This is a genomic window from Snodgrassella sp. ESL0324, assembly GCF_013344955.1.
Taxonomy (GTDB): Bacteria; Pseudomonadota; Gammaproteobacteria; order Burkholderiales; family Neisseriaceae; genus Snodgrassella; species Snodgrassella alvi.
In genome coordinates this window covers 1-57,671 of the sequence record NZ_JAAEDS010000018.1, presented here as the reverse complement: position 1 = coordinate 57,671, position 57,671 = coordinate 1, and the positions used below count along the sequence as shown (strand labels likewise).

Here is a 57,671-nt window from a genome sequence, read left to right as displayed (position 1 = left end):
ACCGTAGTATAAACTCGCTTTCTTTATCGACATCAACTGGTGTGAGCAGTCTTTCTACTGCTCTGTATGAAGCTGCCGGTAAACAAATAAATAGTCTGTCTACAAGTTTTGATCAGCAATTGACTGTTGCTAAAGCCAGTGTTACATCACTGCAGCAAAATGCACTGTTGTGGAATAATGATTTAAATAATGGTAAAGGTGCCTATGATGCCACTCATAACGGGCAGGCTCAGCGCATCACAAATGTACTCAATGGAAGTGTACAAGCCAGCTCCAGTGATGTGGTTACCGGTGATCAGTTATTTACGACCAACAGTAATCTCGGTACTTTGTCTGGTAGTGTAAGTACTACATTCAGTTCTTTATCAAATTCACTGAGTAATATAAACAACGACAAGCTGACTGAATTGTCAGGAAAGCTGCAAAGTACTAATGATGAGCTTCGTAAGCTGAGTACAACAACATCGGATTCTTTGAAAAGTACTAATACCAATCTTGGTTCATTGCAGCAAAATGCTCTATTATGGGATAATAAACTGAATGATGGTAAAGGTGCCTATGATGCTAGTCACAACGGTATTTACCAGCGTATTACCAATGTTGCTGATGGTGATGATCTGTCACCAGATTCCAGTGATGCAGTTACTGGCGGACAACTGTATAAGACCAATGCTAAAGTCAGCAACCTTTCCGATACTATAGGCTCAGTTTCTAATAGTGTTGTAAATGGCCTAAGCAGTCTTTCTTCATCGTTGACAGAAATCAGTAATAATAATCTGTCCAGTCTTTCAACTGGTTTGAATGAAACCCGTAACAGACTGACTGATCTGTCTGAGTCAACGTCCAGCAGTCTGAAAGTAACTGGTTCTAAAATAAAATCATTACAGCAGAATGCATTGCTATGGAATGATGATATTGATGCGTATAATGCCGGCCATGGCATAGCAAATATGCCTGGTAAAATTACCAATGTAGCTGATGGACTAATCAAAGAAGGTTCCAGTGATGTAGCTACTGCCGGTCAGCTGTATACTACCAACACCGCGATTAGCAGTCTTTCCACCAATGTTAGTTCCGGCTTTGATAACCTTTCGACATCTTTGAGTACTATTGCTAAAGCCGGCGGTATCAGTAGCCTGTCTACTGTTACGGAAACTGTAAGTAGTAAGGTAACTCAGTTGCAACAAAATGCATTGCAATATAATAATGAACCGGGAGTGGGAGGTTATGATGCCAGCCGAGCAACTGGCAAACCGCAAAAAATTACCCGGGTTGCTGAAGGTAATATCAGCGATACTTCAAGTGATGTCATTACCGGTTCGCAGCTGTATGCAGTTAATACAGAATATTCTGCCGGTTTGAACAGTGTATCAAAATCAGTATCTACTGGTTTAACTTCTGTTCAGGATAAACTAAACAGTTTATCTAATGACTGGCCGGAAAAATTTAATAGCCTGTCTAATAGTGCTTCTACCGGATTAGGCAATCTGTCTACGATAGTATCAACTTCTGTCAGCAGCCTGTCTGTAAGTACTTCAGGCAGTGTAGCCAGTCTGTCTACCAGTACCTCTACGGGGTTGAGCAGTTTATCTGTCAGTGCTTCAAACCAAATTGCCAGTTTGTCTACTAGTACTTCTTCAGGATTAAATAATCTGTCTGCGAGTACTTCAACAGTACTGGGGAAATTAGGCAATACAGTAAGTACTGCTGCCAGTAATGTTGCCGGATTACAGAAAGATGCACTGCAATGGAGTGAGGAAGCCGGTGCGTATAGTGCAAATCATGGAACTGGTAAGGCACAAAAAATTACCAACGTAGCTGCCGGTAATGTAGCACCGGAATCAAGCGATGCTATTAATGGCAGCCAGTTCTTCCAATTGTCCAGCTCAACATCAACAGGGCTGAGCAGTCTGTCAACCAACCTGAGTAAAGTAACCAACGATCAGTTAAGCAGTTTGTCTACTATTACTGGTGATAATCTGAACACTGTGAATCAAAACGTATCCAGTTTGTCAACCGGACTGAATACTGTTACTGAAAAGGTTACTGCATTGCAGGCTAATGCACTGCAATGGGATAAAGTAACCGGTAGTTACAATGCTGAGCGTGATAGTAAAGCTCAGAAGATTACACAGGTAGCAGCAGGCTCGATAACGGGAGATTCTACCGATGCAGTTAACGGTGCGCAGATGTACAGTTTGTCAACCGGTACTGCTAACAGTGTCAACAAACTGACCGAAAACCTGAATAAAACCAATTCAGATTTAGGTACACTGTCTACAGCAACAAAAACAGACCTGAACAATCTGACAACCAGCCTGAACAGCACCAGCGATGAACTGACCAAGCTGTCATCCAGTACTTCAGGCAGTATACAGAGCATTAGCACCAGTCTGGACACACTGACTACTTCTACAGCTAACAGCCTGCAGGCTCTGGACAAAGGTCTGAAAGATACCAGCAGCAGCGTATCCACATTGCAGGCTAATACCTTGCAGTGGAACGCAGGCAAAGGTGTTTATGATGCCAGCCGAGACGGCAGTGCCAAAGTTCTGAGTGGTGTGGCAGCAGGAGCTGTGAGTGCAGAATCCACAGAAGCGGTTAACGGCGGACAGCTGCACAGTCTGTCTACGGTAACTGTAGCAGGACTGAACAGTATCAGCACCGGTCTGAGCAGTTTGTCAGAGTCTACAACTACCGGCCTGAACAATCTGACAAATAGCCTGAACAGCACAAATCAGACTCTGACTACATTGCAGGCAAATACATTGCAATGGAAAGGCAGTGCCTATGATGCCAGCTATAATGGTACAGCGCAGCGGATTACCAATGTAGCAGCAGGCAATATAGCATTGGATTCTACAGATGCAGTAAACGGTGACCAGCTATTCAGTCTGTCCGGCTCAGCATCAACAGGGCTGAGCAGTCTGTCAACCAACCTGAGCGCAGTAACTAACAATCAGTTAGGCAGTCTGTCTTCTATTATTAGTAATAGTCTGAGCACTGTGAATCAAAACGTGTCCAGTCTGTCATCCAGTCTGAATGATACTAATACTAATGTAGCTGAATTACGGCAAAATGCTTTGCAGTGGAATGGTGTAAGCAGTGCCTATGATGCAACCCGTGGCGGTCGTGCGCAGACACTGACCGGAATTGCCGGCGGGGACATCAGCGCTACATCAAGTGATGCGGTTAACGGTGCGCAGATGTACAGTCTGTCAACGCTGACTCAGAAAGGTCTGGGCAGCATCAGTACTGGTCTGAGCAATTTGAGCAGTGTTACCTCATCTTCTCTGGATAAGGTAAATAGAAGTCTGGAGTCACTGTCCACAGAAACTCATACAGGACTGAACAGTGTCAGCACCGGTCTGAGCAGTTTGTCAGAGTCTGCGACTACCGGTCTGAACAATCTGTCAGCCAGTCTGAGCAGTGCGAATCAGAATCTGACTACCTTGCAGCAGAATGCATTGCAGTGGAGCAACACACTGACTGCTTATGATGCCGGCCATAATGGTACAGCGCAGCGGATTACCAATGTAGCAGCAGGCAATATAGCATTGGATTCTACAGATGCAGTAAACGGTGGTCAGCTATTCAGTCTGTCCAGCTCAACATCAACAGGGCTGAGCAGTCTGTCAACCAACCTGAGTGCAATTACCAATAATAAGTTAGGCAGTCTGTCTACTATTATTGGTGATAATCTGAACACTGTGAATCAAAACGTGTCCAGTCTGTCATCCAGTCTGAATGATACTAATACTAATGTAGGCAATCTGCAGAAAGATGCATTGCAATGGAACAGTACAATTAGTGCCTATGATGCAACCCGTGGCGGTCGTGCGCAGACACTGACCGGAATTGCCGGCGGGGACATCAGCGCTACATCAAGTGATGCGGTTAACGGTGCGCAGATGTACAGTCTGTCAACGCTGACTCAGACAGGTCTGAGCAGCAGCAGTACTGGTCTGAGCAGCCTGAGCAGTGTTACCTCATCTGCTCTGGATAATGTAAATAGAAGTCTGGAGTCACTGTCCACAGAAACTCATACAGGACTGAACAGTGTCAGCACCGGTCTGAGCAGTTTGTCACAGTCTACGACTACCGGTCTGAACAATCTGTCAGCCAGTCTGAGCAGTACGAATCAGAATCTGACTACCTTGCAGCAGAATGCATTGCAGTGGAAAGATGATGGTACAGGTCACAATACAGGCTTTTATGATGCCAGTCATAATGGTACAGCGCAGCGGATTACCAATGTAGCAGCAGGCAGAATAGCAGCTGATTCTACAGATGCAGTAAACGGCAGCCAGTTCTTTAACCTGTCCAGCTCAACATCAACAGGGCTGAGCAGTCTGTCGACAGTAGTTTCATCCACTGTTATTAATGAAATCAGCACTATAAGCAGCTCCCTGTCTACCGGCTATGAAAGTCTGTCACACAGCCTGAGTACGGCAACAGACAATCTGCAACAGCTGACAAACATCACCAGCAGCAGTCTGAGCAGCTTATCAACTGTTGCAAGTACAACTCAGAAAGATGTGACAGATCTGAAAGAGAAAGCACTGAAATGGAATGATGATAAAGGCGGATTTGATGCAGGAAGACCAAACAATCTGACCCGTGATCTAGGTTTAGGTAAGATCTTTAACGTGGAAGATGGTTTGATTGCAGCGGGTTCGCATGAAGCAGTAACCGGCGGACAGCTTTACACAGTAAAATCCGATCTGTCTGCTCTGTCAACATCTACATCATCATCACTGACTTCATTAGACGAAAGAGTGAATGGTATCACGACAAGTAATATTATTACTAATATCACTAATCTGACCAAAAATGCATTGCAATGGAAAGATGATGGTACAGGTAACAATACAGGCTTTTATGATGCCAGTCATAATGGTACTGCACAGCGGATTACCAATATTGCAGCCGGTAATATAGCTCAAGGTTCTCTTGATGCGGTTAATGCCGGTCAGTTGTGGACGGTACAAAGCAGCCTGAGTACTCTGTCAACTAAAGTAGATGCTCTGCCGACCGGAAATATTTCTAGTGATGCACTGACTAGCCTGTCAACAGCAATCAGTGCCAGAACAGCCAGCCAGCTTGCTTCCATAGCAGCCGGTCTGGGTAGTTCATATGACCCGAATACAGGTCTCAGTAAACCCAAATATGATAGCACTACTCCGACAGGAGGTATTGCATCTGCTGATAATGTGGCTGATGCCCTGCAAAATGTTCAGAATTATGGTACTAAGTTTGCGAAGATCAATTCTGCAAAAGCTGCCTCAGTTGCACAGGGTACTGATTCTATCGCAGTAGGCGGAGCAGCTATGGCCAGCGGTACATCGGCAGTTGCAATCGGTGATTCTGCAAGTGCTCCGTCAGCCAATGCTGTGGCACTGGGTAGTCAGGCTAAGGTAACACAGGCCGGAGGTGTAGCACTTGGTGCGGGTTCAGTAGCGAATACGGCAGCCGGAAAAGAAGGTTATATTCCGGTAACGGCAACGTCACAGCAGGCAGCAGCGATCCGGGCAACGAAGAGTACGGAAGGTGCAGTATCTGTAGGTGATGCTTCGAAAGGTGTATATCGTCAGATAACCGGAGTTGCAGCAGGTACGGCTGATACTGATGCAGTAAACGTGGCTCAGCTTAAAGGTGTTAATAATCAGATTACTAACGTCAATAAGTATGTAAACAAAGTAAATGAACGTGTTCAGCGTACAGAACGCCGTGCATATTCAGGTACTGCACTGGCCATGGCCTTGTCCGGCGCTTATCTGCCTTCTCTGAATGCCGGTGAACAGGCTGTCGGTGTGGGTGTAGGTACTTATCGTGGCTATACCGCAGTCGGTGCTAACTATAAAGCCATCAGTAACAGCGGTAATATCGGCTGGGGTGCTGGTGTTTCTACTACAGGCAAGGAAGTTGGCTTTAATGCCGGTGTCGGCTTCAAATGGAGCAACAACTAAACTATCTTTGCTGAATAGTCAGACTAACTTCCGGATTTATCTGAATCCGGAAGTTTTTTTATGGTTTGAAAAATGTACAGGTATGAAGTATTACTGTTGTGAAGTATTTGGGCTGATGAGTACGGATATTGAGCTACAGACCGGCAATTATAAAATTTAATCTTTGCAGATGATTGCAAGAATATAAATTGATAAGCAGTTCACTTACTCAGGTACACTACTACGGAATAAGCTATTGCTCCGGTTAATAATGGAATACGTTTTGCTCTATATATAAATTCTGGCAAAGCAGTTCCGGTTATAAAAGTAATCAGAACGTTTTACTGTACTGTTCAGGTTGAAAAAAATTGTATTCCGGGTTGAGAATGCTGGATTTTACATAGTATGCCGGTCTTTGATGCGACACAGATGCTGCTGTAAATGCCTTTTTGTGATGAATTATGTCTGCGTGCGCATTCGCGGTATACGAAGTAACTGCCTGAAACTGATTTGGTACAAAAAAAATTGCCGATTAATCCAGTAATTTAAAATTAATAAATTCTGCAGGTATGTCTCTGGCCATTGAATATTCGTGAGCTGTTGTCGTACTGCTTACTGGCAGACTGGTTTGCAAGTGCAGAAGATATTAATAATAGGTATTACCTGCCAGTAATTTTATTGATTTACTATAGTCAGTATTATATATTTAATAACATTAAAATATTATTACATAAACATAGGAATGCCAACATGCATGCTGATCAGCAGACAGCCGGAAAGCAAACTGCACTGGTTGTAGAAGGCGGTGGAATGCGTGCTGCATTCAGCAGTGGTGTTACTGATGCCTTCTTACAGGCAGATTTTAACCCGTTTAGTTTACTAGTCGGAGTATCTTCCGGAGCCAGTACTATTGCCAGTTATCTGGCCGGACAGGAAGGGCGTAATCTGGATATACTGCTTGATCAGTCCTGCCGGCCGGAATTTATCAGCTGGTCACGCTTTATCCGTGGCGGCGACCTGATGGATATTGACTGGTTATGGCAGGTTGTACAACAGGAAAATCCGCTGGACTGTGAACGTATGTTTGCCCGACAGCGTGATTTCAGGGTTGTTTTAAGTAATGCTGTTAGCGGTGAGCCGGAGTATGTTGTGGCTCAGCCCGATTCTTTTCTGGAAGTACTGCGTGCTTCGAGTTCAATTCCGTTTATGATTCGTAAACCGGTAGCAATTGGCGGAGGATTTTATTTTGACGGCGGAGTCGCTGATGCCTTGCCGGTACAGTGGACTCTGTCTCAGCCGGGCATCGGTTGTGTGATAGTAATTCGTACCAGAGCGCACAATTATGTGAAGAAAGGTAGTCTGGGTGACAGTCTGCTGGCAAGGCGTTTGCCTGTCAGCGGGTTTGCTCAGGCATTACGGCAGCGAGTAAAGCATTATAATACTACCCTGACATGGATGCGGCAGCCTGAAAACTGCCGGTATATTATTGAAATTAATCCTCCGGATGATGGCAAAATGGCCGGACGTCTGTGCCGGGATGCCGGCCGTTTACGCTACAGTTATGCAGCCGGTCTGGAATGCGGCCGTGCATTATTGCAGCAATGGCCGGTAAATTAATAGTTTTTTTGCCTTAAAGGTAAACGAGTAATTTGGTGAAGTAATGAAAACGGATTCGACTGTATCGAAAACACAGCACCGGCTTAGTCTTTTTGTTGCTATTCTGGCTTTGGCATTTGTTTTACGCGGCCCGCTGACTGGTGTGGGTCCCCTGTTACAGAATATTCAGACGCAGCTGCAGATAAGCAGTACGCTGGCCGGCATGCTGACTACGGTACCATTGCTGACATTTGGTCTGTTTTCGATTTTTATCCCCAGGCTTGCAGCACGTCTGGGCTCGGAGCAGATGGTCTTTTTTGCTTTGTGGATATTAACGCTGGGGCTGGTGCTGCGCTGTGGTTCCGGGCTGTTTCTGCTGCTGACTGGTACGGCTTTGCTCAGCTGTGCCATTGCTGTTGGCAATGTACTGATTCCCAGTATGGTAAAGCAGTATTTTCCGTTTAAAATGGGACTGGTTACCGCATTATATGCACTGGTGATGAATATGGGCGGTGCGGCCGGTTCTGCTTTAAGTGCCCCGCTTGCTCACAGTAATCTGTGGGGCTGGCGCGGTGCTCTGGTAATCTGGGTACTACCGGCACTGGTGGCCATGGTTATCTGGTGGCTGCCTTTTAAAGCAGCCAATGCTGTGCCCAAGGCAGCTGTACGTGCACGTCAGGTAAAGATACATCTGTGGCGTAATCCGCTGGCCTGGCAGGTAACGCTGTTTATGGGATTTCAGTCGTTTCTGTTTTATTCTACAGTTAGCTGGCTGCCACAGATTGTGGCCAAAGCCGGTGTATCAGCAACGGAAGCCGGTGGCTGGCTTGGGCTGATGCAGCTGGTGATGATACCAACCAATTTGCTGATACCAATTTATGCAGCCAGATTAAAGCAGCAGCACTGGATAGGGTCGATGTGCGGCGTGGCTTTAATTTTGTCGGTATTATTGCTGATGTCGCCATGGCGCAGCTGTTATTTTCCGGCAGTGCTGTTGCTGGGGCTGGGTATCAGCGGGGCTTTCTGTCTGAGCATGATGTTTTTCAGTTTACGCAGCAGCAGTGTTACTGAAGGAGTGCTGTTATCCGGAATGGCTCAAACCTGTGGCTATCTGTTTGCGGCTGTGGGACCGGTACTGATGGGCGCTCTGCATGACATGATGCATTCCTGGTTTCCGGCATTGTGTCTGATGTTTATTGCCGCGGTCGTTATTACTGTGTCTGGCTGGAATGCCGGTAAAGATCGCAAATTATCTGATTTTCAGGAATAAAAATATCCACAGTTTTATCCACAAATTTCTGTGGATAAAACTGCCTGCCCGCATACCGGACAATCCGGATTGGCAGCCAGCTGCAGGCGCTGCCATTGAAAAGAACAAGCGTCAAAACAGTGTAGCCAGCAGCCGTCAGGGTGAATACCGGCAATTATCTGCAATGCTTCACTGGCCTGTGCCGCGCCCATAATACCGAGTAAAGGTGCAAAAACTCCGTTTTTGGCACAACTGGCACCTTCATCATTCATTTCTCCTTCAAACAGGCACTGATAGCAGGGGCCGCGGCCATCACGAAAATCATATACTGCCAGCTGACCTGCAAATACCAGTGCAGAGGCTGAAACCAATGGTTTGCGTGCACGGAAACAGACCTGATTAATCAGCCGGCGGCTGGCAAAATTGTCGGTACAATCCAGAATGATATCGGTATGCTGAACCAGTTGCTCTAACAGGCTGGCATCTGCTCTGGCTACAATGGGTTGTAATTGGGTCTGCGGATATTGTGTCTGTAGCTGCCGGCACAATATCGCGGCTTTTGCCTGACCGATATCTTTATCATTAAACCAGAACTGGCGTTGCAGATTACTGATTTCGATAGTGTCGTTATCCACAACGGTAATATGCCCTATTCCGCTGGAAGCCAGATAAGTCAGAGCCGGATGTGCCAGGCCGCCGGCACCGATTACCAGAGCACGGGCAGCAAGAATTGCTTCCTGTCCGGCAATATCCAGCTTATCCAGTAATATATGACGGCTGTAACGCAATAGTTGTTCATCAGTAATCATGATTGTCTCTGGTGGTTGGGTAGCTGTGACCGGTACGGGTGTAGTCTGGTTTATTCTGCCCTGCTATTATAATAGTTTAGTCCAGTTTCTCAGAATATTTATGCGCCATCCTGCCCGTCCGTCCGGCCGGTTTTTATATCGTCTGCGCAGCCATCTGCATCGTGGCGGTTTGATTGCTTATCCTGCAGAAGGCAGTTACGGGCTAGGCTGTCTGCCTGATTGTGTGCCGGCGGTGCGTAAAGTCATTGCATTGAAAAAGCGACCGCAACATAAAGGGCTGATTGTTATTGCTGCTGATTTTACTCAATTACAGCCTTTGCTCGCACCTTTGTCCGCAACCGATATAGCGACTGTCAGCCGGCAGTGGCCGGCACCCAGAACTTTACTGTTACCGGTACGTAAACAGGTTTCACCTGTGTTACGCGGGCGTGGCCGGCAAACTCTGGCCGTACGGGTTCCGGACCTGGCAACTGCTCGGTTTTTATGCAGAGCAGCAGGTACGGCGCTGGTATCTACTTCTTGTAACCGGGCAGGAAAAAAAGCTTGTTGTACAGAGCGTGAAGTCAGACGCCAGTTTGGAAAACAGGTGATGATTCTGGGCGGACGCACCGGCGGAAGAAAGCAGCCCAGCCAGATTATTGACTGGGCTTCCGGTAAGCGGCTGCGTTAGTTATTTTATGAATAAGCTGATCTGTAAATAATTTATATCTGTCATTAACTGAATTACTGCGCAGACAATATTTTTATATTCGTAGTTTGCTGTTGCTTAGCGCATTTTTAATGATTGCGGGCAACGACAAATTGCGCCAGTGCGCGAAGATGAGATGCACGCTGGTCAAAATCGCTTAAAGCATCAATAGCCTGTTGTACCAGATTTTCTGCATACTGGCGTGCTGTAGTCAGCCCCATCAGGCTAACGTAGGTAGGTTTATTAGTCCGGGCATCTTTTCCGGCGGTTTTACCCAGTGTGCTGCTATCCTGCTCGTAATCCAGTACATCATCAATAACCTGAAAAGCCAGACCCAGATGAGCGGCATAATGGTCGAGTGCGGTTAATGCCTGCTGGCTGATATCCTGACAGCAAAGTCCGCCCAGTGTAACTGCTGCTCTGATCAGCGCACCGGTTTTCAACTGGTGCATGTGTTCCAGTTCGGCCTGATTCAGACCTACCCCTACGCAGGCTAAATCGATAGCCTGTCCGCCGGCCATGCCATGACAGCCGGCAGCCTGTGCCAGAGTCTGTATCATTTGCAGCTGCCGCGCAGCTTCCAGACCGGTTGGCCTGCTCAGCAGGCTGAATGCCATACTTTGCAGGGCATCACCAACCAGTAAGGCTGTTGCCGGTGTATATTGTATGTGGCAGGCCGGTTTTCCGTGACGCAGACTGTCGTTATCCATCTCCGGCATATCGTCGTGCACAAGCGAATAGATATGTATGCATTCGATTGCAGCCAGAGCATAATCTACGGCTTCTGTAACCGCATTACCCAGCTCGGCCGCTGCCAGAACCAGCATTGGCCGCAACCGTTTACCGCCATCCAGCGCCGCATAGCGCATAGCTTCAATCAGTGGTGCAGGAAGCTGTCCGGCCGGGGGGAGTAATCGGGTTAATGTCTCTTCTGTATGTGTCTGTACTTGTTTTTGCCAGCCGGCAAAATTACTCCCCTGTTTCAAGCTTCAGCTCCTTTAATTCACCATTATCCAGTACCTGTAGTTTTTGTTCTACCTCCGCCAGCTTCTGCTGGCAGTATTGCACCAGTTCCTGACCATATTCATATGCAGCCAGTGATTCTTCCAGCGGAAGATCATTGTTTTGCATGGATTCAGTTATTTTTTCCAGTTGCTGGATAGCTTCTTCATAGCTTTTTGGGTTTATTTTCTTCATATCGCAAGTCTTTACACGAATTTATGGCTATTGTAACACTCACATCATGGCTGTTGCTGTGGATATCTGTATCATACAATTAGTCAGAATCAGCTGATAACCGGGTGAGGTATATTTCAGTTTGTGTTATTAAAAGTATGTGCTTATATAATCAGTAATAATATTTTTATATGCAACAGAATTTATTTATATAACAAATAACAATACAGATATTTTATTCAGATAAAGGCAAATTTAAATCAATATTTGCTTCTCTAGATATAGAAATTGTTTTTTTAACCGTAAGAATAAAAAGTTATTTGTAAAAATTAATATATTCATATATTAATTATATAACTTATTATCTGATGCTGATGTCTGAAATAGCAGGCAGAAAACAGTTTTATGTAAAAAATCAAATAAATTTTGGTTTTTTCTGTATTATTTTTTTAGCATATGTTTTAATTTTCGGTAATACTTACTATTGTTGACGGTTGTACGGTGTATAACTTTATATATATCGAAATATTTCCAGCATAGTATGCATTCGGAATTTTTTAAAATTAGTTCATTGTTATGGATTTTATTTGTCAGCAGGTATTTTTTGCTGTTTATTTATCTGGTTTTAAAGCATAATGTTGTTTAAAGCATAATTATATTGTGCTAACTTTAAGTAATTGTTTTACTGGAAAATTAAAACATAGAATTATTTAATTTGTATGATTTGACAATCGGATATATGCAAAACAGGAAAGCCTGAGGAGGAATAATGGTGAACTATTTATACAGATACGGTTGTCTGGAACAGAGTGGCAGAGCAGGCATAGAAGCGAAGATTGAGTGCTGTCGTTTATAATCGAATAAATAGTGGTTTCTGAATCTGTTTTACAGATTACTTGAGTAGTTTCTTTGTTTTAAGTAGGCGTTATGGGTAAACAAATTTTTTATGAGGAGTCAGGTCAGTTTAAAGTAGCGGAAATAGTTCAGGAAAATGATGCTACTTTTCTGGTTAATACACAACATGGTAAGCGGGCAAAAATCAAGGCCAGCCACGTTTTTCTGGTGTTTGATGGTGATGCTGCGCAATTTTTACAACAGGCTGCTGAAGCAGCTGCCGGTATTGATATCAGTCTGCTCTGGGAAGCGGTAGGCAATGAAAGTGAATTTACCGCAGCCAGTGCAGCCAGTGAATATTTTGGCAATAGCAGCGGGAATATTGAGCTGGCAGCCACACTGATGGCTCTGTATGCAGCGCCTATGTATTTTTACAAAAAAAATAAAGGTGTATTTAAAGCTGCGCCGGCAGAAACATTACAGCAGGCGCTGGCAGCCATTGAACGGCGCAAACAGCAGGAAGAACAAATCAATGGCTGGATACAGGAATTGCTGGCCGGTCGCCTGCCGGATGAGATTGCTGCTGAAGCCAAAATGATTCTGCATGCACCTGATAAACAAAGTCTGAAATACAAAGCAGTGGTCAAAGCTGCTGATCAGAAAAAAACCTCACTGTTTGCCCTGCTCCAGAGTGTTGGTGCAGTACCGCCTCTGCCTGAATATTTTCTGGATGGTTTTTTACTTACCCAGTTTCCCAAAGGTACGGATTGCGGTAATTATCCTGTACCGGTTATGCGCAATCTGCCAGATGCCGATACCGCAGTACGCGCATTTTCCATTGATGACATTGAAACCAGTGAGGTAGATGATGCATTCAGTGTGCGTGACCTGCCCAATGGCAACAAACTGGTCGGAATTCATATTGCTGCCCCGGCTCTGGCAATAGATGCTGAGTCTTTGCTGGAAAAGCTGATATTTGAACGTTTAAGTACTGTGTATTATCCCGGCGGTAAAATTACCATGCTGCCGGATAACTGGATAGCTGCTTTCAGTCTGGATGAAGGAGCAGCACGACCGGCAGTCAGTCTGTATGCTGAAATCAGTCCGCAGTTTGAGGTGATACGTTATGAATCACGAATTGAATCGGTGTATATAGACTGTAATTTACGTATTGAAAATATTGAGCAGGCATTTCAGCCTTTGCAGCCGCGCGGTGATACTGAAGCTTTTGCACATCAGAACGAAATGAACTGGTTATATGATTTTGCTGTGGCCAGAATGCAGGCGCGGGGTAAATATGATCCGGAACGTTTACCGCAGTACGATTATGGAATTAAGCTTGGGGCGGATAATACTGTACATATCAGTGTGCGTGAACGCGGAGCACCAATTGATACGCTGGTCAGCGAACTGATGATTTTTGCCAACAGTACCTGGGCGCAGATGCTGGATGAGGCTGAAATGGCGGGATTATTCCGTGTACAGCCTACCGGCAGAGTACGGATGAGTACTCAGTCTGAACCGCATATTGGTCTGGGGCTGAAACATTATGCCTGGTTTACTTCGCCTCTGCGCCGTGCTACTGATTATATTAACCAGAAGCAGCTGATCAGTTTGCTGGATCCGGAAGCAGAGCCACGTTTTGAACCGCAGGATGCCATGCTGTTTGCGGTATTGCGTGATTTTGAGTCGGCTTATGCAGCCTACAATGATTTTCAGCGCCATATGGAAGCATACTGGAGTCTGATATATATTCAGCAGGAACAGTTGCAGGAGCTGACTGCTCAGTTAATACGTGATGATTTAGTGCGTATTGAAGGCCTGCCACTGGTAAGCCGTGTTAACGGTGTACCGGTTGATGCCATGCCAAAATGCCGGATGAAGGTATCGATAACCGGAATCGATCCGATACAGGTAAGTGTCGGACTAAACTATATTAATGTTTTGCTGCCGGCAGATAATGCCAGCCAAATATCCGGCTGAATTATTTAAAGTGCTTTGAAGATTATCTGATGGATGGCACACGATTTGATTGGCTACTTTGCTGACAGTATAAATATACTGGTGTGACCGTTGATTCTTTATCTGTCTATTTGTTTTCAGACCGTATATTGTGCTTCGGTCAGAAATAACTTTTACTTAAAACCTTGTTTTTATACATGCAGCCCATATATGGGTTGCATTTCTATTATCTATCCGGTTTTGCTGTTCAGGCATCCTGCTGTTTAAGAGCAGGTTGCCTGCAAACCTTTGGAATAAAATTATGACTGAAGTAGATTTTTATGAAGTACTGGGTATAAGCCGTACTGCAGGGGATGAGGAAATCAAAAAAGCTTATCGTAAGCTGGCCATGAAATACCATCCTGACCGTAATCAGGGCGATAAAAACGCCGAAGAAAAATTTAAAGAAGTACAACGTGCTTATGAAGTATTGTCTGATTCTCAAAAACGTGCTGCTTATGACCAGTTTGGTCATGCCGGCGTAGACGGCAATATGGGTGCCGGCGCCGGCGGCTTTTCCGGCGGTTTTGATTTTGGTGATATTTTCAGCCAGATGTTTGGCGGCGGAGCCGGCGGACGGTCGCAGCAGAATAATCAGGGCGCTGATTTACAATATAATATTGAAATCAGTCTGGAAGAGGCTGCGCGCGGTATTAAGAAAAAAATCACTATTCCTACTCATGAAGAATGTGATGTCTGTCACGGCAGTGGTGCTAAAGTCGGGACTTCTGCCACTACCTGCAGCATGTGTGGCGGCAGTGGTGTCGTTCAGGTACGGCAGGCCATTTTTCAGTTACAGCAGACCTGCCCGACCTGTCACGGCAGTGGTAAACAGATTAAGGATCCGTGTGTTAAATGTCATGGCGACGGACTGGTAAAAACCCGCAAGACTGTTGAAGTTTCTATTCCGGCCGGAATTGATGACGGTCAGCGTATCCGCCTGAGCGGTGAAGGTGAACCGGGTAAGCATGGTGCGCCTGCCGGTGATTTATATGTGATGGTGAACGTGCGCCCGCATCAGGTGTTTGAGCGTGACGGCATGGATCTGCACTGTGAATTACCCATCAGTTTTACGATAGCAGCGCTTGGCGGAGAGGTTGAGGTGCCTACGCTGGATGGTAAAGTCAAACTGAATATTCCGAAAGAAACACAAACCGGTCGTCGCATGCGGGTACGTGGTAAAGGAATTAAATCTGTACGTTCGGCTGCTGTGGGTGATTTATATTGTCATATCGTGGTAGAGACACCGGTAAATCTGACCGATCGTCAGCGTGAATTACTGGAAGAGTTTGAAAAAATCTCTACCGGTATGGACCGGGCTCAAACACCGCGGCAAAAATCATTCATGGACAAACTGCGCGATTTATTTGAATAAAATGCGAAAGTATCACAGTTCAGAAGTGTTTATTCCGGATGTATGAATAATTAATACTGGTTATACTGTGTAAAAGCCCGCAGAGCATAATTTTTCTGCGGGCTTTTGTTATCAGAAGAAAAGATACAGGCCGGATAAGGCCTGCTTCTGCTGAAACCGGCAGAAAAAAATGATTTGTCGCATTTCCTGTTGATGAAAAGCGTAAGTAGGTGTTTTAGTGAATTAAGTTCCGCTAAATATGCAGGATATGGCTAGTGTGTAATCACAAAGGCGTTTAAGCTGAAACTGACTGAACAATTTAATCTGTATTGACCAGGAAATAAATTATCGCTCCGTTTACCGAAAGGTGCAGGAGCGACAGGGAGATTTGGTACAACAACTGAATGATTGTGGACAAATTTGTAGTATTTAACTGGATAAAAATCAGTCTTTATGCTTAATTCCTTATAAAACAAGGGTTATGACATAATAAATACTATTTATTTTACTGATTATCTGTGGATAATTCTGTGGATAATTATTGAATCAAAAAATGGTCAGGCCAGTTCTGCACGTAATTGTGCAGCCAGTTGCGCCAGTTCTGCCTGATCAGCAGCCACACTTTCATGTTTACCCAGTTCATGGATATGTCCGGGAATCAGATGAATGTGATAATGAAATACAGACTGACCAGCCTGTTCGCCGGACAACTGTAATTGCACAACGCCATTACGATGTAATACTTTACGTTGCGCATTAATAATCTTTTTAGCTGCACTGAATACGGCAGCAAGGTAATCTTGCGGCATGTCAGTTAACTCTATTGCTTCACATTTAGGAATCACCAGTACATGGCCGCGTGCCTGTGGCATCACATCCATAAAGGCCAGTGTCTGCTCATCCTCATAAACTTTATGGCAAGGAATTTCACCACGGATAATTCGGGCAAAAATATTGTTACTGTCGTATTGTTGCATGACTGTCTCCTCTCAGGCTTTTGCTTACCAGCCATTACCTGAGCAATTGTTTAAGAAATAATACTTAGCTTGCTTTTGGCAAATACGGTATCCAGCTCTTTAATCCCCTGTTTACCGAAATTGATGGTCAGGCGTGCCCCTTCAGCTTTCCGGGTAGCATCTATGATGACACCTGTGCCGAAACGTTCATGATAAACATTCTGTCCTAGCTGAAATCCGTCAAAATCCGTGCTCTCCTGTGTTTCTGCCAGTTTGCTGCGGCTGTGAAACGGATTGGTTCGCTGCGTGGACTGTTGCCGGGCTATCAGAGAGTTTCTGTGAGCAGACAAATATTGCAATACCTCTTCCGGTATTTCATCCACAAAGCGTGATGGCAGGGCAAAATGTGTTTGTCCGTGTAACAGGCGTTGTTCTGCCATTGTTAAATACAGGCGCTTACGTGCTCTGGTGATCGCTACATACATCAGGCGCCGCTCTTCTTCCAGCCCGTCGCGTTCGGCCATGCTGTATTCACTGGGGAATAAACCTTCTTCCAGCCCTGTCAGAAATACACCGTCAAATTCCAGTCCCTTAGCTGCATGCACGGTCATTAACTGCAAGGCATCTTCACCCTGACCGGCCTGATGCTCTCCTGCTTCCAGTGAGGCAGTACTTAAAAAAGACAGTACCGGAAATAAAGGATCGTTTTCATCATACTCAGGTTCCATATCATAACCGGATTCCTGCGGTTTAAATGCCACTGCCGCATTCAGTAATTCTTCCAGGTTGTTGATGCGTTCCTGCTGTTCACCTTTCTGGGTACGGTAGTGTTCCATCAGACCGCTATCATAGATGGCAGCAGCCATCAGTTCCTGCAGAGAAACTTGCGCAGCCTGTTGCTGTAAATTTTCAATCAGGCGGATAAATGCAGCAATTTTACTGTTTTTCGCTGATAAACTGTTGGCCGCCTGCCATAACGAAGTATGGGCTTCATTGGCTGCCGCCTGAATGTTTTCAACACTCCGCGCGCCGATGCCGCGTGCCGGCACATTGATTACGCGTAATAAGGCATTATCATCATTGGGGTTAACCGCCAGACGCAGGTAAGCCAGTGCATGTTTGATTTCCTGACGCTCATAAAAGCGCAGGCCGCCATAAATTTTGTAAGGTATACCGGCGCGGAACAGAGCCTGTTCCAGAACCCGCGACTGGGCATTACTGCGATACAGTACAGCCATCTGCATATAATTCAGCCCTTCGCGGTGTAAAGCCTTCACTTCATCAACCACAAACTGCGCTTCTTCAAGATCATTAATTGCCTGAAGTACACGGATTTTTTCGCCATCGCCGGCCTGAGTGCGCAGATTTTTACCTAGACGGCTGGCGTTGTGTGCAATCACCGCGTTGGCTGCTGTCAGAATATTGCCTACCGAACGGTAATTTTGTTCCAGCCGGATGGGGTCGCCAACATGAAATTCATTCAGAAAGCGGGTCATATTGGCTACTTCGGCACCGCGAAAGCGATAAATACTCTGGTCGTCATCTCCCACAGCGAAAACCGCTGCATGCTCTCCGGCCAGTAATTTTAGCCATGCATACTGTAATTTATTTGTATCCTGAAATTCATCAATTAGTACATGATTAAAACGGTTCTGGTAATGATTGCGCAATATTTCATTACTCTGCAGAATTTCATAACTGCGTAACATTAATTCCGCGAAATCCACTACACCTTCATTCTGGCACAAACTGTCATAGGCGGCATAACATTCAATCATTTGCCGTTCATGCGGGTCACGAGCTGATAAACGCGAAGCACGCAACCCGTTTTCTTTTTGTGCATTAATGAATCCCTGCAGACTGCGCGGTGAGATAATTTCTTCAGCAATATTCAGTTGTTTAAGCAAGCGCTTGACTACAGAAAGCTGATCACCCATATCCAGAATCTGAAATGTTTTGGGCAGTGATGCTTCCTGATGGTGCAGTCGTAAAAACCGATGGCACAGCCCGTGAAATGTCCCCAGCCACATCGCCCGTACCGAAACCGGTAACAGCGTGCTCAGGCGCAATTGCATTTCTTTAGCCGCCTTATTGGTAAAGGTAACGGCCAGAATGCTGTGTACACTGGCCTGACCAGTCTGCAATAACCAGGCAATACGTGTGGTTAGTACTCTGGTTTTACCACTTCCTGCACCTGCCAGTACCAGTGCCGGTTGCGCAGGCCAGGTAACGGCGGCTAATTGTTCACTATTAAGACCGGTCAGCAGACCGGCAGAAGATAAAATTTCCATAGCGCTTATTGTAGCTGATTAAGCATGAAAAATCGCTTTGAAAAATATGCTTATGGCTTATTTTATGGTATTTATGCAGCACAAGAAGATTTATCTGACATCTGTACAAACTGAGCTTAAGCAGGACAATGGATGTTGCGTAAAATTCTGGCTGACGATACCAAACAAGAGCAGAGCAAAATATCAGCGCTTTGCCGAATATCTGCCCTGCTCTTTTAATAAATCAGATTGCCGGTTGCAGACTAGTCCGGCGTGCTGAGCGGGCTGAGTCCGGGTAAGTCGGCAAAGCTGCGTTCGCGCACAATCTGGCAGAAATTATCCAGATAGCTTTTATTACTGTCTGTTTCGCGCATGGCGGCATACAATTCACTTTGCAGCGGTATATCGCCAATCTGCCGTGCTACTACATAGCCTTTTTCCAGATACGGCATAACCGTCCAGTAAGGCAAAGCAGCAATGCCGCGCCGGCTGGAAACCAGTTGAATAATAGCTATCGTCAGTTCACTGTTACGCCGTGCCGGCTGTACCCCTGCCGGTTTTAAAACCTTACGCAGTAAATCCAGCATATCATCCGGTACCGGATAGGTGATCAGTGTTTCATTCTCAAAATCCTGAGCCTGCCATACACTTTTAGCCGCCAGCGGGTGATCCTTCGCGCAAATGCCGACCATTTCATAGGCAAACAATGGCTGAAAAATAATCCCCGGCTGCGGAGCATATTCGGATACGATTGCCAGATCTGCACGGTGAGTCAGCAATAACCCGACCGGATCGGCCTGAAAGCCGGAAACAATATCCAGCTCTACTTTAGGCCACAGCGCCCGGAAAGCATCCATGGCCGGCATCAGCCAGTCAAAGCAGGTATGGCACTCTACCGCTACCCTCAGCTCCCCTGCCTCACCTTCAATTATCTGCGCCATATCCAGCTCTGCTACTGTAACCAGCGGCGTGATTTCTCGTGCCAGCTGTAGCAGCCGCACACCTACCGGAGTAAAGTGAATCGGGTTGGATTTACGTTCAAACAGGGGGGTACCATAAAACTGTTCCAGAACACGAATCTGGTGTGAAAGTGCAGACTGGGTCAGAAAAACCCTTTTTGCCGCCATCGATACGCTGCCGGTTTCTTCCAGAGCCAGCAAAGTGCGCAGATGGCGCAGTTCAATAATCGACTCCATGTTTTCCGCCTTTGATGAGTATTTTTAACTGCTAATTCAAGTTAAAAAATTCATAAACAGCCAGACTGCTTATAAATATCATTTATATGAATAGAACAATAACTACCTTACTGATAGCCAGTTATCTATTTACAAACCGGACACCTGTATACCATATCATACTCTTGGATTACACTAGTCTGAAATATAGTATTAAAAAAATTCATACAGAACTGCAAAATTTATCGCTTGTCGTAATGTCATAACTCACGCACACTGGCCGTTATTGAAATCCATCATTCGTAATAGGGAGAAACAAATATGAATACATTCCATCTGTCTGGTTATCCGCGTGTTGGTGCTAAGCGTGAATTAAAATTTGCCGTTGAAGCATTCTGGAAAGGCGCAAAAAGCGAAGCCGAGCTGCGCCAGACAGCGGCAGATATCCGCCAGAAAAACTGGGCAACCCAGATTGCCGCTGGTGCCGATCTGCTGCCGGTAGGTGATTTTTCATATTACGACCACGTACTGGATACGCTGTGTGCACTGGGCGCCATTCCGGCACGTTTTGGTTTTGACGCAGATAAACTGACCCTGTCTCAGTATTTTGAACTGGCACGCGGTAATGCCAGTCAGGTAGCAATGGAAATGACCAAATGGTTTGATACCAACTACCACTATATCGTACCTGAATGGCATCAGAACACCAGTTTTAAGGCCAATGCAGCCAGTCTGATTGCCCAGACAGAAGAAGCTAAAGCCACCGGACATGATATTAAACCTACACTGGTGGGTCCGCTTACTCTGTTGTGGCTGGGTAAAGAAAAAGATGCCGGTCATAATCGTCTGGAATTATTGCCGCGTCTGCTGCCTGAATATCAGAAACTGTTACGTGAACTGGCCAATGCCGGTGTTGACTGGATTCAGATTGACGAACCGATTCTTGCTGTAGATATTGCCCGTGAGTGGCTGGATGCCTTTGCTCCTACTTATCAGGAGCTGGCGATTACCGGTACCCGTATTATTATCGGCACCTATTTTGGCAGCGTTGCCGAACATATTAATCTGCTTAAAAACCTGCCGGTTAACGGTGTACATATTGATTGTGTGCGTGCACCTGAGCAACTGGCTGAATTTGCCAATGCATGGCCGGAAAATAAAGTATTGTCGGTTGGTCTGATCGACGGACGTAACGTATGGCGCGCCAATCTGCGTGAAGTGATAGAACTGCTGGCACCGGTAGCTACCCAGCTGGGTAATAATTTATGGATTGCGCCGAGCTGCTCACTGTTGCACAGTCCGCAGGATTTAAGTGTAGAGGAGAAACTTAACCCTGAAATCAGAAACTGGCTTGCCTTTGCTGCCCAGAAACTACAGGAACTGGGTATCATCAAACAGGCACTGGCACACGGTAAAGATTCCGTACAGGAAGCTCTTGCCGCTTCTGATGCTGCGGCTGCCGGACGCAAAACCAGTAAACTGATTCATAATGATAAGGTTGCACAGCGCGTAGCCAGCCTGCGCGAACATGCCGACCAGCGCCATAGCCCGTTTGCACAACGGATTGAAAAACAACAGCAATGGATGAATCTGCCTTTGCTGCCAACCACCACTATCGGTTCATTTCCACAGACACAGGAAATTCGTCAGGCACGCGCCGCCTTTAAAAAGGGTGAACTGAGCGCTGCCGATTACGAAGCGGCCATGAAAAAAGACATTGCCTACTGTGTTGAGCAGCAGGAACAGCTGGATATCGATGTACTGGTACATGGTGAAGCTGAGCGCAATGATATGGTTGAATACTTTGGTGAACAGCTGGATGGTTACTGCTTTACTCAGTATGGCTGGGTACAGAGCTATGGTTCCCGCTGTGTTAAACCACCGATTATTTTTGGTGATGTGGCACGCCCGAAAGCCATGACTGTTGCCTGGTCTTCTTATGCACAATCTCTGACCAAACGCCCGATGAAAGGTATGCTTACCGGACCGGTAACCATGATGAAATGGAGTTTTGTACGCAACGATGTACCATTAAGTCTGGTGTGCAAACAGATTGCGCTGGCACTGAACGACGAAGTACTGGATCTGGAAAAAGCCGGTATTCGTGTTATTCAGATTGATGAGCCGGCCATTCGTGAAGCCTTGCCGCTGAAACGTGCGCAATGGGATGAATATCTGGCCTGGGCATGTGAATCATTCCGCCTCACTTCCACTGATGCGGATGACAGCACTCAGATTCATACACATATGTGCTATTCTGAATTTAATGATATTCTGCCGGCTATTGCCAGTATGGATGCTGATGTAATTACCATTGAAACTTCCCGTTCTGATATGGAATTACTGGATGCTTTTGTTAAATTCAGCTATCCGAATGATATCGGCCCCGGTGTATATGATATCCACAGCCCGCGTGTGCCTACTGAAGCCGAAGTCGAACATCTGTTGCGTAAAGCACTGAAAGTCATTGATCAGCGTCGGTTGTGGGTAAATCCGGATTGTGGACTGAAAACACGCGGATGGCCGGAAACCAAAGCAGCGCTGGAAGTTATGGTTAATGTAACCAAAAAACTGCGTGCAGAATTAACTGCATAATTCAGATTTAGCTTAACACACCGCCCCGGTTTGCCGGGGCGGTTTTCTATGCTCGATTGGTAGAATATCCCAATAATATTAAATTAATCTGGATGCTAAATCAGTTATTTGTATCTTCTTATGTTACTGATTATTTATCTTCGTTTCATTTATAAAAAAACAATTCTAGCTTAAGAAATTTCTTAAATGCAGGGCAATAAATATAAAAATTAGGTTTAACTGATATAGAGGATATACAGATATCAATAAAGCAATACCAGATGAATCAATCATTAAAATATCGATAAAACCAATTTGTAAATTGTGAAGTTAGATATATTCATTTTGATATTGCTGATATAACACAGATAGCAGCAACTAAGACATAGCATTAACCACAAATTCAATAAAAATATTGTGTTTTGACGGCCGTTGTCTGTCGGCTGTATAAAGCAGATGTACTTCTTTTTCCGGTGGTAAAAAATCTTGTAATATGGGGAGTAACTTATTTTGTCTGATGGCATCGCTAAGCATGGATTCGGGCAACATAGTAATACCCAGTCCTTCAATTGCGGCTTTTGCTAATACCAGAGTCTCATTGCTTTGTAATGAACCTGATATAGAAATGTTAACTTTTTTTCCATTTATCATAAATGGCCAAAGGTAATCATTTTTATTTGGATTCATATACTGATAAATAAGACAATTGTGCTTCTCTAAATCCTTTGGTACAGACGGAACACCATGCTGAGCCAGATAAGAGGGAGAAGCAGCAAAAGTGAGTTGATAGGGTTTTAATTTTCGCGCAATTAAACCTGAATCAGCTAACTGGCCAATACGAAACACAACATCAAAATTGTCTTGAACCAAATCTACATAGCGATCACTTAATTGAATATCAACTTCCACTTTGGGATAGCGTTTCATAAAATCGCTGATTACCGGTATTAAATTGTAATAACCATAGCTTACGGGAGCACTAATTCTTAAATTGCCTTTTGGCTCTTCACTGAATTGTTGTGCAAGTACTTTAGTTGCCTGGATTTCCGCTAAAATAGATAAGCATTTCGGGTAATATTGTTTGCCGAATTCAGTCAGATTTTGTGATCGTGTGGTTCGGTTAAGCAGTTTTAATCCTAAATAATTTTCTAAAAATGCTATGTATTTAGCAATCATTTGCGGTGATGTATTTAGTGAAACGGATGCTGCGGCAAAAGAACCGGTTTTTACGGTCAGAATAAATGCTTGCATACATCGGAATAAATTCATATTGCCAACTTTCAGTTGTTAATCAATCAATTTTATTTGTATTTATTGCCTTTTAATTTGTACTGATAATACAGCGCACTATTTAGAAAAGGAAATATTACGATGAAAAAGATTGGCATTATCGGAGCAGGATTTATCGGTCAGGCCTGGGCAAAGCTATTTATGCAGACAGGCTATCAAGTGATGGTGAGTAATTCCAGAGGGAAAAATACATTGTTCAGTGTGGCTAGCAGTATAGGCTGTGAAATTGGAAGTCAGGAAGAAGCTATTGAGTTTGCAGAAATTATTCTGATTGCTATTCCATTTAATAATTATCTGCAACTACCTGCTGAATCAATGAGTAATAAAATAATATTAGATACCATGAACTATTATCCCGATCGCGACGGGCACTGGCCGCAATTAGATAAGCGTGAAATTACAACCAGTGAGTTGGTTGCTCAGCATTTTTCGAAATCCAAAGTGGTTAAAGTTTTTAATGCGATTCTGGCAAGAGATGTTATTAAAGATGCCAGACCAAACGATAAATTAAACAGAAGAGCCATTCCTGTGGCAGGCAATGATTTAACTGCTAAACAAACTGTATTTAAAATATTGGATCAGGTCGGTTATGATTTTGTTGATGCCGGTCTGCTGTCTGATAGCTGGCGATTTGAGCGGGCTAAGCCTGCTTATTGTGTTCCGTTAAATATCCGGCAATTACAAGAGGCACTGGAGCAAGCTCAAAGAAATATTGATTTACCTGAAAATTCATGGAAATAAAAAAGTGAATGTTACTAAGATATAAACAGGCTTCATTATTCTGCTATTCTGATTGAATTTGGTAATTAAACAAATTAAAAAGCCCGTAATCATCGGGCTTTTTATGAGTTATATTTAATTCAGAAATAGTATTCGGCTAGCTTTTTTGCTATCTGCCAGTAATCTGTTCTATGGTTAAAATTCATTAAATCAGCGGTTATTCAATTTGCAATATTTTAATTAGTATTAACCAGAATAAAAACGCAGACTGCCACACAGGCAGTCTGCACAGATTACTCACTGTTTTATATGGTTTAGTTAACCTGATATTTCGCCAGTGCCGCACGAATTTGCGGTAAGGCTGCTCTGGCAGCCTGTTCACCCAGCCGGATAGCCTGAGTTTTCTGGTCAAAACCGCCTACTGTACCCAGTTTCTGTACCTGAGGACGGATTACGACCTGAGCTTTGCTCAGTTCGCTGTTCAGGGCTGATGCGCTCATGATATTCAGGCTCTGGTCAAGATAAGAAAAAAATCCCTGACTGGTCAGACGTGCCGGTTTAGCAGATATATCTACAGCAATAACTACATTGGCACCCAGCTGTTTGGCTGCTGTGACCGGTACCGGAGCAACCAGACCGCCATCGACAAAACTTTTATTGCCGATTACTGTGGGCTGAAAAACATTGGGTATACTGGCCGATGCGCGTACTGCCTGTCCGGCATTACCACTGTTGAAAACAGCCATGCGGCCGGTACCGAATTCGGTAGCCACTGCGCCGAAACGGATAGGAAACTGCTGAATCGGTTTATTGCGAACTTTATTGTTGATGTAATCCTGCAGTTTTTGTCCTTTGATAAAGCCGGATGTAGACAGTACCGGATCAACTAAATCGGTTTTATTCAGTATTTCAGCCTCAAGCTCCAGCCTGTCCGGACTCATACCGGAAGCATACATGCTGCCAACCAGCGCACCGGCACTGGTACCGGTAACAACCCGTACCGGAATATGGTTTTCCTGTAAGACTTTAATTACCCCTATATGTGCAAAGCCTTTAGAAACTCCGCCTCCAAGTGCCAGCCCGATAATAGCGCGTGGTTTGGCCGGAGCAGGAGGAGTAACCGGTGTGGTGTTTTTGCAGGCAGTGATGGTAACGAATGTAGTAATAATAAGTATGCTATTACGCAATAATGCCGAGAATTTCATATTATATTAATAATGTTCGGATTCTAAATTGTAGATGAGGGATAAAATTGTACTGGTGCTGTATTGTCGGGCAGTACCTGTTTTTTAACACCGTGTCCGTACACCAGCTCAAGTGTAACATTTTGAATATCATTGCTCTGCCATGCATTAGCCAGAATACGAACTGCATCGATTTCACTGTTAAATTGCAGACTTTGCCACAGTCCGGCTGTGCGCATGTCATCAATAAAGCGCTCTGCATTGGTGTATTGCAGAGTCAGCATATCCATGTCTGTTACCGGATCATAAAAACCGTGCTGAAACAACATGTCTCCAAGATCGTGCATATCGATCAGATTCGGTGTTTTCACTACTATACCCTCTGTACGCCAAAGTGTCATGACTTCTTTCAGGGTATCCGGACCAAAGTGGCTGAAAAAAAGCAAACCATCCGGTTTTAAAGCTCCGGCCCAGTTTCTGATAACAGCCACGGGATCATTCTGGTGAATCAGACCAAGGTTACTCCAGACCATATCAGCAGACTGGTTGCCGGGAAGCCGGTCGGAAACGGTTTGTGCAGGCAGATTGCTGTGGAGTTTCTGCCACCAGTTTTGCTTGGCTTTGCGAATAATCTGTGCTGCCTGTAAATAAGCCTCGCGACTGTCATACTCCTGAAAATGCGCATGCGGATAACGCATGCTGAGCAAACGGTAACTTTCATCACCGTCTGCTGCTGCGAGGATAATCTGTTCCGGCGGTTGTTTCAGAATACACAGACGTTCATCCAGCGTAGCGGCCAGATGTGCATGGAGAAACCAGTCTGGCTTGTGTGGCAGAGTTGTCATGTGTGTCGCTCCCAAAATTGGCACAGTGCACGGGCAAATTGATCAGGATGGCTTAAAAACGGTGTATGTGCAGCCTGTGGCAGGAGGCACCATTCGCTTTGCGGCAGCCGCTGATGAATGTATTCACCCATACGTGGCGGAGTAATGGCATCGCGATCACCATAAACCAGTAATACCGGACAGTTTATGCTAGTGAGTAAAGGGCGTAAATCAGCCTGTTCTAACGCATGCAAAGCCGCGTTAAGAGCAGCAGGCGGTCCATACTGACAAATAGCTGGTATCAGGCTGTTAACACTGGCTTGTACTGAAGTGTCTGCATACAGCATCTGTAATTGTAGAAACTGTTGCATGTATTTGGGATAATCTTCACGAAATTTATCGGCCATAATATTGAGGCTGGTACGTTTCAGTCCTTGCGGATAATCGCTGCCGGCCAGCAGTCTGACCAGACTGGCAGTCAGACACAGTGTGGCTACTTTCTCCGGATAGCGGGCAGCCAGAGTCAGTGCCACCATCCCGCCCAGTGACCAGCCAAGCAGATGTGCAGGAGCCGTAAGCTGTGCGGCCAGCTGGTCTGCAATACTGTCTATACTGAAATTGCCGTTAAACGGTGCACAACCATGCCCGGGCAGGTCCGGGGTATACCAGTTTTGTTGCCATGGGGCTGGCAGATATGCCTGTAAAGGGTCGAATATATGGTGGTTAGCGCCCCAGCCATGTATCAATAACGTTCGTGAAGGTGTGATCATGAGTATAACTTCATTGCTTACTTCATTCTGGCACGCCTGCATCGGCGCACCGCACTGTTTATTATGCCACGATTGTGCGGATGTCTCAGGTTTGTGCCGGGCATGCCGGCTAGATATGGCTGCTTTGCGGCGTTCTGATACTGATATCTGTCTGCGTTGCCGTGCCGGCGGGCTGACAGCCGGAGTGTGTGAACAGTGCGGCCAGAAGTGGCCTTTTACAACCTTATATGCCAGTTACCGTTATGCTGCACCATTACAGCAAATGCTGCGTGCATTTAAGCATCAGCGGCAGCTTGCTTTACTGGATACGCTGGCAGCACTGATGCTGGCACAGCCGCCGCAGTGGCTGGAGAAGGTAAAAATAGATGCTGTACTGGCTATGCCGCTGAGCCGTAGGCGCCTGTTTGAGCGTGGTTTCAATCAGAGCCAGTTACTGGCTGCAATCATTGCCAGACACTATACCTTGCCGGTAGTGACACCAGACTGGATAGAGCGTTGTCACCGGCCACCGCAATCAACTTTAAAAAAATCAGCACGTTTGCATAATGTACGCGGTGTATTTCGCCTTAATAGCGCAGTTAAAAAACGTAACTTGTTGTTAATAGATGATGTTGTGACCACCGGCGCAACAATTTTCGAATTGGCTCAGACCCTTAAGAAATCAGGTGTTGCGCAGGTTTATGTCTGGACACTCGCACATCCGGAATGAAAAAATCTTTGACAGACTGAAGTCTGTTTGGCATAGTGTCGCCCAGTTAAATAACTGATTCAATTGTTAACTGCATTACAACCAAGGCGATTTTGCCGGTTAGTAAGCAATTTTCAGAACCCGCCAGTGTGCTGTTTTAATCACCGCTGGTGTTTGTTCTTGCCAATTGAGGCACCAGCCTCTTCTGCCACATTTTAAAAGTGGCCGCCACTGTTTTTTGCTGTCTTAGTAGAAATTCAGTCTTTACCAGACTATGTATTGTTTACCCGCAAATGGTAATTGCGTGTCTGGTTTTTGCGTCTTTTACTCAAAGAAACGGAAATACGGTTTGATCAGAATTAAATTGTTATTTATTAGTGTTGCCATGGTACTTGGATTGAGTGCGGCATATGCCGGACCATCGGGTAATTTGTCTGCACCAGTTTATCATCCCAAAAAATCAGTATCTAATCTTACAGTAGTACCCGCAGAGCATCTGCATAAAACAGCTAATCTTAGCTATCAGGTAGCGGGCAAACGTTATTATCCGCTACAAAAAGTGGCCAGTTTCAGTCAGGTAGGTAAAGCTTCCTACTATGGCAAAAATTTTCATGGCCGTAAAACTTCATCAGGCGAGCGCTTTGACAGCCAGATGCTGACAGCCGCCCATCCGACTTTACCTATCCCCAGTTATGCACGGGTAACCAACCTGTCCAATGGAAAGACAGTGGTTGTGCGTATTAATGATCGCGGTCCCTTTCATGCTAACCGGGTAATGGATGTGTCCTATGCTGCCGCACAGCAGTTAGGGTTTGTACGTGCCGGTACTGCTCAGGTACGGGTAGAGCAGATTCTGCCCGGAGAGCGTCTGCAACCGGCAGGTACCAGTGGTAATATTTACGTGGATCTGCAGAAATTTGACAGTAAGGAGCAGGCTCAGAAATATCTGAAAACCACTTCACGTCATTTACAGAGTGCAGGAAGCGAACAGCAGGCTAAGCTTGTGAAAGTTCAAAACAGCTATGTTGTCCGCATGGGTCCGTTTAAACAGCAGCAGCGTGCCGATGAGGCCAAAAAATCAATGCTGACTGTATTGTAAAATTGCTCAAGCTCAGAAAAAAGCCCGTGATATGATGCACGGGCTTTTATATATCTGGCTGTTGGGAAGGGAATATCATGATTAGCCGTTTACGCGGAATCATATTGGAAAAAAATCCGCCGGTAGTGGTACTGGATGTTCATGGCGTAGGCTATGAAGCTCAGGTTTCCATGCAAACCTTTTATACTTTACCGGCCGCAGGTGAAGAAACTGCACTGTATACTCAGCTGGTCGTGCGTGAAGATGCTCATCTGCTATTTGGTTTCGGCTCCCGCGAAGAACGGGAAACATTCCGTGCATTAGTAAAGGTAAGCGGTATCGGAGCCAAAAGTGCTCTGGGTATTTTATCCGCACTGACCAGTGAGGAGCTGGCTGCTGCTATTGCTACTGAAGATATCAAACGCCTGACAGCTGCACCAGGCATCGGTAAAAAAACCGCCGAACGCATGGTACTGGAATTGCGTGGCAAACTTGCCGCCGCCAGTGATGATGCTACCGGTTTGTTTACACAGAATACAGCCGGCAATAACGAAGATATTATTAATACATTGCTTGCTTTAGGCTATACCGATAAAGAAGCCCGTACTGCCTGTAAAAATATACCGGCAGGTACGGATGTCAGTGAAGGTGTACGGCTGGCTTTAAAAAACATGCTATAAATTAATTTGCTTTATAATCATATACGCCACCACGGGAATTTGTATGGCATCTAAATTGATTTTGCTTGATCAGGATGGTGTTCTGGCCGACTTTGAGCAGGGAGTAAGACAACTATGGCAGCAAACCTATCAGCAACCGCTGCCCCTGACAGAACGCAGACATTTTTACCTGCGTGATGATATGGCTCCCGAATTTCACCGGCAACTGGCGCAAATTTATAGCAGTAAAGGTTTTTTTGCTTCATTACCGCCTATGCAGCATGGTATTTCAGCAGCTAAGCGCCTGCTGGAGGCCGGCCATGATGTGCGTATTTGTACCTCACCTATACAGGATTATCACTATTGTGTATCCGAAAAATTTGACTGGGTATGCCAGCATCTGGGTGAAGACTGGATGCAGCGCATAATTCTGGCCAAAGATAAAACCTGGGTGCGCGGCGATATTCTGATTGATGATAAACCCCAGATAAGCGGCAGTCTGGTGCCGCAATGGCAACACTGGATTTATGATCAACCCTATAATCGGCATCAGACTGAATTGTATCGGATAAACTGGGAACAACCGGAAACATGGTCTGAATTACTAAATAATTAAGTTCGGTGACCGGACTATATAAAACAGAGAGGCTGGAAACTACAATGCAAACGATTTTTTTAACATCTTATATTGCTGGAACCGGTCAAAAGCTAGCCGATTTTATGCAGAACAATAAAATTAACAGCAAGCGTGTTCTGTTTATTCCTACCGCAGGTAATGTTGAAGGCTACACAAAATATATAGATGAAGGTAAATCAGTATTAACACAGCTTGGATTGAAACTTGATTTACTGGATATCGCCACAGCGGATATCCGCCAGTCCCATACAGCTTTTTCGGCAGCAGAAATTATTTGCATAACCGGCGGTAATACATTTTATTTATTGCAGGAACTGAAAAGAAAAAATCTTGACCGGCTGCTTGCTCAAAGAATTGCTGAAGGCTGCGTTTATATTGGCGAATCTGCCGGTGCAATTATTCTGGCAGCAGACATAGAATATAATAAAATAATGGATGACAGCAGCCTGGCTCCGGAACTGAACAATTATGCAGGTTTAAATTGCATCAATTTTTATCCTCTGCCGCATTATATTGATGAACCTTTTGTCCAGTCAGCCCGGCAAACCTATGCAGAATATAGTAAATGTTTGAATTTAGTAACTTTTAATAACTCTCAGGCTATTGTTGTTAATAATCATAATTATGTGGTGGTGTAAATTCAGAGCTGTAAATACGCAGCCAACCCAGTTTGTTCTGTCTGATTTTTAGCCTGTACAGAAGTACTTTAAGGCAAAACTATCTGAATAAAATAAATAATAGTATCGCAGCACGTTATCAAATAAACCTCTGTAAGCTACAATAGCACAATTATTCCAATGCCAAAGATCGGTTGTGATTCAGCTTTGGCCTTATATCGTATTCAGGAAAGCCCATGTTTGGATTTTTTAAACGAAAAAAAAATACTGAGCCAGTTGCTGAGCAGCCCGTACCGGCCCCTCACCAGCAGGAAAACTCAGAACAATTACAGAATATAGCTGATGATTCTGTTCAGACTGAAGTAATACCGCAGCCTGAACCGGCTATCAGTGATCCTGTTGCAGAAAAACCTGAGCAGGCAGCAACCGTTTCGGTTCAACCACAGACCGAAACAGAACAAGATATTATTGTACCCACAGCAGTAGATGAACCGGCAGCCATTGCTGTAACAGACGATACTGCCTCACCAGTTCAGACACCTGTCGCTAGTGAAAATACAGTTGTGATAGCTGCTGAGCCGGATACAGTGAGTGAGCAGACAGAAAAACCGGCTAAACTGAGCTGGACTGCACGACTAAAACAGGGGCTGAGCAAATCCCGTAATCAAATGGCCAAATCTCTGGCTTCTGTATTTGGCGGCGGTAAAATCGACGAAGATTTGTATGAAGAACTGGAAACCGTATTGCTTACCAGTGATATGGGAATTGAAGCCACAGAAAAACTGCTGGCGCAGGTGCGCCAGCGGGTTACCCTGAAAGGGCTGAAAAACGGAGATGAGCTGCGCAGTGCTCTGAAAGATGCTCTGTATGAATTACTGTTGCCGCTGGATCAGCCACTGATTTTACCGGATGATAAAAAGCCCTTTGTGATTATGATGGCCGGTGTGAATGGTGCCGGTAAAACTACCAGTATCGGTAAACTGGCGAAATATTTTCAAAGTCAGGGTAAAAGCGTGCTGCTGGCTGCCGGCGATACCTTTCGTGCAGCAGCCCGCGAACAATTGCAGCAATGGGGTGAACGCAATAATGTCACCGTGATTGCTCAGGCTTCCGGCGATTCAGCAGCAGTCTGTTATGATGCTCTGGAGGCGGCCAAAGCACGCGGTATTGATGTGGTACTGGCAGACACTGCCGGTCGCCTGCCTACTCAGCTGCATCTGATGGAAGAAATCAAGAAAGTAAAACGCGTCCTGCAAAAATCCTTGCCTGATGCTCCGCATGAAGTCATGCTGGTACTGGATGCCAATGTGGGTCAGAATGCTATCAATCAGGTTGTAGCCTTTGATGATGCGCTAGGATTAACCGGTCTGATTGTTTCCAAACTGGATGGTACTGCCAAAGGCGGTATTCTCGCGGCGCTGGCAGCCAAGCGACCGGTTCCGGTACGCTTTATCGGCGTGGGTGAAGGTATTGATGATTTACGCCCGTTTGATGCCCGGGCATTTGTAGATGCATTAATTGAGGATGAATAATAAAATGTCAGATAAAAGCCGGCTATAAGAATGAATAGACGGCTTTTTACTATTTCAGTATAAACTGATATTTTCGAGAAAGTATAATTATAGAAATAGCAGCCGGAACATTGAGCAGAATATATCAAAAATACTTTAAGAATTAATTAGTCTTACTATACAAAATTATTGACATTAAAATAAATTAATAAAGCAGCTGATTATTAAAGTGGAGATACAAATGGCAGAAAATGAAACTAGATTAAACAGCAATTTATTCAAACAATATCAGAAGTTTGGTTTCGATATAATGGAGTATCTGGCTGATTTTTTTGAAAAAGCGGAGTTAGAAGAAATTGATGAGCAGGCCGTAGACAGTGTAGATGGTTGTTATCAGCAACTAACTTTTCCTGATCAGTCTTCTATTCGTTATACTTCCTGGAATAATGGACAGCCGTTTTACATTATTTTATTTAACTCCCGTGATAATTATATTTTTCAACTGGATTTATCCAGACTGGTTTGTATCGAAGACAGATTTACCTGGTATCTGGCTAAGCCGGTTAATCAGGAGTCAAGAGAAGTGTTAGCAACACATCTGGACTTGGTACAGATTCCTTCTGATTATATAGCGTGGGTAAATCATCAGAAAATGATGTTAAAACAAGGTGAAAAGATTAATAAAGAAGGATTTTTACTGGCAGAAGATAGTAACTGGAAAGAATTAGTAGAAAAACTGGCAGCTCTTATTCAGGTATATCCAAAAAATACGTGATTGGCGGATAGGTAATCAGGGTAGATAATCTAAATTATTTATTATTGGTAGGTATACAATTACACTGACTTAATAAACGCAGAAGATTTTTTCTGATTAGTCTGGAATCTTCCTGTAAATTGATGGTAGAAAATCTGATTGTGTGGTTTTGAATAATGACATGTTCATTTATGTTTTCATCAATAGCCGGATACAGTAACATCCCGGTTGCATGACAAGATGGGGCATCAGTAGTGTTTTCCTGACTTCTCAGGTAGGCATAAAGCTGATAAATATGTTCACTTTTAAACTTTTTGTTATTATAAAAACTTGATTGCCGAATAATAGAGGTACATTTTGTATCGATAATCATACGATGCTGGCAGGCAGTGTGTTCAATAATTAAATCTGTTTGCATATTGGGCAGAAAATCTTCTATATGGTTACTTGCAAACTCCTGTTGCCAGGATAACCGTTTGCCGGAACTGATTTCCCAACTGCTGGCAGGCAGATTAACCCGGGCAAAGCCTATTGTAGCCTTTTCAAATAAACGTCGTAACCAAGTGTCAGTTTTTTTAATCTGTTCGGCCGACTGCACACCGGCCTGTTCTGTAGGGATAGCCAGCTTAAAAATAAGACGGCATAAGGTGAGTAAATATCTATCCTGTGTGCCGGCCCTATCAAAATAGTCGGCTCTGAAATCATAATGAGTTGACTGGCCTATTTTCAGCGTATTAAAGCGGCTGATAATTTTCTGACATTGTATTTTTAATTTTTTATTCTTTACAAGACGCAGTAAAGTGTGAGCGGCTGCATGAATATAGCGGTTTTTTGGTGTATCAATAGTTAAAACCTCAAACTGACATTGTATTCTGCCTTTTTCCAGTAAATGCTGTCGTACTGTAGCAAGAATATCTATTTTTCCTCTGACACGATTCAGTATTTGCGTCTGTTGTGTATATCCGCAGGATAATGATCGCATAAATCTTTTCTTGGCAGCCTCACAATACAATTCGGCAGCCAGCTTAATCATATCTTCAGGATTATTTTCCAGTTGAACCCGTTGCTGTTTACCCAGAGTCTGGTAAAAATCAGAAGCATAAAGTAACAGTAACCAAATATTTTTAATCGGTATCTTGGCTACTGTAGTACTGGTTTCCTGTTTATTAGACATATATATTTTTTAGTTAGTTGTTATTCATCGTTTTCGGCAATAATATTTTCTTAGCTTTTCCGACTTGATTGGGTTCATCAAACCAGTATTCTTTCAATAAAGGTATAATTTCAGTTTTAACGATATTGGTAAACCATTTATCAGCAGCATTATCATTTTCTATACGTTGACTGGTGGTCAGGTAGCTGTGTCCGATGGTAAATGCAGGACCAAGTGCTTGGTCAGCGCTAATTATTTTATTCAGCTTTTCAATACGCTTTTGCCATTCATTTAATTTTGTTTCTGAAATTCCTGATTTGTCTTTCATATATTCCAGCCACTCATTACCGAAATTTGGCTCTAGATCAAAAAATGCAAAGCGGCGCCGCAATGCAAAGTCAACCATAGCCAGAGAGCGGTCAGCGATATTCATGGTGCCAATGACATACAGATTATCCGGAATATAAAAGCCTTTTTCATTTCCATAGGTTAACTCCAATGCTTCCTGAGGATTACGTTTACTGGCTTCGAGCAGTGTTAACATTTCTCCAAAAATCTGTGCCGGATTTCCGCGATTGATTTCTTCAATAACAATCACATAGTTTTCGTCGGGATCATTTTCTGCCTGATTGGCTATATTAAGAAAAGGGCCGTCAACTAATTCAAGTTTGCCGTCGCTGGAAGGACGATAGCCCCGGATGAAATCCTCATAGGATGTATTCGGATGAAACTGGATTGCTTTAATATTTTTAGAATCACGATAGCCAACGATTACACTGGCCAATCGTTTTGCCAGCCAGGTTTTACCGGTACCGGGCGGTCCTTGTAAAATTATATTTTTCTTTTCTTTTAATTTTGTCTGAATACTTTCTAATTCATCTTTGCTGATAAAGCAGCCTTCTGCTATTAAACTATTGATAGTATAAGGTGTTTTAACTGTATTTGGCTCAATTTCTTCCTGAATATTGTTATTGGTTTTATTTTTAATATCACTATTATAATTTATTAATTTATATTTACCCCTACCAAAAAAATCTAGAATCTTTTTATCGCGTAAGTCCTGCATTACTCGGCTAATAGTTTGACTTATTGTATTATTGTTTGGATATTGGTTTTTCAGTAGTTGTTCATAATGCAACATAAACTGTTTTCGAGTAAAAATATTGCTTTTATTGTTATGACATAGTTCATAAATTAAATTTAGTACAGTTTGATACCATCCGGCATTATTAAGCTGCTGCTGATTTTGATTATTCATATCCGGCTCATAATTTGTATTATTAAAACGTTCCTGCCAATAAGGCATCTGACAAAATTGATCAATATCCTGAGGCTGATCATTAAAGGTGAAATTAATCAATTGTTCCGATTGCCAGTTGGTATCTTTATTTACCGGCCAGATGGTTTTCAGACTGGTGTAAAAATACCATTTTTTTTCAGGAGTAGATCTTTGCCAGCTGACTTTCAGAGATTTACCATCACCCGGATTTTCAATAACAGTACCGATGGCTTTAATTTGTGTTACTGGTACAGGATAGCCTTTGTTTTCGAAAGGCAGATCAGATATCTGAGGAGAGACGGATTTGATTGCTACCTGATCGCCGGCAGCTATCAAATGAATTTGCTCAATATCCTTCTTATTATTGCCGGCATATGTCCATTCATTATTACGAATAAAAATATCACTCCGGTTATCATTTGCCTCTAAAAACCAGTAGTTTTGCTTTGTATTATTCATTTTCCCCATCTTTGTAAATGATTACCGGTTGCTGATGAAGCATAGCACAGCAATTAAATTAATTAATATTAACTTTAAATGACATTAGATATGATTAATGTTAATCATAATAAAGTTTAAATACAAATTTTTTTGAAAATAACATTTATAGACAATAACAAACAGCCGCCGATAAAATAATTAGCTGTGATATATGCAGATGCCGGTAAGTTATCTTTTAATCTGAATGGTTATTATATTTTAGTTCAAGAAATTACCATAAAAACGCGATGTAATCATCGCGTTTTTTATTCTTTACTGAAACTCAGGCAGCTTCATGAAAGCCGCAGTGACGTAACAGTGCATCGATTTGCGGTTCACGGCCGCGGAATGCTTTAAAGGATTCCATAGCCGGACGGGAGCCGCCGACAGCAAGTACTTCGTGCCAGAAACGTTTGCCTGTTGCCGCTGTATTCGCTTCTTCTTCAAAAGCAGCATAAATATCCGCAGAAAGCACTTCTGCCCAGCTATAGCTGTAATAACCGGCTGAATAACCACCGGCAAAGATATGGCTGAAAGAATGAGCAAAGCGGTTAAAATCTGGCTGAGGCATCACGGCTACCCGGCGGCGTACTTCCAACAAGGTTTGCTGCCAGTCACAACCCGGATGGCTGTAGATTTCCATATCAAACTGAGCAAACTCCATCTGGCGCAGCATCCAAAGCCCGCTCTGGAAGTTTTTTGCAGCCAGCATTTTCTTATAAAGCTCCTCAGGCAGTACCGCGCCGGTATCCTGATGGCAGCTCATGCCGGCAAGCACATCATATTCCCAGACAAAGTTTTCCATAAACTGGCTGGGCATTTCTACAGCATCCCATTCCACGCCATTGATACCGGAAACTCCCAGTTCATCTACCTGAGTCAGCAGATGATGCAGACCATGACCGGTTTCGTGGAACAGAGTCAGGATTTCTTCGTGGCTCAGGCGTGCGGTATTGCCGGCTACAGGCGGCGTGAAATTGCACACCAGATACGCAATAGGTGTTTGCAGCTGGCCGGCATGATCGCCTGTTATAAAACGACGGCGGCCGCGGTAATCATTCATCCATGCACCACCGCGCTTACCGGCTCGTGCATACAGATCCATGTAGACGCCACCGATGATGGCCCCGCCCTGTTCAAGTTCGTAATAGCGAACATCAGGATGCCATACCGGTACCTGTTTTTCGATGAAATGAACGCCATACAATTTATCAATCTGGGCAAACAGACCTGCGAGAACGCGATCAGCCGGAAAATATTTTTTTACTTCAGTCTGGCTGAATGCATATTTAGCCTGACGCAGCTTTTCACTGGCATAGGTCATATCCCATGGCTGTAAATCATCCAGACCGAGATGTTCTCGTGCGTATGTTTTAACTTCAGCCAGATCTTTTTCAGCAAAAGGTTTGGCTCTGCTCGCCAGATCCTGAAGAAAGGTCATCACCTGTTGCGGTGTATCAGCCATTTTGGTTGCCAGCGATAATTCTGCATAGTTTTGGAAACCCAGTAACTGAGCTTCGCGTGCGGCAATCTGCAGAATCCGGTTGATATTGGCGGTATTATCCCATTTAGCCTCGCCAAGCTCACTGGCCCGGGTTGAATAGGCATGATACAGCTGCCGGCGCAGTTCGCGATTGTGGGCATATTGCATTACTGCCAGATAATGCGGCATTTGCAGCCCGATTTTATAGCCGGCTTTACCTTCTGCCTGTGCCGCTGCGGCAAACATGGCCAGTGCCTCTTCTGTTAATCCGCTGATTTCGCTATCCCGTGCAAAATCGGCATCTGTGCTGGTCTGACCGGATGTGTTTTCCTGACCAGCCAGTTCTGCGCCATTAGCAAAATACAATGCAAATGCATCAGTGGCGTCCAGAACATTCTGACTAAAGGCTGCGGAAAGCTGGGCACCTTCTGCCTGTAAGGCTGCAAACTCCGCCTGTTCCTGTTCCGGCAGCTCTGCTCCGCTGAGAACAAAATCTCTTAAATCATGGTTCAGTTTGGTTTGCTGTGCCGGGCTCAGCTGTGCATATTCTGCACTGGCTTTGATGCTTTTAAAGCGCTCATATAAGGCAATATCCTGACTGATCGCAGTAAAGAATTCGCTCACTTTAGGCATCAGTGCATTATAGGCCGCGCGTAACTCAGGTGTATCTGCCACACTGTTTAGATGGGCAACAACACTCCAGATACGACCGACACGTTCAGTAATACTGGTTAAAGCTTCTACGGTGTTATTCCAGCTGGCATCAGACTCAGCTTTCAAGGCGGTGATAGCGGCAGCAGCCTGCTGCATGGCTTCGGTCATTGCCGGCTCAATATCTGCAGCCTTAATGGCATCGAAACGGGGCTCACTATCCAGATTCAATAAAACATTTTCAGACATAGTATTCTCAAGAGAAAAATACCTGTAAATTTGCGGTTTTTCAGGTAAATCGGGTGGAAAGAGCAGGAGCTTATACTTATCTTCTGCTATAAATAATATTGCATAATGTAACAGGATAAGGTCAAAAACATGAAAAACAATATTCGTTCTTATTTAGATACGCAACCACAAATTGCCGATAGTTGTTATATAGATGATATGGCTGTGGTTATCGGGGATGTAATTTTGCAGGAAGAAGTATCTGTGTGGCCGTTTGCGGTGATTCGCGCAGATGTGAACAGTATGCGTATTGGTGCCAGAAGCAATATTCAGGATCACTGTATGCTGCATGTCAGCCACAAAACAGCAGCCAAACCGGATGGCTCACCATTGGTAATTGGTGAGGATGTTACTATAGGTCATCATGTCAATCTGCATGGCTGTACGATTGGTAACCGGGTGCTTGTGGGGATTAATTCGATTGTTCTGGATGATGCGATTATTGAGGATGATGTGATGATTGGTGCCGGCAGTCTGGTGCCCCCGCGCAAACGTCTGGCGAGCGGTTATCTGTATCTGGGTTCTCCGGTACAGCAAATCCGCCCGTTAACAGAAAAGGAGCGGGAATTTCTATTATATTCAGCATCGCATTATGTTAGACTCATGAAGAGTTATTAAGTTAACCCTCTAATTAAAGGACTATAAAAAATGAAAAAATTCTTGTCTTTAAGTTTATTATGCAGTCTGCTGGCGTTGGCAGGCTGTGCCAGCGATGGCTCAGGTAAAGGGCAAACCCAGGTGTATGGGGATATCAAAACCGGTGTGGAAACGTCACATACCAGTCATTAATTTATTTGGTCAAGTTAATTCGATGTAAATGAGTAGCAGAGTAATACTAAAATAGATGAGTGTCGTAAAATGGGTATTATATGCAGTTGGAAAATGCAAAATCTGCACGGAACAATTGTTATATTAATGAAGTTAAGCTAGATTGTGAAAATAGTTTTTCAAACCAACCGTTAAAGGACACAATGATGAAAAAGCTATTGGGAATTGGTGCCGTACTGGCTGCTCTGTTACTAACTGCCTGCGCTACTACAAATTCTGATACTAAAGCTGCTCCGTACAGTGATGTACAGGCAGCCGTAGAATCTAATTAAGCCGTAGTAATTAAATAAGTGGCTGGATTTGCTGGATAAATAATTCCGGCAAATCCAGCCACTTTTTTGTATAAAGTAAACGGACAAATGCCGGAACAAAAAAATTGACAGATATCATCAGAAACGAAATAGGATTGAATCAAGATATATCAGCACTCAGAGAAGTGCCGGTTAGCTCTGAATGAGGCATGTTATAGATATGCATGATTGAGTGTCTGTAACACTCAAAATCTGTTCAGAAATAATTTTTTATTTTAAAGTTAATGATTTTTGCCGGCCTGATTTGGCTAAATATAAGCTGATCAGAAATAGCCAGAATGCAATAAATATATTATTCACATTGGCGGAAGATCTACAGCGTATACCAATTCAAACCATTACCTTTAACTTTCAAAACATATGGCTGATAAACATACGCAGTTTAATCGACAGAATTTTTGATATTGGTCTCATCAATAATCTGATAGTAAACAGAAAAATATCACAATACTCTATTGGTTGTACTGATACAGACAATTAAATTACTTGAATAATGTTGGATTTAATATCAGCAAATAAAAATTTTTCCAGCCTTCAGCAAAATGCTTGCAAGGCTGGAGCAGAGCATGATTAGCCCATTGTATTCCGGAACTGATAAAAGGCAGTCAGACTGCCTTTTATATTGGTTGGCGATTTTAGCAGATCGCTTAATCACCCTTAATAAGTGATGTAGTTGTGCCGTCCGGATGCACTTCTTGCAGAATAACCCCGCATTGGGCTGATGCAGATGCCGCGATAGCCTCGTAATCTTTACCCGGTTCGGCTACAAAAGTAAGTTTGTTACTCTGGCAGGAGGGCTGATAGGAAATAATTTTGCCATCATTATGAGTATTATTAACATTGGTCAGACCAATAATGGCATTGGATATGGTAATCGGTACATTAGCGGGAATAGTGAATTCACGGTAGTACAGCTTAGACAAATTATGATTATGTCGTTTCATTGTATCCAAAGTAGCCGTTGCCGGTATACCAATGGTGCTGTTACGAGCCAGACCTAATGATGAAGCGAATGCCCCGCCTAAGGAACCACCGGTTGATTCTTTTACCTCATGTCCCTGAAAACTGTATTTCATATTAGTCGGTTTGCCATTCTGCCCGAAGATGCGTATCCGTGCCTGTTGCGCACTATCATCTGAAGCATCCTGTGCCATGGCCAAACTAACATTGAAACTTAAGAAAAAACTGATTATCAGGAATTTTTTCAGGCTGAGTCTGGATTTGTTTTTTTTGATAAAAAACATATGAGTACTTTCTGAATAATTGAGGGTAGAAAAGTTAATAATAAAGTGATATATCAGAATAATTAACTGATATTACTCTATATTCACATAAATAAATATTATTTATCTGCATAATTTTTTTATAGCTGAAACGGCTCAGCCTGAAAGTGTGATTCAGATTAGTGTTATGAAATGTGTAATAAATTATAATGCAGATTGGTATTAATGCCAATATCATAATAATATGAATCTGATACCTACCGGATTGCTGTTTTCCGGTTATTTGCTGCGCGATACTTGCAGATCATTGTAATCAATAACTGATACCTGAAAAAAGCAAATTTGATTTCAACAAGCGCAATGAGAATATGCATATTAATTTTCGGGAAATTCAGATGTAATTTATAATAAATACGTATCTATCCGCATAAACAAACAGCATAACGGGCACAGTAATTTGTGCCCGTTATGCTGTTTGCTGTTCAGGTAAATTATGTCTGGCTGCCGCCCACAGTAAGACCGGCATCAATACGCAGCGTAGGCTGTCCCACACCTACCGGCACGCTTTGCCCGTCTTTACCGCAGATACCTACGCCACTATCCAGACTACTGTTATTGCCTATCATACTAACGTGTTTTAATACTTCCGGACCACTGCCAATAATGGTGGCTCCTTTTACCGGATATTGCAGCTTACCGTTTTCAACCCACCAGGCTTCCGAAGCACTGAATACAAATTTACCACTGGTAATATCGACCTGTCCGCCGCCAAAATTAACCGCATACAAGCCCTTATCGACAGAAGCAATAATCTCTTCCGGATTAAGCCGGCCGTTTTCCATATAAGTATTGGTCATGCGCGGCATCGGTGCTGAGGCGTAATTTTCACGCCGGCCATTACCGGTCACAGGGACGCCCATTAAACGTGCATTGGTTTCATCCTGCAAATAGCCGCATAAAATACCATCTTCAATCAGTACCGTACGCTGTGTAGCATTGCCCTCATCATCAATGTTCAGCGAACCACGGCGTTCTGCAATATTACCCTGATCAACAACAGTCACACCTTTAGCAGCTACGCGTTCACCTAAACGGCCGGCAAATGCACTGGTTCCTTTGCGGTTAAAATCACCTTCCAGACCATGACCTACAGCTTCATGTAACAATACACCCGGCCAGCCATTGCCCAGTACTACCGTCATCTGACCGGCAGGTGCCGGACGGGCTTCCAGATTGGTCAGTGCCTGAGCAACGGCTGTATCTACATATGATTTGAGCATGGCTTCATCAAAATAACCCAGATCAAAGCGGCCGCCACCGCCACTGCTGCCCTGCTCACGCCTTTCTCCCTGTTTGGCAATCACAGTAACAGATAAACGGACAAGCGGGCGGACATCAGTGTGTATCCGGCCGTCCAGTCGCGCCAGATAAATCAGTTCATGCTCGCATACCAGCCCGGCCATTACCTGCACAATACGCGGATCAGCAGCTTTTGCCAGTGCCTCCACACGCTGTAATAAAGCCACTTTCTCTCCGGCATCCAGACTGAGCATCGGATTAGCCATTGCATACAGCGGTTTGACTGACGGCAGAGAAGTTAGTCCCACTGAGCGCTGCTGACCGGCCTGACCAATTGCCCGTACAGCCTGTGCTGCATCTGTTAATGCCTGCACATTCAGATTGTCGGCGTAAGCAAATGCTGTTTTTTCACCACTTACCGCTCGGACACCGACGCCCTGCTCAATCTGAAAACTGCCTGATTTGACCATGCCTTCTTCCAGATGCCAGCTTTCATAGGTACTGCGCTGGCAGTAAATATCAGCATAATCAATATGGTGTGCTCCCATCAGGGAGAGTGCACGGGTAAAATCAGCTACAGCCAGTTCGTTGTCGGCCAGTAGCTGTTGGTGAACAAGTTGCGCGGTTTGAGTAGAGATAGGCATGAGCTGTCAAAAATTAGGTTGTGACAAAAAGCACAGACAGAGAAAGATTTAATCAGAAAAGCAAATTGTGGGCAATTATACCGAAAACAAGCTTTGTCCGCGCGAATGCAGGAATACTTATTATACGCAGATCAGGTGTTGGAATAGAGACCGGAAAAACAAATTGTAAAAATTACCAAATTGTTATTGATAATAATTCTCATTATATTATAATGTGACTCACCAGTTAGTTAGAGATAGTTAACCGGTAATGACCTCAAACATCTTTTATCTAAATCTACTTTCAGGAGCGGCGTAACGATTAGCGTTAAATTTTTGCATCTAAACTCAAAAACCGAAAACACTTAACCCACTGAAACATCAGTGGGTTAAGTGTTTATAATAAGCTGATATTCAGTAATCAGATTTCATTGTGGCTGTTGTAGCCCTGCGGATTGAGCTGTTGCCAGTGCCATGCATCGGTCATCATACTGGTCAGACTGCGCTGAGCTGTCCAGCCCAGTTGTTCGGCTGCGCGTTCAGGATTGGCATAGCACACAGCAATATCTCCTGCCCGGCGCGGGACAATCTGATAAGGAATTTTTTTGCCGCTGGCCTGTTCAAAGGCATGTATGATTTCCAGTACCGAATAACCCCGCCCTGTACCCAGATTATAAATATGTACACCGGGCTGATTATTTGTAACGCGCATGGCACTTAAGTGGCCGTCGGCCAGATCCATTACATGGATATAATCACGGACACCGGTACCATCGGCAGTAGGATAATCGTTACCAAATACCGATAGCTGTGCCAGTTTACCAACAGCTACCTGACAGATATACGGTAATAAATTATTCGGAATGCCATTCGGATCTTCACCAATCAATCCGGATTCATGCGCGCCCACCGGATTGAAATAACGCAGTAATGTCATACTCCAGCGCGCATCTGCTGCCTGTATATCCGTTAACATCCGCTCTACCATATATTTGGATGTTCCGTACGGATTGGTGGTTCCGCCGGTAGCCGCGTTTTCATCAATCGGAACCGAAGCCGGTGTACCGTAAACTGTAGCTGAAGAACTGAAAACCAGATTGAAAATACCTGCTTTGGCCATTTCTTCAACCAGAATCAGGCTGCCACAGACATTATTATCATAATATTTCAGCGGCTCCCGTACACTTTCACCGACTGCTTTTAAGCCGGCAAAATGCAGCACATGCTCAATACTGTGCTGTTTAAATACCTGTTGCAGCAACGTACGGTCGCGAATATCGCCCTGATAAAAAGTTACCTCTTTACCGGTAATCTGTTTTAAACGCTCGAGTACCACTGGCGATGCATTACACAGATTATCAATAATAATCACATTGTAGCCGGCATTAAGTAATTGTACAGTCGTGTGAGAGCCAATAAAGCCGGCACCACCTGTTACCAGAATAGCCATAAATTATCCGTAATGATTTTTCATCGAAATACAACAAATAACCGGTATGTAAATAACCAGAAATCCATAAGTATATCTTGTTTATAATCATAGTTAAGCTAACGCGGGATAGAAGATACACTAAAAGAACCGGTATCTGCTGTATCTTTACAACAGTAAAGTGCTGAGCCGCACAGATGAGGTGACACAACAAAAAATATCCGGTACCTCTGACAAAAGTTATTTCTGTTCAAACGGCAATAACTGAACTGGACAGGAGTGATAAAACGGAAATCTGATAGAAATATGACTTGAAATACAGCGGTAATTAAAACCAGATAAACCATTATGCAGACATAGCAGATAAAAATCAGATTGAATATTCGCTGATAACCAGCTACTGATAAATATGTAGCTAATGAATAAATTAAAGTTTACATTTACTGTTTAATGCTGTACATTTCAGGAACTCTGATAACTGTTTAGCAGTTTATTTACCTTACTGGCGATGATTAATTATTATTTTTATAATATAGCCGTATTTAATTCTTTAATACTTTTCATTCAACAGCAAAAGCAGCTTTGTTTCAGTCTGAATACTGTTCAGCTCAGTCACTTTTTAAATTAGAAATATATATCTGTGCTGAAATATGCACAAAAACAAATGTATACAAAAACTGCATATAATATTTATTTCAATTATTTATCAGATGATGCTGATCTAAATAAATTGAATCTGAATATTTGCCGCTAAGTTATGTTCAATAAACCTTACCAGTATGATTAACATACTAAATCAATGAAAAATTTCATCGAAATATTAAACCAAAAAAATATTAACTATACAGTTGAAAATGACATTATCCGCGTACCGGATAATCTGTGCTTTTATCAAAATCCACTTAAATCACTGCCGGATAATTTAATTATTGAAGGTGATCTGGATATCTCCAGAACAAAAATAAGCCGGTTACCGGATAACCTGATTGTCTGCGGTAATCTGAATATGTCCTATACTAAAATCAGTAAACTGCCGGAAAATATGATTTTTCGCGGGGAGCTGAATATATCCGGTACACAAATCAGAGTGTTACCGGAAAATTTAGTGGTTCAGGGCAAACTTATCGCCTCTCGTACCAAAATACAAGTTTTACCGGAAACGCTAATTGTTGGTGGTGCGCTGGATTTATCCTATAGCTATATTCAGTCGCTACCAGAAAATCTGACAATAAACGGTAATTTATATTTACAGAATAGTTATATACTGGAATTACCGGAGAATTTGGTTGTTGCCGGAGACCTGGATGCCTCTTCAACCAGAATAACCCGATTACCGGAAAAATTTACGATAAAAGGCAGTCTTTGTCTGGAAAAAAGCGGTATCAATACTCTGCCTGCTAATCTGCATATAACCGATGATCTTGATTTGAGTAATACCCGTATCACAAAGTTACCTGAAAATCTGAAAGTAGATGGTAGCCTGATTCTGGCTGCCTCCAAAATTAAGAAATTACCAAAGAATATTCAGGTAAAAAATAATTTAAACTTACGTTTTACAGAAATCAGAAAATTACCGGATAATCTGACGGTGAACGGAGATCTGGATTTATCAGGAACAAAAATTAAAAAATTACCTGCTAATCTAAGAGTCAATGGATGTTTAGGTCTGGAAAGCTGTCGAAAAATCAATAAATTACTTAAAAATTTTAGGGCTATATGCACTAGTCTGGATTTGTGCTTTAATAAAATCAAAAAAATACCAGAGAATTTAAAAATCCAATCCAATCTGTATTTGAATGAATGCAAAATCAAAAAATTTCCCAAAAAAATGAATATAAACGGAAATTTGAACCTGGATGACGCAAAAATAAAAAAATTGCCTGAAATTTTGCATGTTGGTGGCGATTTATCTCTTTTGCTGGTACCGATTAAAAAACTACCTAAAAAACTTTCAGTAGGAGGTGAGCTGTATTTATGGGGTTGCCCGGTTAAAAAAATTCCCAGTCATGTTAATGTAGTCAATGGGCTGGACTTAACTTTGACTAAAGTAAAAAAATTACCTCAGAATCTTATCAAGATAAAAAAACTGGCAATAGAGGAAACTAAAATTAACCGTTTGCCAGATAAGCTCAATGTTGAGGATTATCTGGATCTGAGAAATAGCCGAATTAAAAAATTACCTAAAAAATTACAGGTTGGTAATACATTGCTGTTAAATAATACCCGGATTAAAAAGCTACCGAATAACCTGAAACTTGATCATGGTATAAACCTGAAAAAAACTTCAATCAGATTTTTGCCCGAAAATCTGGAGCTCAAATGGTTAAGCCTTGATCTTAAAAAGATTAAAAATATTGCTTACCGGAAAAATTGTACAGCTAAAAGAAAAACCATTTTTGCAGCTTATTTGAATGGTGAATATAAAATTTTTCAGAATGAATACCTGGTTGGTACCCTGCAAGAGTATGAGCAATTTGTTAACCAGAGATTTATTGATCCGCAGGCAAGTAAGCTTAAACAGGCAGCCAGGGATTGCGTAGAGCAATTGCAGAGAAAACTCAGTACTCATAAAACTTAATATATTGAATACTGGCTGACAATAAAACCAGACCGGATAAAGTCAAAGCACTTATTCAGCTTTGTAACTTTTTAATTAGAAATAGATATTTATACTGAAAATATATACTGAAACTGCATGATATTAATACCAGCTTTCTGGAAATGTATGCAACTAAGTTACCTTCCCTTAATTTTTACCAGTATGCTAACATACTAAATCAATGAAAAAATTTATCGAAATATTAAATCAAAAAAACATTAAATATAAGGTTGAGAATGATGTTATCCGGGTACTGGATAATCTGTGCTTTTATCAACCCTGTCTAAAATCACTGCCTGACAATTTAATTATTAAAGGCAATCTGGATATTTCTGAAACCAAAATCAGAAATTTACCGGATAATCTGATTGTCTATGGGAATCTGAATCTATCCGGTACTGAAATCAGTATATTACCGGACAATCTGGTGGTTCATGGAGAACTAAACGCCTCTTATACCAAAATAATAACGTTGCCGGAAAAGCTTATAATAGGCGGTGCATTAGATTTATCCTTCAGCTATGTGCAGTCGCTACCAGAAAGTCTGACAATAAACGGCAATTTATCTTTACAAAATACCTATATACTGGAATTACCGGAAACTTTGGCAGTTGCCGGAGATTTAGATATTTCTTCAACCAGAATTACCCGACTACCGGAAAAGTTTACTATCAAGGGTAGTCTTAATTTGGGTCGTACTGATATCACAAAGTTACCTGAAAATCTGAAAGTAGATGGTAGTCTGATTCTGGCTTCCTCCAAAATTAAGAAATTTCCAAAGGATGTACAGGTAAAAGCTGATCTGGATTTATGCTATACGGAAATCAGAAAATTACCGGATAATCTAACGGTGAACGGTAATCTGGATTTGTCTGGAACACAAATCAAAAAATTACCTGCTAATCTAAGAGTCAATGGATGTTTAGCATTGAGAGGGTGCAGTACAATCAATCAGTTACTTAAAAATTTTAAAGCTACTTGCATTAGCCTGGATCTAAGTTGTAATAAAATTAAGAAAGTACCAGAGAATTTAAAAATACAATCCAGTCTGGACCTGAATAGCTGTAAAATCAAAAAATTTCCTGCAGAGCTGACTATAAATGAAAATCTGAATCTGGAGGACGCAAAAATCAAAAAATTTCCTGCAAAGCTGACTGTTGGCGGACAATTATCTATTGAACAATTATCTATTGAGAGGACGTCAATTAAACAATTACCTAAAAATCTTTCAGTGGGAGGTGAGCTAAACTTATCGGGTACCAAAATAAAAAAAATTTCCAGTCATTTTAATATAGCCAATGGAATAAATTTAGCCTGTACACCAGTAAAAAAGCTACCCTCAAATTTTACTGAGATAAAAAACTTATGTATAAACGTAACAAAAATTTCTCGCTTGCCTGATAATCTCCATGTTTGGGAGAATCTGGTATTGTGTGGCAGCAAAATTAAAAAGTTACCCAAAAATTTGCAGGTCGGTAAAAAACTGCTGTTAAATTATACCAAAATTAAAAAATTACCCGAAAATCTGAAACTTGAAGAAGGCATCGACCTGAGAAAAACTCAAATCAGATATCTGCCGGAAAATCTTGAGCTTAAATGGTTAAGTCTTGATCTTAAAAAGATTAAAAATATTGCTTACCGGAAAAATTGTACAGCTAAAAGAAAAACTATCTTTGCAGCTTATTTGAATGGTGAATATAAAATTTTTCAGAATAAATCCCTGATTGGTAATCTGAAAGAATATGAGCGATTTGTTAACCAGAGATTTCTTGACCCGCAGGCAGGTAAGCTTAAACAGGCAGCTAGAGATTGCGTAGAGGAATTGCAGAAAAAAATCAGAATTAATTAACTTAATGTACAAAGTACTGGCCGACAGCTGCAAAAAATGCTGAATTTGCCAGTACGTGACTCAGATATATTTGGCCGGCAGTAATTTATTAAAAATAGCATAAACATATTTTGTAATGTTTTTAATTCAACTCCATCCAATTGATTTGTATTAAGTGACTTAAGCTGAAGACACAGAGAAATAAGTTATGGAACAATTTATCACATATTTAAATACACAGCAGATTAAATACAGTATTGGGGATAATTCAATCACAATATTGGAATCTCTTAATCTGGATGAAGTGAGAATCAAACATTTACCGGATAATCTTATTATTAACGGTGATCTCAATTTGCGATTAACAACAATAAAAAAATTGCCGGATAATTTAACCGTAAATGGTGATTTATGTGCGCGCGCAACTAAGATTAAAGCGTGGCCGAAAAATTTAAATGTAAAAGGTTCTATAGATTTATTCTGTACCAGAATTGCATCATTACCAGATAATTTAACCGTAAATGGAGATTTGAATTTAGAACAAACACCTGTTAAATCATTACCTGCTAATCTGAAAGTAAAAGGAAATTTGGCTTTGCGGGAGTCGCATTTTTGCTATATACCGGAAAGATTTGATGTAGCTGGCTCTTTAAATTTGTCAGATACGAAAATTGACAGATTGCCGGATAATCTTAATATACAGGGTGATCTGAACATTGCCCGTACCAGAATTAAAAAACTACCTGAAAATTTATCTGTAAGCGGCAATTTAAATTTATGCGGAACCAAAGTAAAAAAATTGCCAGATAATTTTGACATTATGGGTGATTTAGATTTAAGTGATACCCGAATTAAAAAGTTACCTGGAAATTTAAAGGTTGGGGGTAAGTTGGATTTATACGGTACCAGAATAAAGAAAATACCAAATGATTTAACGGTGAAAAAGGGTATTTCTTTATGCGGGTCTAAAATTAAAAATCTACCCGATAATTTAACCATTAACCATTGTTTGGATTTGGGTTTTACAAAAATAAAAAAGTTGCCGGATAATCTGATTGTAAACGGATATCTTAGATTGCATGGTACTGAAGTCAAAAAATTATTAAAACATTCAAATGTACAATGCTCAAGTCTGGGTTTAGGTATTACCAAGATAAAGCAACTGCCTGCCAATATAGAAGTAAAAAATAGTTTATATCTGAGTTATACCAAAATAAAACAGCTACCGGATAATCTCGGGTTAAAAGGTGATCTGACTTTACGTTATGTCCCTATAAAAAAGTTGCCGGATAATTTGACTATTGGCGGAGATCTTGATCTGAGCTGTACCAGAATCGAAACATTGCCTGAGAATTTAAAAGTTGCCGGTAATCTTAATTTAAGTTCTTCAAAACTAAAAAAATTACCGAAAAATTTACATATTGGCGGTGATTTAGACTTACATAATACAAAGATTAAAAAAATTCAGGATAATTTAAATGTGAATGGAACTTTAGATTTATACAGAACGAAGATTAAGAAGCTTCCAAAAAATTTATTTGTAAAAAATGAGTTGTTTTTGAGTAATACCAGAGTTAAAACATTACCTTCTGATTTAAAAGTAGAAGGAGATCTCTGGCTGAGTTCTTCCTCAATTAAAAAATTGCCAGACAATTTAAAATTAAATGGCGATTTATACTTGCAAGACACTAATATTAAGCAATTACCAAAAAATTTATTTGTAAAAAGGCAGTTATCTATCACGAATACTAAAATCAGTGTATTGCCGGAAGATTTAATGTTTGGCTCAATTGAACTGGATATAAAAAAAATAAAAAATATAGTTTATAAAAAATGCCATTCAATAAAAGCCTTTATTTTTACAGTTTATTTACAGGGAGAAATAAAACTTGTTTACAATGGGAGTCTGATAGGTAATTTGGAAGAATTTGAACAATTTACAGATAAACTATTTTTAAAAGCTGAAGCTGATGAGTTTAAACAGATGGCCAGAGATTGCGCAGCGCAATTGAAGCAAAAGCTGTCTCTTGAATAATCATGGCAGTTTTATCAGCGGTTATCAATTAATAGCAGAAGACAGGAATTATGTTTGGATATTCATTGCAAAATTTTGAGTAATAAAATCGTAGCTGTTATTGTGGATAAAATGCTGATTAGTTGCTATAGTCCCTGACATATTTTACGTTATAGCGTTATTTGTTTTCAATTTATAGAACTGATTAACAATTATTTTACGGATAGTTATGAATAAAAGCATTATGAATATTTATAAATGGGTTCATTGGTTTGTAATAATTGTTTTAGCTTATTTTATTATCTGTAATGTCATTATTCATCTCTACGCCCGGCAAAAAGCAGCAGACAATGCTGATACTATGGTTATCTTAGGTGCTCAGGTAATGGGTAATCCTGCAGTACCTCATCCTGTTTTAAAAGGGCGTTTAGATAAAGCTCTGGTTTATTTGAAAAATAACCCTAATACCAAAGTAGTTGTTTGCGGAGGACAAGGAGAAGGCGAGCCGGCAACAGAAGCAAGCGTTATGGCTGGTTATTTAATTGATAACGGGATTGATGCCTCAAGGGTTTATCTTGAAGATAAATCAACACGTACTGCTCAGCAGTTTGTTTATGCGAATAAAGTATTACCATTAGGTAAAACCGTGGTAGTTACCAATGATTTTCACTTATTGCGTTCTATCATGTTAGCTAAAAGATCAGGAGTAAAAGATGTATCCGGCTTATCTGCACCTTTAAGTTTCAGAAATTACAGGAACTATATTTCTCTTATTAGAGAACCATTAGCTCTGATTAATTCATGGTTGTTTGATCATCCCCTGAATAATGATAATTAGAATACAGATAATTAAAACATTGAAAATACTGGGTGAATGATAGTCAGTTTATAGTATTGAATTAGAATAGATACGGTTATTATTAACCGGTATAACTTATCAGATGATTGCCCGAATTTAGCCAAATAGCAAACCGCTAAATTCAGGCCGGCAGTGGTTTTTTCTCGTAATAGCAAATGATATCAGCAGTATAGATAATCAGCCCGGAAACAATTACTCTGCTCCTCGTATTGCTTGATTTTAAAACCCTGGCGCTAGTTTTATTAATCAAACTACCAGATACAGGAATTTAATATCATCTGCCAGAAAAACATAATTTATTAGCCTAGATAGCAGATGCCATATACAACGACAGGGTACAAAATATTTTTATAGCCTGTTGGTATTGAATCGAAATGTTTTTATCGTTACCTGAAAATTTCAGGGTTAAGGGAAATAATATTTATTATGGCTTAGTTTCAGCTATCTTTATCCACAATAAAAAGCCTGCAAATATAATTTGCAGGCTTGTCAATACTACAGTGCTTTTGGCTTAACCGCAGTTGGCGGCAAGAATATTCGGCGGGGCAAACTGCTTCACCTCATCTGCCGCCCATATCCGGCCTTCACTGCTGCCTCTGGAGAAAGTAGCCATTGCTCCTACCAATTGCTGTACCTGTTCGGCTGTATAGTGCATACCATCCGCAGTATGAATCTGATACTGCCGGTATGACGCATCCGCAAACCAGTTATCCAGCCGTACCTGATCACGTGAACCAATATGGCCGATAAGCAGGTCATCCCCATTCCGGCTTAGCCGCAATTCATCACTACGGTAGTCAGCAAAATCCAGAATATCACCCTGCGATTCATTTGCTGCCTGGTCAATCACCTCATCGCGTCCATAACCAGCCCGGAATACATAACGATCCCGCTGCCAGCTACCGCCAACCAGCAAATCATTACCGCTGCCTCCCTCCAGAATATCCTCGCCGGTGCCACCAAATAACTGATCATCTCCGGCACCGCCATACAGAATATCATTGCCGTCGCCGCCATCAAGCAAATCATTGCCGTCATAGCCATGTAAAATATCATTACCGCCATAGCCATACATCAAATCCTTGCCGGCCGTACCAAAAAGCTCATTATCCCTATCATTGCCTTCAATAATGCGGTCGTACCTGGCGGCATTATGATGCTGTATGTTATCAGCAAACTGCTGTAAGGAGCGCGTTATATAATAATTACCACCATTAGGCTGGGCAAATAATAATTTATTCATATCCAGGCTGTTGGCACGTCCATCCAGATAATAGCCAACCAGATAGATTACATCCCCATTAACTCCATTGGTTACTTTAATGCCTTTGTTGTAAGCACTGATGGACAGATGATCCAGTGGCACATCCACAATCACTACCGACTGCCCGCTGTAATCCTCAATTGTGGTAACACCGTCACCACTATTGAACACAAAGTAATCATCACCTGTACCACCATTCAGATAGTCATTGCCTTTGCCGCCAAGCAGCCAGTCAAGCCCGTCGCCGCCGTAAAGCCGGTCGTTACCATTACCGCCGCTGAGGTAATCATTTCCTTCATCGCCCTGTAGCAGATCATCGCCTTCGCCGCCAAGTATCGTATCATTACCGTCGCCGCCAAGTATCGTATCATTACCACCGGCCGTATCTGTATCATTTATATTCATCGCATTACCGCCGCTGAGGAAATCATTGCCCTCCCCGCCATAGATCACATCATTGCCGCCACCGCCAAAAACGGTGTCGTTGCCGGTACCACCATCAAGGTAATCATTGCCATAGCCACCATCTATATAATCATCACCTTCTTCGCCATAGATGGTGTCATTACCATTATCCTGCAGCCGGTTTTCTTTGGGATTTCCCCAGCCCTGATCACCGAATAACTTATCATTACCCGCGCCGCCATAAATCAGGTCATCACCCAGCTGCCCCACCACCAGATCATTACCGTTACCAGCGTAAATAGTATCGTTATAGCTATTGTCTGTAGCCACAATATCCATACCGACACCAGAATTGAAATCACCGGATATCTGGTCATCACCATCGCCGCCATAAATGGTATCGCGGCCGCCACCACCAAAGAGGATGTCATCGTCGATGCCGCCATCCAGTGTATCATCGCCATAGCCGCCAAAAATCATGTCATTGCCAGCGCCGCCGGAAAGATAATCATTCCCCGTCATGGTGGTATTCAGCTCATGGCCTTCACGAGCATCATCACCCCATAGTATATCATTGCCATCACCACCGATAATCCAGTCGTCGTCGCCACCACCGGCTAGCTGATCATTGCCGGCACCACCATCAATAAAGTCATTACCATGTTCAGCAATATCTTTATCTAACCAGTCACCATCAATTTTGTCATCGCCATCGTCGCCATACAGTTCATCATTGCCGGCGCCTCCAGAAATCTTGTCATTATCATCACCGCCATGAATCACATCATCGCCATAGCCACCATCCAGAATATCATTGCCGGCATCGCCCCATATATGGTCGTTACCATTAAGCTCCGGATGGGGTTCTTTGGCATTCGCTGCATCGCCCCAGATTATATCGTCGTCATCACCACCATATAAATAATCATCACCGCCACCACCAGAGATTTGGTCATTACCGGCTCCGCCATAAATGGTGTCATTGCCATGATATTTAGCGTCCAGCATTTTCCCTGTTTCATAACTGTCAGCATCGCCATATATATTATCATCACCATTGCCGCCAATAATCACATCATTGCCGCCACCGCCAGCTATCCCATCATCGCCATCACCGCCATCAATATAATCATCCCCATGTAAGGCACCATCCAGAGAATTCAGAAATCCTGGCCTGAGAATACCATCGCCATATATAAGATCATTACCCTTACCGCCTACAATATGATCATTACCAGCCATACCATAGATGGTATCGTCACCCTGTTCTGTGCTGCCCGATGCTACTGAATCACCCTCAATATAATCATTCAGATTACCGCCTACAATATAGTCATTGCCATCACCACCATATAAAAAGTCTCCACCCACATCCGCAGCATCATCACTTCCTCTATAAAGACCAGAAGTTATCATGTGGCCTCGCTGATTAATATATATGCCCCAGTTCGGGCCGGCATAAATCAGTTTTTTACCATCAGCCGGCATCGTCCAGCGCTCATCCGGGCGAACACGATTACCAATGGTTAAATGATTATTAGCCCAGATAAAATCATCACCGGCACCGCCTTTGATGATGTCGGAGCCGCCACCTCCAGCAAGCAAATCCGTGCCATCGCCGCCGAGAATAATATCGTTGCCGGCCATGCCGTCAATCGCATCTCCTCCATCAAGGCCACTAATCTCATCGGCGCCGTCTGTGCCTTTAATCACATCTTCAAAGCCTTTTTCTACCACACCACCAATAATCGCACCTTTGGCATTGCGATTTTTCCAACCCCAGTAATATTGGCCGGCTAAACTCTCGTCCAGCTCAAAGTAGCCTTCTTCATGAATAATTTTGGTGCGCCAGTCGCCAATAATTTTATTGATTTTATTGTTATTACTGTCCTTGAATTTGGGCAGCCTGATACCAAGCTTGCCGCCGCTCATATAATCCCAGCCGACAATGGTTAAAACATCATCTTTATTTTCCAGCGACTGAATCACCAGATTGCCGGTGATATTATCCAGATGTATGTGCCATTTATTGTCGGCCGAAATCCAGACATCATTTTCTTTTGCTGTCCATTTTATTTTTGAAAATTGTTGATTATCAATAAAAATACTGCCCTTGCCGTCAGAATCATAAATCTCATCTTTACCATCGCCGCTGTTAAAATAATACTTGTCTGCGCCATCACCGCCCACCAGAATATCATTGCCCTTACCGCCCATGAGCGTATCATTGCCGGCACCGCCAAACAGATAATCATCACCCTCTCCGCCAGAGATATCATCACTGCCCTTGCCGCCAAAAATCACATCCGCCAGCTTGCCGCCTACTACCTTGGTATTACCATTGCCCAGCATCACCACCTGATGGGCGTCATCGCCAGCATCGGCATCGGTACTCCAGCTTTGCCCGGTCTGCTCATCACGAAACACAATCGCATCTTCGGCGCCGAATTTGTACTGTTTACGAATCGAATCAACTAATGATTTTTGTTGTTTAGAATTATAAGTTTGTCCCATTATTAAAGCCGAATTTTCAGGACCTCGACCTTTACCTTCTAATACTTTTTTATATTCATTTGCCTGAGCAAGGCGCATCTCCTGAATCATCCAGGTGCGCACCTTAATCCATTCTTTACCTACATCATCAATTTTACGTACCGCCGGCATTTTGTCCGGATTAAGTATCACCACCGGATTAAGCTGCATCAGTGCATTCAGATACAGCGATACCATTTGTTGATTGCCTTGTTTTTCCCATGTCTGCAACTGCGATAATAATTTTTCCGGCAGCTCATCGATAAACGCCAGCTGGTATTTAAATTCAAATTTGCCCGGCTGGCCGGCAATTTCCTGGCGATGACCATTTACCGGATCAAAGACAAATCCTACTCCTTTTTCGGCAAAATTAGCGTGATTAATACTATTAACCCGCGGGTTAGATGAATTAATACTATTGGTATTTAATACTGCTGCAATAACCCATTGCGTTAACCCTTTGCCTCCCACTAATGACCAGTTGAATCTAAACTGCTGTAGTGAAGCGTCGGTATTTTTCTTGTTGGCAAAATAGCTGCCTGTAGATTGATAAGATGGAGGAGCATATTCCTTGTACCATAAATTTTGTGAACCCTCGAGTGCTTTTTCTGCTAAAAAATCCTTTAATGAATCAGCCATTTGAGTGTTTTTTATCCAATTGGCAGCCAAAGCCTGATCAGAAGCAGAAATAGCAATTTTTGCATAGCCATCATGTTCCGCATATGGTGGAATTTGGTCTGTACCTAAATGCTGATAACTCCAGAATATATTTATTTTGGTTGTTGATGTTGGCATTCCAGTTGTTTTATTAATATAGATATAACCACTTTTAATATCTTTCACTATATTAAATAGCTCATAACTACAATCCAAGCCTTTTATGCTGGTACCTCCGGTTTTCCACATATGTTCCCACATTAATTCGACAATATCTTCGCCCGTAAGTGCCTGCCCATTGGGCAGTTTGGCTGAAGCATAGCGTTCGATCAAGCGCATCGGCTCATATAGCGTCCAGTAGTTAATATCAACATTATTAGTTTCAAATACCTTAATATGGAACTCTTTCATTTGTTGATAAGTAATATCCTGATTGACACTACCTGAACCGGCCTTTTTCTCCAGCATTTCCAGATAGCCCAAGGCCATGCCGCGGCGAATCTTATTGATTTCATCGGTCGTTAAAGTATGATTATTTTTATTCGCCACCGTCTGCATATATTCCAGTGCGCCATTACCGGTAATGGTATTCGCAGAAGCTACCCCATAGGCCCATTCAGCATAATGATAGCCACGTTTGGCCAGTTGCTGATACACCTCGCCAACATCGGATAAATCACCATTTTCAATCTGCTTACGCCATGCCTCAATTTCGCTTTTACTTACTTTTTGTGCTTCTAACATGCTCTTCTCCCTAAGATAATCAACAAGTTGTACCACTATCAAAAACTAGGCCTTACCAATCTGTTTGCCCAGCAGTTTGCCTTCCCGACTTACCCGCCAGCTATTCAGTATATTGATAATATTGCCCTCCATCTCCTGCCACTGCGGAAGATAACTACGGTTATAACTAATCCATACTTGGATATGCCAGTTATCGTTATAAAACATATGATTACAAAAATTTTTATGCTGGATAAATTCACACTTGATATAGGTTTTAATATTGCCGGCCTGATCTTTTTTAATCATTCTATCTTTGGTAAGGGTATCCGATTTCCACGGCTCGCCGGTTTCCGGATCAATACCATTATTTGCCCGATA

40 protein-coding genes (1 of these 40 running past the window's edge) are annotated in these 57,671 nt (G+C 42.7%); 22 read left to right on the top strand and 18 right to left on the bottom strand.

Going from position 1 to position 57,671, the window contains the following annotated elements; all coding sequences use genetic code 11:
- The 3 genes from GYY70_RS11875 to GYY70_RS11865 form a co-directional block, all read left to right on the top strand.
- Window positions 1–5,969, top strand: the 3' portion of a protein-coding gene (locus GYY70_RS11875; RefSeq protein WP_174832514.1) for an ESPR-type extended signal peptide-containing protein. 4,699 nt of this gene lie to the left of the window's left edge; 5,969 of the gene's 10,668 nt are visible here — the last part of the coding sequence; its start codon lies off the left edge, out of view; the stop codon is at window positions 5,967–5,969.
- A 729-nt stretch (window positions 5,970–6,698) separates the two neighbouring features.
- Window positions 6,699–7,565, top strand: a complete 867-nt coding sequence (locus GYY70_RS11870) for a patatin family protein (protein WP_084562205.1) — start codon at window positions 6,699–6,701, stop codon at window positions 7,563–7,565.
- A 43-nt stretch (window positions 7,566–7,608) separates the two neighbouring features.
- Window positions 7,609–8,814 (top strand): MFS transporter, encoded by a 1,206-nt coding sequence (locus GYY70_RS11865; RefSeq protein ID WP_084548547.1) that lies wholly within the window; start codon window positions 7,609–7,611, stop codon window positions 8,812–8,814.
- Window positions 8,815–8,828: 14 nt separating this feature from the next.
- On the opposite strand, the gene GYY70_RS11860 is transcribed toward GYY70_RS11865, so the two are convergent.
- Window positions 8,829–9,602, bottom strand: a complete 774-nt coding sequence (locus GYY70_RS11860; RefSeq protein ID WP_180214765.1) for a HesA/MoeB/ThiF family protein — start codon at window positions 9,600–9,602, stop codon at window positions 8,829–8,831.
- A 100-nt stretch (window positions 9,603–9,702) separates the two neighbouring features.
- On the opposite strand from GYY70_RS11860, the gene GYY70_RS11855 reads away from it, so the two are divergent.
- A complete protein-coding gene (locus GYY70_RS11855) occupies window positions 9,703–10,272 on the top strand; it encodes an L-threonylcarbamoyladenylate synthase (protein WP_174832517.1) in 570 nt (189 codons plus the stop codon).
- A gap of 107 nt (window positions 10,273–10,379) precedes the next feature.
- Here the strand turns inward: GYY70_RS11855 and GYY70_RS11850 are convergent, their stop codons facing one another.
- A complete protein-coding gene (locus GYY70_RS11850; protein ID WP_238791962.1) occupies window positions 10,380–11,276 on the bottom strand; it encodes a polyprenyl synthetase family protein in 897 nt (298 codons plus the stop codon).
- Complete coding sequence (locus GYY70_RS11845; protein WP_174832513.1) at window positions 11,260–11,487, bottom strand: exodeoxyribonuclease VII small subunit; 228 nt, start codon at window positions 11,485–11,487, stop codon at window positions 11,260–11,262. The genes GYY70_RS11850 and GYY70_RS11845 overlap by 17 nt, the downstream gene beginning before the upstream one ends.
- A 906-nt stretch (window positions 11,488–12,393) precedes the next feature.
- Here GYY70_RS11845 and GYY70_RS11840 point away from each other — a divergent pair.
- Entirely contained in the window at window positions 12,394–14,283 is a 1,890-nt protein-coding gene (locus GYY70_RS11840) for a ribonuclease catalytic domain-containing protein (RefSeq protein WP_174832512.1), read from the top strand.
- Window positions 14,284–14,563: 280 nt separating this feature from the next.
- Window positions 14,564–15,676 (top strand): molecular chaperone DnaJ, encoded by a 1,113-nt coding sequence (gene dnaJ, locus GYY70_RS11835; protein WP_174832511.1) that lies wholly within the window; start codon window positions 14,564–14,566, stop codon window positions 15,674–15,676.
- Window positions 15,677–16,212: 536 nt separating this feature from the next.
- On the opposite strand, the gene GYY70_RS11830 is transcribed toward dnaJ, so the two are convergent.
- The 3 genes from GYY70_RS11830 to GYY70_RS11820 all read right to left on the bottom strand — a co-directional run bounded on the left by GYY70_RS11830 (window position 16,213) and on the right by GYY70_RS11820 (window position 20,077).
- Window positions 16,213–16,632: an HIT family protein gene (locus GYY70_RS11830; protein ID WP_025331807.1), complete on the bottom strand. Its 420-nt coding sequence runs from the start codon at window positions 16,630–16,632 to the stop codon at window positions 16,213–16,215.
- Window positions 16,633–16,682: 50 nt separating this feature from the next.
- Window positions 16,683–18,902 carry a UvrD-helicase domain-containing protein gene (locus tag GYY70_RS11825; RefSeq protein WP_174832510.1) on the bottom strand — a complete coding sequence of 740 codons (2,220 nt, stop codon included), beginning with the start codon at window positions 18,900–18,902 and terminating at the stop codon, window positions 16,683–16,685.
- Window positions 18,903–19,144: 242 nt separating this feature from the next.
- Window positions 19,145–20,077, bottom strand: a complete 933-nt coding sequence (locus GYY70_RS11820) for a LysR family transcriptional regulator (protein ID WP_084548552.1) — start codon at window positions 20,075–20,077, stop codon at window positions 19,145–19,147.
- Between the two features lie 300 nt (window positions 20,078–20,377).
- On the opposite strand from GYY70_RS11820, the gene metE reads away from it, so the two are divergent.
- Complete coding sequence (metE, locus tag GYY70_RS11815; protein WP_174832509.1) at window positions 20,378–22,651, top strand: 5-methyltetrahydropteroyltriglutamate--homocysteine S-methyltransferase; 2,274 nt, start codon at window positions 20,378–20,380, stop codon at window positions 22,649–22,651.
- Between the two features lie 357 nt (window positions 22,652–23,008).
- On the opposite strand, the gene GYY70_RS11810 is transcribed toward metE, so the two are convergent.
- Window positions 23,009–23,881 carry a LysR family transcriptional regulator gene (locus tag GYY70_RS11810; protein WP_172396999.1) on the bottom strand — a complete coding sequence of 291 codons (873 nt, stop codon included), beginning with the start codon at window positions 23,879–23,881 and terminating at the stop codon, window positions 23,009–23,011.
- A 120-nt stretch (window positions 23,882–24,001) separates the two neighbouring features.
- Between GYY70_RS11810 and GYY70_RS11805 the strand changes: the two genes are divergently transcribed.
- Window positions 24,002–24,661, top strand: coding sequence for an NADPH-dependent F420 reductase (locus GYY70_RS11805; protein ID WP_174832508.1), 660 nt, complete (start codon window positions 24,002–24,004; stop codon window positions 24,659–24,661).
- A 293-nt stretch (window positions 24,662–24,954) separates the two neighbouring features.
- Here the strand turns inward: GYY70_RS11805 and GYY70_RS11800 are convergent, their stop codons facing one another.
- Genes GYY70_RS11800 through bioH form a run of 3 tightly spaced genes read right to left on the bottom strand, consistent with a single transcriptional unit; the run spans window position 24,955 to window position 27,418 of the window.
- Window positions 24,955–25,845, bottom strand: coding sequence for a patatin-like phospholipase family protein (locus tag GYY70_RS11800; RefSeq protein ID WP_037392056.1), 891 nt, complete (start codon window positions 25,843–25,845; stop codon window positions 24,955–24,957).
- A gap of 23 nt (window positions 25,846–25,868) precedes the next feature.
- Window positions 25,869–26,669, bottom strand: coding sequence for a methyltransferase domain-containing protein (locus GYY70_RS11795; RefSeq protein ID WP_174832507.1), 801 nt, complete (start codon window positions 26,667–26,669; stop codon window positions 25,869–25,871).
- Window positions 26,666–27,418, bottom strand: coding sequence for a pimeloyl-ACP methyl ester esterase BioH (gene bioH / locus GYY70_RS11790; protein ID WP_174832504.1), 753 nt, complete (start codon window positions 27,416–27,418; stop codon window positions 26,666–26,668). The genes GYY70_RS11795 and bioH overlap by 4 nt, the downstream gene beginning before the upstream one ends.
- Here bioH and GYY70_RS12200 point away from each other — a divergent pair.
- From GYY70_RS12200 to GYY70_RS11755, 7 genes are all read left to right on the top strand, one after another.
- Complete coding sequence (locus GYY70_RS12200) at window positions 27,417–28,127, top strand: ComF family protein (RefSeq protein ID WP_238791959.1); 711 nt, start codon at window positions 27,417–27,419, stop codon at window positions 28,125–28,127. The genes bioH and GYY70_RS12200 overlap by 2 nt on opposite strands.
- Window positions 28,128–28,455: 328 nt before the next feature.
- Complete coding sequence (locus GYY70_RS11780) at window positions 28,456–29,205, top strand: septal ring lytic transglycosylase RlpA family protein (RefSeq protein WP_269146745.1); 750 nt, start codon at window positions 28,456–28,458, stop codon at window positions 29,203–29,205.
- Between the two features lie 77 nt (window positions 29,206–29,282).
- The gene (gene ruvA, locus GYY70_RS11775) at window positions 29,283–29,864 is read left to right on the top strand and encodes a Holliday junction branch migration protein RuvA (protein ID WP_025331789.1); all 582 of its coding nucleotides are present in this window, start codon (window positions 29,283–29,285) and stop codon (window positions 29,862–29,864) included.
- Between the two features lie 43 nt (window positions 29,865–29,907).
- The gene (locus GYY70_RS11770) at window positions 29,908–30,459 is read left to right on the top strand and encodes a 5'-3'-deoxyribonucleotidase (protein ID WP_100126044.1); all 552 of its coding nucleotides are present in this window, start codon (window positions 29,908–29,910) and stop codon (window positions 30,457–30,459) included.
- Window positions 30,460–30,503: 44 nt separating this feature from the next.
- Window positions 30,504–31,118: a Type 1 glutamine amidotransferase-like domain-containing protein gene (locus GYY70_RS11765; protein ID WP_174832502.1), complete on the top strand. Its 615-nt coding sequence runs from the start codon at window positions 30,504–30,506 to the stop codon at window positions 31,116–31,118.
- Between the two features lie 215 nt (window positions 31,119–31,333).
- The gene (gene ftsY / locus GYY70_RS11760; RefSeq protein ID WP_174832500.1) at window positions 31,334–32,629 is read left to right on the top strand and encodes a signal recognition particle-docking protein FtsY; all 1,296 of its coding nucleotides are present in this window, start codon (window positions 31,334–31,336) and stop codon (window positions 32,627–32,629) included.
- A gap of 220 nt (window positions 32,630–32,849) precedes the next feature.
- Entirely contained in the window at window positions 32,850–33,383 is a 534-nt protein-coding gene (locus tag GYY70_RS11755; RefSeq protein ID WP_174832499.1) for a hypothetical protein, read from the top strand.
- 34 nt (window positions 33,384–33,417) lie between these two features.
- On the opposite strand, the gene GYY70_RS11750 is transcribed toward GYY70_RS11755, so the two are convergent.
- The 3 genes from GYY70_RS11750 to GYY70_RS11740 all read right to left on the bottom strand — a co-directional run bounded on the left by GYY70_RS11750 (window position 33,418) and on the right by GYY70_RS11740 (window position 38,657).
- A complete protein-coding gene (locus GYY70_RS11750) occupies window positions 33,418–34,536 on the bottom strand; it encodes a 5-methylcytosine-specific restriction endonuclease system specificity protein McrC (RefSeq protein WP_174832497.1) in 1,119 nt (372 codons plus the stop codon).
- 13 nt (window positions 34,537–34,549) lie between these two features.
- Window positions 34,550–36,253 (bottom strand): AAA family ATPase, encoded by a 1,704-nt coding sequence (locus tag GYY70_RS11745; RefSeq protein ID WP_174832495.1) that lies wholly within the window; start codon window positions 36,251–36,253, stop codon window positions 34,550–34,552.
- Between the two features lie 304 nt (window positions 36,254–36,557).
- Window positions 36,558–38,657 (bottom strand): M3 family metallopeptidase, encoded by a 2,100-nt coding sequence (locus GYY70_RS11740; protein ID WP_174832492.1) that lies wholly within the window; start codon window positions 38,655–38,657, stop codon window positions 36,558–36,560.
- Between the two features lie 129 nt (window positions 38,658–38,786).
- On the opposite strand from GYY70_RS11740, the gene GYY70_RS11735 reads away from it, so the two are divergent.
- The 3 genes from GYY70_RS11735 to GYY70_RS12260 all read left to right on the top strand — a co-directional run bounded on the left by GYY70_RS11735 (window position 38,787) and on the right by GYY70_RS12260 (window position 39,796).
- Window positions 38,787–39,314: a gamma carbonic anhydrase family protein gene (locus tag GYY70_RS11735; protein ID WP_041879749.1), complete on the top strand. Its 528-nt coding sequence runs from the start codon at window positions 38,787–38,789 to the stop codon at window positions 39,312–39,314.
- A gap of 30 nt (window positions 39,315–39,344) precedes the next feature.
- Window positions 39,345–39,485 (top strand): hypothetical protein, encoded by a 141-nt coding sequence (locus tag GYY70_RS11730; RefSeq protein WP_171991516.1) that lies wholly within the window; start codon window positions 39,345–39,347, stop codon window positions 39,483–39,485.
- A gap of 185 nt (window positions 39,486–39,670) precedes the next feature.
- A complete protein-coding gene (locus tag GYY70_RS12260) occupies window positions 39,671–39,796 on the top strand; it encodes a hypothetical protein (RefSeq protein ID WP_255454304.1) in 126 nt (41 codons plus the stop codon).
- 686 nt (window positions 39,797–40,482) lie between these two features.
- On the opposite strand, the gene GYY70_RS11725 is transcribed toward GYY70_RS12260, so the two are convergent.
- The 3 genes from GYY70_RS11725 to galE all read right to left on the bottom strand — a co-directional run bounded on the left by GYY70_RS11725 (window position 40,483) and on the right by galE (window position 44,430).
- Window positions 40,483–41,079, bottom strand: coding sequence for a hypothetical protein (locus GYY70_RS11725; RefSeq protein ID WP_174832490.1), 597 nt, complete (start codon window positions 41,077–41,079; stop codon window positions 40,483–40,485).
- Window positions 41,080–41,549: 470 nt separating this feature from the next.
- Complete coding sequence (gene tldD / locus GYY70_RS11720; RefSeq protein WP_084554522.1) at window positions 41,550–43,001, bottom strand: metalloprotease TldD; 1,452 nt, start codon at window positions 42,999–43,001, stop codon at window positions 41,550–41,552.
- Between the two features lie 400 nt (window positions 43,002–43,401).
- On the bottom strand, window positions 43,402–44,430 hold the full coding sequence (gene galE / locus GYY70_RS11715) for a UDP-glucose 4-epimerase GalE (RefSeq protein ID WP_174832488.1): 1,029 nt from the start codon (window positions 44,428–44,430) through the stop codon (window positions 43,402–43,404).
- A 778-nt stretch (window positions 44,431–45,208) separates the two neighbouring features.
- On the opposite strand from galE, the gene GYY70_RS11710 reads away from it, so the two are divergent.
- The 4 genes from GYY70_RS11710 to GYY70_RS11695 all read left to right on the top strand — a co-directional run bounded on the left by GYY70_RS11710 (window position 45,209) and on the right by GYY70_RS11695 (window position 51,688).
- Window positions 45,209–46,987, top strand: coding sequence for a hypothetical protein (locus tag GYY70_RS11710; protein ID WP_174832486.1), 1,779 nt, complete (start codon window positions 45,209–45,211; stop codon window positions 46,985–46,987).
- A 202-nt stretch (window positions 46,988–47,189) separates the two neighbouring features.
- On the top strand, window positions 47,190–48,857 hold the full coding sequence (locus GYY70_RS11705; protein ID WP_174832484.1) for a hypothetical protein: 1,668 nt from the start codon (window positions 47,190–47,192) through the stop codon (window positions 48,855–48,857).
- Between the two features lie 187 nt (window positions 48,858–49,044).
- A complete protein-coding gene (locus GYY70_RS11700) occupies window positions 49,045–50,871 on the top strand; it encodes a hypothetical protein (RefSeq protein ID WP_174832482.1) in 1,827 nt (608 codons plus the stop codon).
- A gap of 208 nt (window positions 50,872–51,079) precedes the next feature.
- A complete protein-coding gene (locus tag GYY70_RS11695; protein ID WP_174832480.1) occupies window positions 51,080–51,688 on the top strand; it encodes a YdcF family protein in 609 nt (202 codons plus the stop codon).
- A gap of 532 nt (window positions 51,689–52,220) precedes the next feature.
- Here the strand turns inward: GYY70_RS11695 and GYY70_RS12285 are convergent.
- On the bottom strand, window positions 52,221–57,311 hold the full coding sequence (locus GYY70_RS12285) for a calcium-binding protein (RefSeq protein WP_180214764.1): 5,091 nt from the start codon (window positions 57,309–57,311) through the stop codon (window positions 52,221–52,223).
- Window positions 57,312–57,356: 45 nt separating this feature from the next.
- The coding region (locus GYY70_RS11640; protein ID WP_174832477.1) for a hypothetical protein at window positions 57,357–57,671 on the bottom strand (315 nt) is incomplete at its 5' end.

What these genes read in the sequence shown, in the direction of transcription:
- GYY70_RS11870 (WP_084562205.1), top strand. Translation starts at nt 6,699, where the DNA reads ATGCATGCTGATCAGCAGACAGCCGGAAAGCAAACTGCACTGGTTGTA.
- GYY70_RS11865 (WP_084548547.1), top strand. Translation starts at nt 7,609, where the DNA reads ATGAAAACGGATTCGACTGTATCGAAAACACAGCACCGGCTTAGTCTT.
- GYY70_RS11860 (WP_180214765.1), bottom strand. Translation starts at nt 9,602, where the DNA reads ATGATTACTGATGAACAACTATTGCGTTACAGCCGTCATATATTACTG.
- GYY70_RS11855 (WP_174832517.1), top strand. Translation starts at nt 9,703, where the DNA reads ATGCGCCATCCTGCCCGTCCGTCCGGCCGGTTTTTATATCGTCTGCGC.
- GYY70_RS11845 (WP_174832513.1), bottom strand. Translation starts at nt 11,487, where the DNA reads ATGAAGAAAATAAACCCAAAAAGCTATGAAGAAGCTATCCAGCAACTG.
- GYY70_RS11840 (WP_174832512.1), top strand. Translation starts at nt 12,394, where the DNA reads ATGGGTAAACAAATTTTTTATGAGGAGTCAGGTCAGTTTAAAGTAGCG.
- dnaJ (WP_174832511.1), top strand. Translation starts at nt 14,564, where the DNA reads ATGACTGAAGTAGATTTTTATGAAGTACTGGGTATAAGCCGTACTGCA.
- GYY70_RS11830 (WP_025331807.1), bottom strand. Translation starts at nt 16,632, where the DNA reads ATGCAACAATACGACAGTAACAATATTTTTGCCCGAATTATCCGTGGT.
- GYY70_RS11825 (WP_174832510.1), bottom strand. Translation starts at nt 18,902, where the DNA reads ATGGAAATTTTATCTTCTGCCGGTCTGCTGACCGGTCTTAATAGTGAA.
- GYY70_RS11820 (WP_084548552.1), bottom strand. Translation starts at nt 20,077, where the DNA reads ATGGAGTCGATTATTGAACTGCGCCATCTGCGCACTTTGCTGGCTCTG.
- metE (WP_174832509.1), top strand. Translation starts at nt 20,378, where the DNA reads ATGAATACATTCCATCTGTCTGGTTATCCGCGTGTTGGTGCTAAGCGT.
- GYY70_RS11810 (WP_172396999.1), bottom strand. Translation starts at nt 23,881, where the DNA reads ATGCAAGCATTTATTCTGACCGTAAAAACCGGTTCTTTTGCCGCAGCA.
- GYY70_RS11805 (WP_174832508.1), top strand. Translation starts at nt 24,002, where the DNA reads ATGAAAAAGATTGGCATTATCGGAGCAGGATTTATCGGTCAGGCCTGG.
- GYY70_RS11800 (WP_037392056.1), bottom strand. Translation starts at nt 25,845, where the DNA reads ATGAAATTCTCGGCATTATTGCGTAATAGCATACTTATTATTACTACA.
- GYY70_RS11795 (WP_174832507.1), bottom strand. Translation starts at nt 26,669, where the DNA reads ATGACAACTCTGCCACACAAGCCAGACTGGTTTCTCCATGCACATCTG.
- GYY70_RS12200 (WP_238791959.1), top strand. Translation starts at nt 27,417, where the DNA reads ATGAGTATAACTTCATTGCTTACTTCATTCTGGCACGCCTGCATCGGC.
- bioH (WP_174832504.1), bottom strand. Translation starts at nt 27,418, where the DNA reads ATGATCACACCTTCACGAACGTTATTGATACATGGCTGGGGCGCTAAC.
- ruvA (WP_025331789.1), top strand. Translation starts at nt 29,283, where the DNA reads ATGATTAGCCGTTTACGCGGAATCATATTGGAAAAAAATCCGCCGGTA.
- GYY70_RS11770 (WP_100126044.1), top strand. Translation starts at nt 29,908, where the DNA reads ATGGCATCTAAATTGATTTTGCTTGATCAGGATGGTGTTCTGGCCGAC.
- GYY70_RS11765 (WP_174832502.1), top strand. Translation starts at nt 30,504, where the DNA reads ATGCAAACGATTTTTTTAACATCTTATATTGCTGGAACCGGTCAAAAG.
- ftsY (WP_174832500.1), top strand. Translation starts at nt 31,334, where the DNA reads ATGTTTGGATTTTTTAAACGAAAAAAAAATACTGAGCCAGTTGCTGAG.
- GYY70_RS11755 (WP_174832499.1), top strand. Translation starts at nt 32,850, where the DNA reads ATGGCAGAAAATGAAACTAGATTAAACAGCAATTTATTCAAACAATAT.
- GYY70_RS11750 (WP_174832497.1), bottom strand. Translation starts at nt 34,536, where the DNA reads ATGTCTAATAAACAGGAAACCAGTACTACAGTAGCCAAGATACCGATT.
- GYY70_RS11745 (WP_174832495.1), bottom strand. Translation starts at nt 36,253, where the DNA reads ATGAATAATACAAAGCAAAACTACTGGTTTTTAGAGGCAAATGATAAC.
- GYY70_RS11740 (WP_174832492.1), bottom strand. Translation starts at nt 38,657, where the DNA reads ATGTCTGAAAATGTTTTATTGAATCTGGATAGTGAGCCCCGTTTCGAT.
- GYY70_RS11735 (WP_041879749.1), top strand. Translation starts at nt 38,787, where the DNA reads ATGAAAAACAATATTCGTTCTTATTTAGATACGCAACCACAAATTGCC.
- GYY70_RS11730 (WP_171991516.1), top strand. Translation starts at nt 39,345, where the DNA reads ATGAAAAAATTCTTGTCTTTAAGTTTATTATGCAGTCTGCTGGCGTTG.
- GYY70_RS12260 (WP_255454304.1), top strand. Translation starts at nt 39,671, where the DNA reads ATGAAAAAGCTATTGGGAATTGGTGCCGTACTGGCTGCTCTGTTACTA.
- GYY70_RS11725 (WP_174832490.1), bottom strand. Translation starts at nt 41,079, where the DNA reads ATGTTTTTTATCAAAAAAAACAAATCCAGACTCAGCCTGAAAAAATTC.
- tldD (WP_084554522.1), bottom strand. Translation starts at nt 43,001, where the DNA reads ATGCCTATCTCTACTCAAACCGCGCAACTTGTTCACCAACAGCTACTG.
- galE (WP_174832488.1), bottom strand. Translation starts at nt 44,430, where the DNA reads ATGGCTATTCTGGTAACAGGTGGTGCCGGCTTTATTGGCTCTCACACG.
- GYY70_RS11710 (WP_174832486.1), top strand. Translation starts at nt 45,209, where the DNA reads ATGAAAAATTTCATCGAAATATTAAACCAAAAAAATATTAACTATACA.
- GYY70_RS11705 (WP_174832484.1), top strand. Translation starts at nt 47,190, where the DNA reads ATGAAAAAATTTATCGAAATATTAAATCAAAAAAACATTAAATATAAG.
- GYY70_RS11700 (WP_174832482.1), top strand. Translation starts at nt 49,045, where the DNA reads ATGGAACAATTTATCACATATTTAAATACACAGCAGATTAAATACAGT.
- GYY70_RS11695 (WP_174832480.1), top strand. Translation starts at nt 51,080, where the DNA reads ATGAATAAAAGCATTATGAATATTTATAAATGGGTTCATTGGTTTGTA.
- GYY70_RS12285 (WP_180214764.1), bottom strand. Translation starts at nt 57,311, where the DNA reads ATGTTAGAAGCACAAAAAGTAAGTAAAAGCGAAATTGAGGCATGGCGT.